We start from the raw sequence: 54,964 nt of genomic DNA, 5'->3' as shown, positions 1-54,964 counted from the left end.
TGCCCGCCGGAGAAGACCGTGGCAGGCGCGGCATCGCCGAGTGCGGAGAGCAGGCCGCCCGCGAACCCGCCGACACCCGCGACCAGCAGGACGGCGAAGAGCACCCAGGAGAGGAAGACCCACAGCAGCCGGGGCCGGATCGGCCGGGGACCGGCGTACGGCGGGGGAAAGGGATGCGGCAGCCGCAGGGTCGCGCCGGGCGGTGCCGGGGGCATCATGGGGCGGGGAACCCGCATGGTCGCCTCGGCCGGCGGGGGGCTCTGGTTCTCGTGCATGGGGTGAAGAGTCGGCCATGCGGCTTGCGGTCGATTTGCAGCCGGCTTGTCCCTGCCCCCTTCGCGTTATCGCACCAGGTGGGGTGGTAGCCGTACACTTGGCACTCGGGAACACAGAGTGCCAGAGTCGGTGTTTCCAGGCACAGGGAGGTGACACATTGCTCGACGACCGCAAGCTCGCCGTCCTGCGGGCCATCGTCGAGGACTACGTGTCCACCAACGAGCCGGTGGGGTCCAAGGCCCTGGCGGACAGGCACAACCTCGGCGTCTCTCCGGCGACGATCCGCAACGACATGGCGGCGCTGGAGGAGCAGGGCTACATCACCCAGCCGCACACCAGTGCCGGAAGGGTGCCGACGGACAAGGGATATCGGCTGTTCGTCGACCGGCTGTCGCAGATCAAGCCGCTGTCGGGTGCCGAGCGCAGGGCCATCGAGACCTTCCTGGCCGGGGCCGTGGACCTCGACGAGATCGTCATGCGTACGGTGCGGCTGCTCGCGCAGCTCACCCGGCAGGTCGCGGTGGTGCAGTATCCCTCGCTCACCAGGTCGTCGGTCCGCCATGTGGAGATCGTCCCGCTCGCGGAGCGCCGGGTCATGCTGGTGCTGATCACGAACACCGGGCGGGTCGAGCAGCGTGTGGTCGATCTGCCCGAGGACATCGCCGACGACCGGATCGCGAATCTGCGGGCCGTGCTCAACGCGTGCCTGGACGGCTGCGGCCTGTCCCAGGTGCCGGAGACCGTGGCCGACATTCCCGACCATCTGCCCCCCGAGGACAGGCCGGTGGCGGCCACGATCCTCTCCGTGCTCCTTGAGACGCTCGTGGAGCGGCACGAGGAGAAGATCGTCTTCGGTGGCACGGCCAACCTGGCCGCCGCCGACTTCAGCATCGGCCTGCGGGACGTGCTGGAGGCGCTGGAGGAGCAGGTCGTCCTCATCCGCCTGCTGGGAGAGACCGGCGGGCTTTCCGAACTGACCGTCCGCATCGGATCCGAGAACCCCTACAGCGGGCTCCGCGGCACATCTATCGTGGCCGCCGGATACGGTTCGGGCGACAGAGAACTGGCCCGGCTCGGAGTGCTGGGCCCGACACGAATGGACTATCCGGTGACGATGGGTGCGGTGCGCGCGGTGGCGCGTTACGTCGGCCAGATCCTGGCGGGGTCATAAGTGTCCAACGACTACTACGCGACCCTTGGCGTACGGCGCGACGCCAGCCAGGAAGAAATCAAGAAGGCATACCGCCGTCTTGCCCGTGAGCTGCACCCGGACGTCAACCCCGATCCGGAGACCCAGGAGCGGTTCAAGGAGATCAACCAGGCGTACGAGGTGCTGTCCGACGCGGGCAAGCGCCGCATGTACGACATGGGCGCCGACCCGTTCGGCGGCGGCGGAGCGGGGGCCGGGGCCGGCGGCTTCGGCGCGGGCTTCCCGTTCAGCGACATCATGGACGCCTTCTTCGGCTCTGCGGGCGCCGCCCGGGGGCCCCGATCCCGTGCCCGCCGGGGCCGCAACGCCACCATCAGGGTCGAGCTCGACCTGGCGGAGGCGGCCTTCGGCACGACCCGCGAGATCGTGGTCGACACGGCCGTGGTCTGCGAGGTCTGCCAGGGCTCCGGGGCGGCGGCCGGCACGCACCCCGACACCTGCGACATGTGCCACGGGCGCGGCGAGGTGTCGCAGGTGACCCGTTCGTTCCTCGGCCAGGTCATGACCTCGCGTCCCTGCCCCCAGTGCGGGGGGTACGGCAGCGTCATCCGGCACCCCTGCATGGAGTGCTCGGGCGAGGGACGGGTGCGGACCCGGCGCACGATCAAGGTCAGGATCCCGGCCGGCGTCGAGGACGGCACGCACATCCAGCTCGCCGGCGAAGGCGAGGTCGGCCCCGGCGGCGGGCCTCCCGGCGACCTGTTCCTGGAGATCGTCGAGCGGGCGCACCAGATCTTCGAGCGGCGCGGCGACGACCTGCACTGCACGGTGGCCATCCCGATGACGGCCGCCGCGCTCGGCACGTCGCTCACGATCGAGACCCTCGACGGAGCGGAGGAGATCGACATCCGGCCCGGCACCCAGGCCGGCCAGGTCATCCCCCTGTACGGCAAGGGCGTCCAGCGGCTCAACGAGACCGGCAGGGGCGACCTGCTGATCCACGTGAACGTCGAGACGCCGAGCAAGCTCGACCCGCAGCAGGAGGAACTGCTGCGCGAGCTGGCGAAGCTGCGCGGCGAGGAGCGCGCGGCCGGCAAGTTCTCCCCGGGCCAGCAGGGCTTCTTCTCCCGCCTGCGCGACGCCTTCAACGGCCGCTGAGCTGATCGCATGACTGTTCCCGTGTTCCTGTCGGACGCGGCCGGCCAGACGGGTGACACGGTCGTCCTCGACGGGCCCGAGGGGCGGCACGCCGCCGCCGTACGCCGCCTGCGGCCGGGGGAGCGGCTCGACCTGACCGACGGCGCGGGGCGGGTGGCCGAGTGCACGGTCACGGCGGCGGGGAAGGACTCGCTGACCGCCGAGGTGCTGCGCTGCTACGAGGTCGCGCCGCCCCGGCCGAGGCTGGTGGTCGTCCAGGGCCTGCCCAAGGGCGACCGGGGCGAGCTCGCGGTCGAGATGATGACCGAGGCCGGGGTCGACGTGATCGTCCCCTGGGCCGCGTCCCGGTGCGTGACCCAGTGGAAGGGCGACAGGGCCGCCAAGGCCCTCGCCCGCTGGCGTGCCACGGCCCGCGAGGCGGCCAAGCAGGCCCGGCGCTTCCACCTGCCCGAGGTGACCGAGCAGGGCACGACCGCGGCGGTCGCCTCGCTCGTCTCGGCGGCGGCGCTCGCGGTCGTCCTGCACGAGGAGGCCGCCGAGCCGCTGAGCCGCCTGCCCCTGCCGGAGGAGCCGGGCGACATCGTGATGGTCGTCGGCCCGGAGGGCGGCGTCACCGACGAGGAGATCGCCACGTTGCGGGCCGCGGGAGCCACGCCGGCCCTGCTGGGACCGACGGTGCTGCGCACCTCGACGGCGGGCGTGGCCGCGGCGGCCGTCCTGCTGTCCCGCTGCGGCCGCTGGTGACATCCGGCCTCGGCTCATAACCCGGCCGCGGCTGACAGAGCCGTCCCGTCACCTCGGAGGCCGGGGCCGGCCTGTCCACCGGGCCGCGGACCCCCGGCCGGCGACCAGGGGGCCGGGTCAGGGCGAGGTCGAGGGCGACGGGGACGCCGCTTCGGGCGTCGCCGCCTCCGCAGGAGCCGCCGTGCTCGGGGTGACCGGGGGCGCGGACGTCTTGCGCGGAGGCGACGACGGGTGGCGCGAGGCCGACGGCCTCACCACAGGCGTCTCCTGCGTCACCGACGGGGGCGAGCACGTCGGCGGGAGGGCCGTGTCGGGCTCGATCACCCCGGGCTGGAGGGTGGGCGTGACACAGGGATCGGACGGCGACGGCGACGGCCTGGTGGTCGCCCCCGTCTTGGGCGTGGGGGTCGGGCTGGGCCGTTCGCGGGACGGGCTCGGGGTGACGGGCACGATCACGACCGGCCGCGAGGGCTCCGCCGGGTTCGGCGGCCGGGTCACCGACGAGGTGTCCCTGTTGTCCTCACGTTCGTCGCCGGCGTTGGAGATGCCCGTCGACTGCGCCACCTGGTCGCGCAGGCCGGGGACGATCATCACGACCGCGCCCGCCACGAGCACGGCCCCGGCGGCGGCCGCTCCGACGCGCCGCCACAGCAGGTGCCGCAGGCCGCGCAGACCGCGCTGGTCGATCCGCCCGCGGATGATTTCGAGTCCATCGGGAGACGGCACGACCGAGTCCGCCTCCGCGCGCAGGGCACGGCGGAGCAGCTCGCCGTACTCGTCGTCGGGAGGGAAGGTCATGAGAACTGCTCCAGTGCCATCCGTAGTGCGGCCATGCCGCGGGCCGTGTGACTCTTCACGGCGCCCTTGCTGATCCCCATCGCGTGGGCGATCTCGGCTTCCGACAGGTCGCCGTAGTATCGCAGCACCAGCGCCTCGCGCTGCCGGGTGGGTAAGCCGCGGAGCGCCTCGATGACGGCCGAGCGCTCCAGTTCACCGATCGCGCCGTTCTCCGCGCTGGGCGCGTCGGGCAGCCCCTTGGGCGCGTACTTCTCGACGACCGCTCGGTGCCGCAGCACGGAACGCGATCGGTTCACGACCGATTGGCGAAGGTAGGCCAGTGCCTTGTCGGTGTCCCTCAGCCTGCGCCAGGCGCCATGAAGGGCGACGAACGCATCCTGAACGACCTCTTCGGCGCTGGCCACGTCACGCACCAGCAGCACGGCGAGACGCACCAGTGACCGATAGTGAGCGCTGTAGAGCGCCGTCACGGCCATGTCGGCATCCCACCCGACGGGCACCGTTCCCAACGACCTGTCGGCCACGAGGGTCTCGGTGGTCACATCAATAGGACGCTCGTCATCCTCGGGGGGTTTACGTTCTTCCGAATCATGAGGGGGCATGGCCCAGCGGTGTCCTCGCCCGACACTAGGGGGGTTTTCTGGTGCAGTCTCGCACACTCACCCTAGCCCGGGGGATCATTGCAGTCATCAACTACCGTCAACGGTTAGGCTTTCGCGCGTGAGCGACTGCCTCTTCTGCAAGATCGTGGCCAAGGAGGTCCCGGCGGACATCGTCCTGGAGACCGGGCGGGCGCTGGCCTTCCGCGACATCAACCCGCAGGCCCCCACCCACGTCCTCGTCGTGCCCCGGGCCCACCACGAGAACGCCGCCGCGCTGGCGGCGGCCGACGACGGCCTGGCCGACGACCTGCTCAAGGCCTGCCACACGGTGGCCGTGCAGGAGGGCGTGGCCGAGAGCGGCTACCGGATCGTGTTCAACACCGGCGAGGGGGCCGGGCAGACGGTCTTCCACGTCCACGCGCACGTCCTCGGCGGCCGGGGCCTCGCCTGGCCCCCCGGCTGAGCGGCTAAAGTGGGGAGGGAGCTAGGGAGGCGATCAGGGCCGCAAAGGCCGCCCATGTCCGAGTCACAGCACATGCACAAGACCCAGGCCAAGGTAGTCATCCCCGAGGGGCAGCCGATGGTCAGCCTCCTCGGGTCGGGTGACGAGTTGCTACGGGTCATCGAGCGCGCCTTCAGCGCCGACATCCACGTGCGGGGCAACGAAATCACGATCACCGGCAGTCCGGAGGAGAGCGGCGTCGTCGTACGCCTCTTCGAGGAGCTGGTGGAGCTGGTCGGCTCTGGTGCCGAGTTGTCCCCCGACGCGGTCGAGCGCAGCATCCACATGCTGCGGCAGGCCACTGACCGTCCGGCCGAGGTTCTGTCCCTGGACATCCTGTCCACGCGGGGCCGCACCATCCGCCCCAAGACGGTGAACCAGAAGCGGTACGTCGACGCGATCGACAGGCACACGGTCGTCTTCGGCATCGGCCCCGCCGGCACCGGCAAGACCTACCTGGCGATGGCGAAGGCCGTGAAGGCCCTCCAGAACAAGCGGGTCAACCGGATCATCCTCACCCGCCCCGCCGTCGAGGCGGGGGAGCGGCTGGGCTTCCTGCCCGGCACGCTCTACGAGAAGATCGACCCCTATCTGCGGCCGCTGTACGACGCGCTGCACGACATGCTGGACCCCGAGTCCATCCCGCGCCTGATGTCGGCGGGGACGATCGAGGTCGCGCCGCTCGCGTACATGCGCGGACGCACGCTCAACGACGCCTTCATCATCCTGGACGAGGCGCAGAACACCTCGCCCGAGCAGATGAAGATGTTCCTGACCAGGCTCGGGTTCAACTCGAAGATCGTGGTCACCGGTGACGTGACCCAGATCGACCTGCCCGGCGGCCAGGAGAGCGGCCTGAAGGTCGTCCAGCAGATCCTCGAGGGCATCGAGGACATCCATTTCAGCAGATTGACCAGCGCCGACGTCGTACGGCACAAGCTGGTGAGCGACATCGTCGACGCCTACGGCCGGTACGACGCCGCGATGGCGTCGGAGCCGCGCGCGATCAACAAGCGGCCGCGGAACAACCGGCGGTGAGCGCGACCATGACGGGTGAGGAGACCCCGTGAGCATCGAGGTGGCCAACGAGTCCGGCATCGCGGTCGACGAGTCGGCGCTGGTCGAGCTCGCCGGGCACGTCCTCGGCCGGATGGGGATCAACCCGCTGGCCGAGCTGTCGATCCTGGTGATCGACGAGGCGGCGATGGCCGAGCTGCACGAGCAGTGGATGGGGGAGCCGGGGCCGACCGACGTGCTGGCCTTCCCCATGGACGAGCTGCGGCCCAACGTCGGCGGCCGGGACGAGGACGACGCGTCCCCCGACCCGGCGCTGCTCGGCGACGTGGTGCTGTGCCCCCAGGTGGCCGCGAAGCAGGCCGCCGAGGCCGGGCACAGCGCGCAGGACGAGCTCGAGCTGCTGTGCACGCACGGCATCCTGCACCTGCTCGGCTACGACCACGCCGAGCCGGAGGAGCACGCGGAGATGTTCGGGCTGCAGGACGAGCTGCTCGGCGCGTGGCGGGAGGTGCGGCGTAAGCCGTGAACGACGGCTGGCTGCTCTCCGCCGTCGTGCTCATCGTGGCCGGCGGTCTGCTGGCGAGTGCGGAGACGGCGCTGACCCGCATCTCCAGGGTGCGCGCGGAGGAGTTCGTCAAGGAGGGCAGGCGCGGCGCGGTGCGGCTGCAGGCGATCGTCGCCGACCCGCCGCGCTACCTCAACCTGGTGCTTCTGCTCCGCCTGAGCTGTGAGCTCGTGGCGACGGTGATCACGACGCTGCTGTTCATCGACTGGCTCGGCGACCGGGGGCAGGCGTACGCCCTGGCGGCCGTGGTGATGATCCTGGTGAGCTACGTCATCGTCGGGGTCATGCCGCGCACGCTCGGCCGCCAGCACGCCGAGGTGGTGGCGCTGGCGAGCGCGCCCATCGTGTATGGCCTGACCCGCATCTTCGGGCCGCTGCCCGAGCTGCTGATCCTGCTGGGCAACGCGCTGACTCCGGGCAAGGGCTTCCGCGAGGGCCCGTTCACCTCGGAGGCCGAGCTGCGCGACCTCGTCGACCTGGCCGAGCAGCGCAGGGTGATCGAGCCCGACGAGCGCGAGATGATCCACTCGGTCTTCGAGCTCGGCGACACGCTGGTGCGCGAGGTCATGGTGCCGCGCACCGACATGGTCTTCATCGAGCGCGGCAAGACGCTGCACCAGGCGCTCTCGCTGGCCCTGCGCAGCGGGTTCTCCCGCATCCCGGTGATGGGGGAGAACGAGGACGACGTGGTGGGCATCGCCTACCTCAAGGACATCGTCCGCCGCATCCAGGACACCGGTGACGGCGGGACGCGGGTGGACGAGCTCATGCGCCCCGCGACGTACGTGCCGGAGAGCAAGCCGATCGACGAGCTGCTGCGTGAGATGCAGGCGCGGCAGATCCACCTCGCCATCGTCATCGACGAGTACGGCGGCACCGCGGGCCTCGTCACCATCGAGGACGTCATCGAGGAGATCGTCGGTGAGATCGCCGACGAGTACGACCAGGAGGCCCCGCGGGTCGAATGGCTGGACGACGGGGCGGTGCGGGTGACCGCGCGGCTCCCGGTCGACGAGCTCGGCGAGCTGTTCGACCGCGAGATCGAGGTCGACGACGTCGACACGGTCGGCGGCCTGCTGGCGCACGCCCTGGGCCGGGTGCCGATCGCGGGCTCGGAGGCGGTGGTCGGCGGCCTGCGCCTGACGGCCGAGAACCTGGCGGGACGCCGCAACCGGATCAGCACGGTCGTCGTGCGCCGCGAGGAGCCCGCGACGGGCGACGAGGTCGTGGCCGCCGGCGCCGACCACGAGTGAGGCGCCGCCGACCAGGAGCGACCCGGCGCGGCCACGGGTGACCCGTCACCACCTGGGGCTGCAAGCGTCTTTCAACCGATCTGCAAGCGCGCGCGGCCATCGTTGTCGCAGGCGCTCAGAAGGGGTTCGGGGCGTCTCATTGGGGAGTCCGGCGCGCCGGGAGGGGGTTCGCGGCGCACCGGAGCCTCCCCTGGGGGATCCGTAATCGGTGCGGGGCTCTCACCCGGTTCAGGGTGGGAGCCCCGCATTCGTTCCCGCGCCGTTCTGTATTGATTACGCAATGTGATTACCCGCTCGCGGTCCGGGGAAGGAAAACCTCCGGCAAAGCGGGGAGGCGGGTATGCGCATCGTCCACGCGGCCGTCGCGGGCTGCCTGGTCCTGGCCACCGGTGCCTGCGGCACGGGCGGGGTTACCCACGCCCCCGTCCGGGTGCCTCACAAGGCGGAGGTCAGGCGCCCGCCGACGGTGCTCGGCCGGATGGACGGCCTTCCCGAGGGGTTCTTCAGCCACGCGCGGGCGCCCTGGCGTCCGCCGTTCCGTCCCCGCGCCCGCGCGTGCCGCCTGCTGTTCGACGCGGCGGCGGGCAGACCCCCGCGCGAAGGGCTGAGCGGCACGACCGCCGCCACCTACCAGGGCGCGCACGCGGGCGAACTCGCGGGAGTCGGCGTCGCCGTCTACGACGGCGGTGAGGCGGCCGGGCATCTCGCCGCGCTCCGCGACGCCCTCTCCCACTGTGCGACGGCCGACGACGGCACCCCGTACGACCGCCTGACCGGGCGGACGCCGCTGCCCGGCATCGGCGGGCCGGACGCCGCGGGCCGGGCCCTGTCCGGAAAGGTCGGCGGCTACCCCTACCGTATGCACGTGGTCGTCGCCCGCTCCGGCCACACGCTGATCGCCCTCGTGCACGCCGGTCTGGCCGCGCCCGACCCCGCCCGAACGGCCGAACTGACACGGCTGCTCGTCCGCGAGGTCGGTACGCTTGACACGTGACACAGACGCTGGACCCCGAGGACAACAAGATCATTACGCTGGCCAGGTCGGCACGGGCGCGCGGCGGCACCCCCGAGGGCGCCGCGGTGCGCGACGAGACCGGCCGGACGTACGCCGCGACCACGGTGGCGCTGCCCTCGCTCCGGCTCTCGGCCCTCCAGGCGGCCGTGGCCATGGCCGTGTCCAGCGGGGCGAAGTCCCTGGAGGCGGCGGCGATCGTCACCGAGGCCGGCGACCCGGCGGAGCAGGACGTGGCCGTCGTCGAGGACATGGGCAACGGCACGCTGTTCCTGGCCGCGCCCGACGGTTCCCTGAAAGGCCGGTACATCTGACGTGGACGCCGAATCGAGCGGTTTCCGTGCGGGCTTCGCCTGCTTCGTCGGCAGGCCCAACGTCGGCAAGTCCACGCTGATGAACGCCCTGGTCGGCACCAAGGTGGCGATCACCTCGTCCAAGCCGCAGACCACGCGGCGGGCCATCCGCGGCATCGTCCACCGGCCGGACGCCCAGCTCGTGATCGTGGACACCCCCGGGTTCCACCGTCCCCGCACGCTCCTGGGCGAGCGGCTGGACAGCCTGGTGCTGTCCACACTGACCGAGGTCGACGTGATCGGGTTCTGCGTGCCGGCCAACGAGCCGATCGGCAAGGGCGACCGGTTCATCGTCGACAAGCTCGCCGCCGTCAAGAAGACCCCGGTGGTGGCGGTCGTCACCAAGTGCGACCTCGCCACCCGCGAGCAGGTCGCGCACCAGCTTCTCGCGGTGTCCGCGCTGGCCGAGTTCGCGGAGATCGTCCCAGTGTCCGCGCAGGGCGGCGAGCAGCTCGACGTCCTCGCCGACGTGCTCGTCGAGCGGCTGCCGGAGTCGCCCCCGCTGTACGCCGGCGGAGAACTCACCGACGAGCCGGAGCAGACGCTGGTCGCCGAGCTGATCCGGGAGGCCGCGCTGGAGGGCGTGCGCGACGAGCTGCCCCACTCGATCGCGGTGGTCGTGGAGGAGATGCACCCCAGGGAGGGTCGTGACGACCTCCTCGACGTGTACGCCCACATGTTCGTCGAGCGGCCCTCGCAGAAGGCGATCGTGATCGGCCCGGGCGGCGCGCGGCTCAAGGACGTGGGCACCCGCGCCCGGCAGCAGATCGAGGCGCTGCTCGGCACCCGCGTCTACCTCGACCTCCGGGTGAAGATCGCCAAGGAGTGGCAGCGCGACCCCAAGCAGCTGCGGCGTCTCGGCTTCTACGACTGACGGCCGTTCACCGGCGGCGCACCAGCGCGGCGGCGGCCAGCACGGCCAGCGCGACCGAGGCCAGCAGGCCGGCGAACCAGCCGTACTGGATCGTCGGGTGCACCCGCAGCAGCCCGGAGACCTGGAAGTCGAGCCGGCCCAGGAGGTCGCGCGGGTCGGCGAGGAACATGGCCAGCGCGAAGGCGGCCACCGCGCCGGGCAGGATCGCCAGCCCGGTGAACAGCCAGTTTCGCGTCGCGCCGAGCACGCCGAGCAGCATCGCCGTGATCCCGGCGCCCAGCACGAACCAGCCGGCGCCCCCGTCCACGCCGCGCACGGCGTGCGTGAGCGACGTGTTGAGAATGCCGAACTCGGCGGTGAGGCCCGCCCACGGGAGTAGCGCGGTCACGGCCAGCGCGAACCCCGCGACGAACACGCCGGCGGCCCGCAGGACGCCGGCCGTGCTGGTGCCTCGCCGCGGACGGCCGGGGTGCTGCGTGGGTTCCGACACGATCACCAGGCTACGGCCCGAGGCCGCCGGTTTCAGCCCCCCGGCCGCGCGGCGGACGCCGCGGCCTGCTCGCCGTGCCGCAGCCGCTCCCGGAGCTGGACGGCGTCCGCGCCGAGCGCGCACACCTGCACGCCCGGACCGGCCAGCGGCAGCGCCGCCCAGCCGTCCCCCAGCACGGCCCGCCGCTCGCGCTTGACGTCCGGCACCGCGGGCGGCGCCCAGGCGGGCCCCGCGAGCAGGGCCGAGCCGACGCACCGGGCGTCCCCGTAGACGGCCGGGCTGCCGTCCAGCGCCTCCTCGCCGATCAGGAGGTCCTGGCGGAGCAGGGGCCGTCCGGCCACGGTGGCGTCGAACCGCGCGTGGCAGCGCCCCGGCCGTTCGCCGTGCCGCCCGAAGACGATCTCCTCCCGCCAGAAGACCGTGGCGTCCTCGGCGAGCGAGAGCCGTACGACGAGGCGGTGGGCGCATCCGGCGGCGAGGACGGTCGGCTCGGGGGAGAAGTGCAGGGTGGCGCCCGCGCCGACCCGCGCCCGCACGACCATGACCGAAGGGGTGTCGGCGAGACCCGGCAGCACCAGCGTGGCGCCCACTGAGCGGACCTCCAGCGAAGTGCCGGGGGCGACGTCCACGCCGAGGTCGAGGTGGTCGCCGCGCAGCGGTCCCGCGCCCGTCGAGACGAGGTGGACCCGCCGCGGGCCGGTCTGCCGCAGCGTCAGCGGGGGGTCGGACCGCAGCGTCTCCAGCCGGGTCCGGCCCCCGGTCGCGGCCTCCGTCCTGATCAGCGCACGCGCGGTGACGGCCGTCATGCCGGTCAGGACGCCGGGGCCTGCTGGGCGGCGTGGTGGTGGGGCTCGCCGTGCTCGTGCTGCCAGGCGCCGACCATGTGCGTCACCCACTCCGCCACGGCGTGCGCGCCCTTGTCCTCCCTGATCGACGTGAACAGCACCGGCCTGCCGTCCCGTACGGCCGCCGCGTCGCGGGACATCACGGTCAGGTCGGCGCCGACCATCGGCGCGAGGTCGGTCTTGTTGACGACGAGCAGGTCGGCCGAGGTCACCCCCGGCCCGCCCTTGCGCGGCACCTTGTCGCCGCCCGACACGTCGAGCACGAAGATCTGCCGGTCGGCCAGGCCCCGGCTGAACGTGGCGGTGAGGTTGTCGCCGCCGCTCTCGACGATCACGAGGTCGAGCGGCCCGAACCGCTCCTCCAGCGTCTCGACGGCGTCCAGGTTGGCCGCGATGTCGTCCCGGATTGCGGTATGCGGGCAGCAGCCGGTCTGCACGGCGAGGATCCGTTCGGGGTCGATGACGCCCGCGCGGCGGAGGAAGTCGGCGTCCTCGGTGGTGTAGATGTCGTTGGTCACGACACCGAGCCGCAGCGACGGCCCGAGGCTGCGGCACAGCGCCGCCACCAGGGCGGTCTTGCCGCTGCCGACCGGCCCGCCGATGCCGAGGCGGAGCGCCCGCCCGTGTGGCTCGGCCGTGTCGTGGAGATCGTCGTGGTGAGCGCCCATGTGGGTGTCTGCTCCTTCTCGTGCGATGGCCGGTGAGGATATGCCGGGGAGATGCCAGTAGGGGAGTCAGGAGACGAAGAGCTTCATCGGGTTGGTCAGGTGTCCCTCCGCCAGGAGGTCGAGCGCGGGTGCGCTGTGCCCCGGCAGCGCGTGCCAGCCCGTCGGCCCGGCCGCGTCGCCGGGTGACGCGCAGGCGGCGCTGGCCGCGCCCTCGATCGCGGGGGCGAGATCGGCGAGCAGGCGGTGAACGGTGACCGGGTCGAGGCCGAGGAGCCGCACGGCCGCCGTGGCCGGGCCGGTGACCGAGGTGTAGGCGGCCGTCAGCGCCGCCTGGCGAGGCGCGCAGCCCGCCGAGGCCCCGGCGGCGCCGAGCGCGACGGCATGGTGCGGTCCCTCCGGCACGGCCCGCGCGAGCGTGTCCAGGACGGCCGAGGGCCACAGCCGCCGGGCCGTGCGCAGCAGGAGCCGCCCCTGGGTGCGCGAGGCCTCCCGCTGGGCGGGTGAGGCGGCCCTGGCGTCGGCCTCGGCGTCCAGCCGCCGCCACAGCTCGGCGGCGGTTTCCGAGGCGGCCAGTTCGCAGGCGGCGGCGGCGAGGGCGGCGGTGACGAGGCCGGCGGTGGCGAGCCTGCCGCGCAGGAACCGCGCCAGGTCGCCGGTGCCGGTCACCGCGCCCCGCCGTACGGCCTCCTCCACGCCGCCCGAGTGGGCGTGCCCGCCCGCCGGGAGCCGGGAGTCGGCCAGCAGCAGCAGCGCCGCTTCCCCGTTCACGTCAGAAGAGGAAGTAGCGCTGCGCCATCGGCAGCGACTCGGCCGGGGCGGGCTCGATCAGCTCGCCGTCCACGCGTACGGCGAAGGTGTCGGGGTCCACCCGGATGTCGGGCAGGGCGTCGTTGAGCGGCATCGCGTCCTTGCGCCGGGCGCGTACGTCGGCCACGGGCACCAATCGTCTGCCCACGGCCAGGCGGTCGGGCAGGCCGTCCTCCAGGGCGAGCGGCGCGACGAAGTGCAGCGAGGTCGCGGCGGCGGTGACCGGGGCCGCGCCGAACATCGGCCGGGGGAGCACGGGCTGCGGCGTCGGGATCGACGCGTTCGCGTCGCCCATCTGGGCGTAGGCGATGACGCCGCCCTTCACGACGAGGTCGGGCTTGACCCCGAAGAAGGCCGGGCTCCACAGCACGAGGTCGGCGAGCTTGCCGGGCTCCACCGAGCCGATCTCCGCGTCCAGGCCGTGGGCGATCGCCGGGTTGATCGTGTATTTGGCGACGTAGCGGCGGGCGCGGAGGTTGTCGGCCGGGCCGTCGCCCGGCAGCGCGCCGCGGCGGCGCTTCATCACGTGCGCCGTCTGCCACGTACGGATGATCGTCTCGCCGACCCGGCCCATCGCCTGGGAGTCCGAGCCGATCATCGAGATCGCGCCCATGTCGTGCAGGACGTCCTCGGCCGCCATCGTCGTGGGCCGGATGCGCGACTCGGCGAACGCCAGGTCCTCCGGGATGGCGGGGTTGAGATGGTGGCACACCATGAGCATGTCCAGGTGCTCGTGGTGGGTGTTGACCGTGTGCGGCCGGGTCGGGTTCGTGGACGAGGGCAGCACGTTGGCGTGGGAGGCCACCGTGATGATGTCCGGGGCGTGGCCGCCTCCGGCGCCCTCGGTGTGGTAGGCGTGGATGGCCCGCCCGCCGATGGCCCGCAGGGTCGACTCCACGAACCCCGCCTCGTTCAGCGTGTCGGTGTGGATGGCCACCTGCACCCCGGTCGCGTCGCACACCCGCAGGCAGGCGTCGATGGCGGCGGGGGTGGTGCCCCAGTCTTCGTGCAGCTTGAAGCCCGACGCCCCGGCCCTGAGCTGTTCGAGCAGCCCCTCCTCACTGACCGTGTTGCCCTTGCCGAGCAGGGCGACGTTCACCGGGTAGGAGTCCAGCGACTCCAGCATCCGGCCGAGATACCAGGTGCCGGTCACGGTCGTGGCCTTCGTGCCCTCGGCGGGCCCGGTGCCGCCGCCGATGATCGTGGTCACCCCGGAGGCCAGCGCCTCGTCCAGGAGTTGCGGGCAGATCAGGTGGACGTGCGAGTCGACCGCGCCCGCCGTGACGATCTTGCCGTTGGCTGCGAGGATCTCGGTGGACGGGCCGATGACGAGGTCCGGGTGGACGCCGTCCATGGTGTCGGGGTTGCCGGCCTTGCCGATCGCGGTGATCCGGCCGTCGCGCACGCCGATGTCGGCCTTCACCACACCCCAGTGGTCGAGGATCACCGCGCCGGTGATGACCAGGTCCGCCGCGCCCTCGGCTCTCGTGGTGCGTGCCTGCCCCATCGACTCGCGGATGACCTTGCCGCCGCCGAACACGGCCTCGTCGCCCGCCCCGGCGGGGCCCATCGACAGGTCGTCGGTCACCTCGACGTACAGGTCGGTGTCGGCCAGGCGCACCCGGTCGCCGGTGGTCGGGCCGTACAGTGCGGCGTAGCGCGCGCGTTCGACGCTAGTCATCGGTCCTCCCGTCGAGAGGCCCGGCCCACTCGGGACGGAGGCCGGGTACGACACGGTTCCCCGCGAGCGGGACGAGCGTGACGTCGCGCTCCACCCCGGGCTCGAACCTGATCGCGGTGCCCGCCGGGATGTCGAGCCGGCTGCCCCAGGCCGCCTCGCGGTCGAACTCCAGGCCCGGGTTGGCGGCGGCGAAGTGGTAGTGCGAGCCCACCTGCACCGGCCGGTCGGCGGTGTTCACGACTCTCAGGGTGATCCGCTCCCTGCCCGGGTTCAGCGGCACGTCGCCGTCGCCGCACAGGATCTCGCCCGGCGCGCCCTCGAAGCCCGGCGTGCTCATGTGATCGGGTTGTGGACGGTGACGAGCTTGGTGCCGTCGGGGAAGGTCGCCTCGATCTGGACGGACTCCAGCATCTCGGGCACGCCCTCCATGACGTCCTCGCGCCGCAGGACCTTGCGGCCGGCGTCCATCAGGTCGGCGACGCTGCGGCCGTCGCGGGCGCCTTCCAGGAGGAAGGACGCGATGAGGGCCGTCGCCTCCGGATGGTTGAGGCGAAGGCCGCGCTCCTTGCGCTCGCGGGCCACGCCCGCGGCGACGTGGATGAGGAGCCGTTCCTGTTCGTGTGGAGTGAGCCGCATGGCGGGACGATAGGTACCCGCCGTTTCCCCCGCGTTACCCGTGCATTTCGTATGCGTATCCGGAAGGCGGTGAGCTCTCGCTAATGAGTTGTTAACTCCCGGGATTTCGGCGGGAAATACCGCGCGCCCACCTTGACGGCAGACGGATCAACTCGGGGGCCGCAGCGGCAAGGGAGAGGCAATTGCGGAACTCATTATGGCGTGCCGGAGCGGCTTTCGCTCTCGCGACCGCGACACTCGCGGCATGTGGCGGACAATCCTCCACAAATAGTACATCTGCTTCATCTGGTGGTTCTGACACCATAAAGGTCGGCATCCTGCACTCCCTCAGCGGCACGATGGCCATCAGCGAGGTCACGGTCAGGGACGCGGAACTGCTCGCGGTCGAGGAGATCAACGCCGCCGGCGGCGTGCTGGGCAAGAAGCTGGAGCCCGTCGTGGAGGACGGCGCGTCCGACTGGCCGACTTTCGCGGAGAAGGCCACCAAGCTCATCGCGCAGGACAAGGTCGCGACCGTATTCGGCGGGTGGACGTCGGCGAGCCGCAAGGCGATGCTCCCGGTCTTCGAGAAACGCAAGGCTCTGCTGTGGTATCCGGTCCAGTACGAGGGCCTGGAAAGCTCGCCGTACATCTTCTACACGGGCGCGACGACCAACCAGCAGATCGTCCCCGGGCTCGACTATCTGAAGGAGCAGGGCAAGAAGAAGCTGTTCCTGGTGGGCAGCGACTACGTCTTCCCGAGAACCGCGAACAAAATCATCAAGGCGTACGCCGCGGCGAACGGGATGGAGGTCCTCGGCGAGGAGTACACGCCGCTCGGGCACACCGAATACAGCACGCTCGTCAACAAGATCACCGAGGCGAAGCCGGACGCCGTCTTCAACACCCTGAACGGCGACAGCAACGTCGCGTTCTTCAAGCAGCTCAAGAGCACCGGGATCACCGCCGACCAGATGCCGGTCATGTCGGTGTCCGTGGCCGAGGAGGAGGTCAAGGGCATCGGGGTCGACAACGTCGCCGGGCAGCTCGTGGCCTGGAACTACTACCAGACGACCGACACCCCGGCGAACGAGAAGTTCGTCGCCGCGTTCAAGGCGAAGTACGGCGCGGACAAGGTGACCTCCGACCCGATGGAGGCCGGATACAACGCCGTCTACCTGTGGGCCGAGGCCGTGAAGAAGGCCGGCAGCACCGACGTGGAGGCCGTCAAGAAGGCCGCCGGCGGCGTGTCCCTCGACCGGCCCGAGGGCAAGGTCACGATCGACGGCGACAACCAGCACGTCTACAAGACCGCGCGCATCGGCGTCGTCCAGCCGGACGGGCAGATCAAGGAGGTGTGGAACTCCGGCGAGCCGATCAAGCCGGACCCCTACCTCAAGACGTACCCCTGGGCCGGCGGACTGGTCTGACGGCGACATGGAGGGAGTGCTCAACCAGCTGCCGATCGGGCTGTCGATCGGAGCGGTCCTGCTGCTCATCGCCCTCGGGCTGACGTTCACGTTCGGACAGATGGGCGTGATCAACATGGCCCACGGCGAGTTCATCATGGCGGGGGCCTACACGGCCTACCTGCTGCAGGGCGTGGGCTTCCTGATCGCCCTCCCGGCCGCCTTCGTGGTGGCCGGGGTCATGGGCCTGATCCTGGAGCGCACGCTGATCCGGCGCTTCTACGGCCGCCCGCTGGACACCCTGCTGCTCACCTGGGGCGTCAGCCTCATGCTCCAGCAACTGGCCCGTGACCTGTTCGGGGCGCCCAACGTGCAGGTCGCCTCGCCCGCCTGGCTGCGCGGCGGCATCGGGATCCTGCCGTACAACCGGCTGTTCATCATGGCGCTCGCCGCGGCGTCGGTGCTCGCGATCTGGGCGTACATGAACAGGACCGGGCAGGGGCGGCGCATGCGGGCCGTGATGCAGAACAGGAGGCTCGCGGCCACGAGCGGCATCGACACCGGGCGGGTCGACCAGCGGACGTTCTTCATCGGCTCGGGCCTGGCCGGGGTCGCGGGGGTCGCCCTCACGCTGATCGGGCCGGTCGGCCCGACGCTCGGCACCTACTACATCGTGGACGCGTTCCTCGTGGTCGTCGCGGGCGGCCTGGGACAGCTTCGCGGCGCGGTGCTGGCCGCGGCCGGCCTCGGCCTGCTGAACTCCTACGCCGAGTTCTGGAGCGACGCCAGCCTCGCCAAGGTGGTGGTCTTCGTGGCGATCATCGGCTTCCTGCAGATCCGGCCGCAGGGGCTGTTCTTCGTCCGATCGAGGGCGCTCACATGACGGCCCCGGTCGAGGGCGCCGACACGAGGGCGCCGATCGAGAGCGCCGACGCGGCCGTCCCGGACAAGGGCGCGGGCGCGACGGCGCCGGGCAGGCCCGTACGGCGGTGGCAGGGCGCGGCCGCCTTCACGGCGGTGGCGGTGCTCGCCCTGGTGGTGGCGCCGCTGCTGCTGGAGCCGTTCCGCCTCGGGCTGCTGGCCAAGTATCTGTGCTACGCGATCGTGGCGCTGGGCATCGGCCTCGCGTGGGGGCAGGGCGGCATGCTCACGCTCGGGCAGGGGGTGTTCTTCGGCCTCGGCGGCTACGCGATGGGCATGTATCTCAAGCTCAACGACGCCGGCGGGGACCTGCCCGACTTCATGGTCTGGAGCGGGGTGGAAGAGCTGCCGGCGCTGTGGAAGCCGTTCGGCAACCCGGTCTTCGCGCTGACCATGGTCGTCGTGCTGCCGGTCGCGGTCGCGCTGCTGCTCGGCACGCTGGTCTTCCGCCAGCGCGTACGCGGGGCGTACTTCGCGATCCTCACCCAGGCGCTGGCGGCGGCGCTGGTGATCCTGCTGGTCGGGCAGCAGGGGCTGACCGGCGGCACGAACGGCCTGACCAACTTCTTCGACTTCTTCGGCCGCGATGTGGCGGCCGACGAGACCCAGCGGGGCCTCTATCTGCTCGTGGCGGTCGTGCTCGGGGTGCTCTATCTGGGCGCCAGGCAACTCGTCCGCAGCCGGTTCGGGCGGCTGCTGCTGGCCGTCAGGGACGGCGAGGACCGGGTGCGCTTCCTCGGGTACAACCCGGCGACGGTGAAGACGCTGACCTTCGCGGTCTCGGCGGGCATGGCCGGCATCGCGGGGGCGCTGTTCGTGCCCGTGGTCGGCATCATCTCGCCGGCCCTGCTCGGGGTCGTCCCCTCGCTCGAACTCGTCGTCGCGGTGGCCGTCGGCGGCAGGTTCGCGCTGGCCGGCGCGGTGCTGGGCGCGGTCGTCATGGGATATGCGCGCACGTACTTCAGCGAGGAACTGCCGGACGCCTGGCTCTATCTGCAGGGCGCCCTGTTCGTGCTCGTCATGACGCTGGCGCCCAAGGGCATCGCGGGCCTTGCCGCCGGTCTCGTACGGAGAAGGGAGGCACGGGCGTGACCGACACGCTGCTGGAAATCCGGTCTCTGGAGGTCGCCTTCGGCGGCTTCCGGGCGATCGACGGCGTCGACCTGACCGTCGGCCGGGGCGAGCTGCGGTTTCTGATCGGCCCGAACGGCGCCGGGAAGACCACCCTCATCGACGTGATCACGGGCCTGACCAAACCCACCGGGGGCTCGGTGCGGTTCGAGGGGCACGATCTCGTGGGGCGCAGGGAGCACGAGATCGTGCGGCTCGGCGTGGGCCGCACCTTCCAGACCTCCGTGGTCTTCGAGGAGCTCACCGTGCTGGAGAACCTCGACCTGGCCGCGTCGTTCCGGCGCCCGCTGTGGTCGCTGCTACGCCGCAGGCGCGTGGTGTCGGAGGAGGTCACGGCGGCGCTGGAGACGACCGGCCTGGCCGCGCTGGCGGGTAGCAAGGCCGGGGTGCTGTCGCACGGGCAGCGGCAGTGGCTGGAGATCGGCATGCTGATCGTCCAGCGGCCCCGGCTGCTGCTGCTCGACGAGCCGGTCGCCGGCATGTCCTCGGGTGAGCGCGAGCGCACCGGTGAACTGCTCACCGAGGTCGCCCGCGACCACACCGTGATCGTGGTCGAGCACGACATGGACTTCCTGCGCCGCTACGCCTCCCAGGTGACCGTGCTGCACGAGGGCAAGGTGCTGACGGAGGGCTCGGTCGACCAGGTGCGGGCCGACCCGCGCGTGCAGGAGATCTACCTGGGACGGGCGCGGGAGGGGGCCGAGGATGCTGTCCGTTGAGGGACTGGACTCGGGGTACGGACGGGCACGGGTGCTCTTCGGCGTCTCGCTCGAGGTGCCCGCCGGCCGCCTCGTCTGCGTGATGGGCCGCAACGGGGTCGGCAAGACGACCCTGCTCGACACCGTCATGGGCGTGCTCCCGGCGACCGGCGGGAAGGTGACGTTCGAGGGAAGGGACGTCACCCGGCTGCGCCCCGACCAGCGCGTACGGCTCGGCATGGGCTACGTGCCGCAGGGGCACGACACGTTTCCCCAGCTCAGCGTGATGGAAAACCTCATGGTCACGCTGGAGGCGTCCGCCCACCGGGACCGGGCGGCGCTGGAGGAGGCCCTGGAGGTCTTCCCCCGGCTCAAGCCGCTGCTCAAACGGCCGGCGGGCTTCCTGTCGGGCGGTCAGCAGCAGCAGCTCGCGATGGCGCGGGCCCTGGTCACCCGGCCGAAGCTGCTGATCCTGGACGAGCCCACCGAGGGCATCCAGCCGTCGATCATCCTGGAGATCGAGGAGGCCGTCGAACGCCTGCACGCGAGCGGTCTCGCGATCCTGCTGGTGGAGCAGTATCTGGACCTCGCGCTGCGGCTGGCCGACGGGTTCGTGATCCTCGACGCCGGACGCGTGGTCAGGTCCGGCCCGGCACAGGAGCTCCAGGACGAGGAGGTCCACCGGCTGTTGTCCGTCTGAGCCCCGCGCTTACCCTGGAAGGGAGGAAGCGATCGCACGTGTGAACGCCTTCGGCCGCGCCGGAGGCTCCGCGCCGCCACAGCGGTCTCGCAGCGGCGGGGGCCGTCCGGACCCGGCACTGCGCACGGACCGACCGCTTCCTCCGCCGTCTCCGGCCGGTGCGCGTACGGCCGGTCGGTCGTCGCGCCCGGCCTCCGTCTGGACGCGCCGCACGTGATCGAGGATGCGGTCGGTCGCCTCGCGGATGTCACCGCCGGCCGGCGCTCAGATGTCGAGCTGCCACTGGTGCCAGGTGTCGAAGATCTTGAAGCCCATCGCCTCGTTGATCGCCAGCATGTGCGGATTCGCGGTGGAGTTCCACGTGATGACTCGCTCGACCGACGGCTCGCAGGCGCGGAACCAGGTGATGTTGGCCAGCTTGAGCACCAGGCCGAGGCGCCGGCCGCGGTGCGGCCCGAGGACGGTCGTCGAGAACTGGCGGCCCCATCCCTCGGGCCGCTCGGCGTCCACGATGAGCTGGGTGAACCCCGCGGGCTCTCCGCCGGCCGTATGCCGGGCGATCATCGTGTAGGTCCGCTGGCCCGCGCGCGCGAGCATCTCCTCGCGGGCGCGTACGCGGTCGGCCGTCCACCGCTGGTCCTCCATCGCGAGGTCGCCCAGCGGATCGTCGTTCATGCCCTCTGTCAGGCGGGCCATGTCGCCGAGCAGGTCGTCGGGGGTCGGCCCGGCCCACCGTTCGAGCGAGTAGCCGGTGGCGTGCCGTACGGCCCGGGCCCGGAGGAGTTCGAGGCCGGACCAGTCGGCCGTACGCAGGTCGAGAACGAGCCGGGTCTCGGTGGAAGCGGGGGAGAAGCCGCGGGCCTTGGCGAACGCCGTGCCCGGCCCGTCGGCCGCGGCCTCGGCGACGAGGACGCGCCTGCCCTCCTCACGTGCCCGGCCGATGGCGTGGTCGAGCAGCGCGCCGCCGATGCCCTCGCGCCTGCGGTCCGGATGCGTCATCAGCCGGAGCAGGGCGAGGTGGGTGTTGTCGTCCTGAGGGAAGTGGAGGAGGTAACCGCCGGTGACCGCGTCGCCGACGCCCTGCCCGCCGAGCTGCCCGCCGATCCGGCCGCTGTGGGCCCGGCTGCCGGTGAGCCGCCCGTCGGCCTGGCCGTCGTGGGTCCGGCTGTCGTCGGTCTGGGCGCTGTTGATCCGGCCGCTGTCGTGCGCCACCCACGCCTCGGCCCGCTCGCCGCCGGGCCCGCTCCATACGCTCGCCGTGAAGTGCCGCCACGACATCGCCGGACCCGGATGATCGCATGCTCGCGCGATGGCGTGCAGACCGGCCAGAGGAGAGTGGTCTGCCGGGCCGTCCGGGTCGTCTTCCTCCTGCGCGGCGTCGTTCTCGATGGGGGCGACGCGCTTCGTTTGCATGCCGACAAGAATTTCGCACCCCCTGTCAGGGCGCGACTGATTTTCACATCGTGGAACAGGGAGGGTGAGGGCGCTACTGCATGTAGTTCTCGACCTCGTCGGCCGGACGCGGGGAGGCGAAGTCCGGGTCCTCGCCCACGTCGCGCCGGGCGCGGCGCTGACGCAGCAGGTCCCAGCAGCGGTCGAGCTGCTCTTCCAGCGAGGCGATCCTGTTGTGCTCCTCCTCCGAGGTCAGCTCGCCCGCGACCAGGCGTTCGCGCAGGGAGTGCTCCTCGTCGACCAGGTCCCTGATCCGCTTCAGGATCTCGTCGTCCTTCATGTGGCCTCCTTCGTCACGAGTCACCCTAACCTGGGGCTCCGTCTCGGAATGTGATCGGGTGTCTCATGCGGTTGAGGGGGTCTGCTAGTCTGCTTGGCATGCTGCGCGGACTCCTTCTTATCCGCCGCGGCGAGGGCCTGTAAGAGGCCGGCTCCCTCGCCGCGGTGCGAGAGTCATGCGCGTCGGCCGCCCTGGTTTCATCCAACGGCGCCCCCCTCTCACGAACTCGACGGCTATGTCGTGCCCGGGGCCCGCCGTGCGCCCGACGAGGAGCAGATCATGAATGAGCAGCAGCCCAGCCCCATGCCCTTCCATCGCTACGCGCCGTTCGAGCCCGTACGGCTGACCGACCGCACCTGGCCCGACAAGGTCATCACCAAGGCGCCCCGCTGGTGCGCCGTCGACCTGCGCGACGGCAACCAGGCGCTGATCGACCCGATGGACGCCGACCGCAAGCTGAAGATGTTCGACCTGCTGGTCCGGATGGGTTACAAGGAGATCGAGGTCGGCTTCCCGGCCGCGTCGCAGACCGACTTCGACTTCGTCCGCCGGATCATCGAAGAGGAGCGCATCCCCTCCGACGTGGTCATCCAGGTGCTGACGCAGGCCCGGCCCGAGCTGATCGAGCGGACCTTCGAGTCGCTGCGCGGCGCCCGTCAGGCGATCGTCCACCTGTACAACTCCACCTCCACCCTCCAGCGCCGGGTCGTCTTCGGCCAGGACAGGGACGGCATCACCGCGATCGCCGTCGAGGGCGCCAAGCTGTGCAAGAAGCTGGCGGCCGAGATGGAGGGCATCGACATCTACTTCCAGTACTCGCCCGAGTCCTTCACGGGCACCGAGCTGGAGTACGCCGTCGAGGTCTGCAACGCCGTCAACGACGTCTGGCAGCCCACCCCCGACCACAAGGTGATCGTCAACCTGCCGGCGACGGTCGAGATGGCCACGCCCAACGTGTACGCCGACCAGATCGAGTGGATGCACCGCAACCTGGCGTACCGGGACTCGATCGTGCTGTCCCTGCACCCGCACAACGACCGCGGCACGGCCGTCGCCGCCGCCGAGCTGGGCTACATGGCCGGCGCCGACCGCATCGAGGGCTGCCTGTTCGGCAACGGCGAGCGGACCGGCAACGTCTGCCTGGTCACGTTGGGCATGAACCTGTTCTCCCAGGGCATCGACCCGGAGATCGACTTCTCCGACATGGACGAGATCCGGCGCGTGGTCGAGCACTGCAACCAGCTCCCCGTGCACCCCCGCCACCCGTGGGGCGGCGAGCTGGTCTACACGGCCTTCTCCGGCTCCCACCAGGACGCGATCAAAAAGGGCTTCGAGCACCTGGAGCGCGACGCGGCCGCCGCCGGGGTGCCGGTCGACCAGTTCACCTGGGCCGTGCCGTACCTGCCGATCGACCCCAAGGACATCGGCCGCACGTACGAGGCCGTGATCCGGGTCAACAGCCAGTCGGGCAAGGGCGGCGTCGCCTACATCATGAAGGCCGACCACCAGCTCGACCTGCCGCGCCGCCTGCAGATCGAGTTCTCCCGCGTCATCCAGGCCCGTACGGACGCCCAGGGCGGCGAGGTCACGGCCGCGGAGATGTGGGAGCGGTTCGCCGACGAATACCTGCCCAACCCGGCGAGCCCCTGGGGCCGCCTGGGCCTGCTGGCCCACCGGCACACCTCGGCCGTGGACGACAAGGACGCGATCAGCGCCGACGTGCGGGTGGACGGCCAGATCCGGGAGATCGAGGGCGTCGGCAACGGCCCCATCTCGGCCTTCTGTGACGCGCTGGAGAGCATCGGGGTGCCGGTGCGGGTCCTCGACTACACCGAGCACGCGATGAGCGCGGGCGCCGACGCCAAGGCCGCGTCGTACGTCGAGTGCGAGGTCGGCGGGCCGAACGGCACGCAGGTCCTGTGGGGCGTCGGAATCGACGCGAACACGACGAGCGCCTCGCTCAAGGCCATCATCTCCGCCGTCAACCGCGCCACCCGCGTCTGACGGCCCCCGAATCTTGCAGTGATGCGGCGGAACCTGCGCCTCACTGCCCCTGACCTTGCACAAAATCGCAAGCGAATGCCCTGAACAGCCCACAAAGCTGTCGTGAAACATGCGAAAGGCGGCAACCGGGAGATCCCCGACTGCCGCCTTTCGCATGTCTCGTGACCGACGCGTTCGAGCTGCGTGGCTATCCCCGCCGGTCCCGGATGGCCTCGCCGGCGTCGTCGATCTCGGGCAGCCCGTTGGCCGGGCCTGCGACCTTCGCCACCAGCGACGACCTGGGCGCTTTGATCGTGACGCGAGGTCGCCAGGCGAGATATTCGGTCCTCGCCGATCCGCCGGCGTACGGCCGGCCGGTCCCGCCCTTGACCCAGGTGTCCCAGCTGGAATCGACCATCATGGGCGTGCCGTTCTTGTCGGTCCACAACCACCACCAGACGAGGGCCGGGGCGAGGGTGGCGTCGGGCTTCTGCCCGAGAAGCGTTCGGAAGGTGGGCGAGACGGCGTACAGGTCGGCGAAGGTGATCTTCCCCCTGTAGAGCATCATGTTCTCGTGGATCCGGCCGGTGATGTCCTTGAAGCCGGAGCGCTTTATGGAATAGGTGTCGGACAGCAGTTTTTTCAGCGTCCGGGGTTCGAATATGTTGACGACCTGATCGGTGAAGGCGCCGCCGTTCGGGATCGCGCCGCGCAGGGCCCAGGTCTTTCCCTTCGGCAACGCGGGCGCGTACAGGGGCCCGGTGGTGTAGAGCCTGCCGTTCACACTCACGGAACGGTGCGGCCGGGTCTGGATCAGAAGGCTCCTGGCCACGGGGTCGCCGTCGGCGGCGTCCTTCTTCACGAGGGCCGCGGAGTCGTCACGCTCGAACCGCAGCCGCCTGCTGAGGTCGGACGCGACCACCCCTGTGCGCCCGAGCTGGATCGACCCCGTGCGTTTGTAGTCGTACTTGAAGGTATTGGCCGTGTGGTTGATCAGCCGCGAGCGCGAACCCAGCTGGACCTCTCCCCACTCGGCCACCTTGACGGATGACTGGGCGGACAGGAGCCGCCGTACCGCGGCCACCGGATCGCCGGCGGCCGCTGCCGCCGGAGTGGGGGCCGGCAGAGCACAGGTAACAGCCGCAGCACTGAATAGAGCAACTAATCGCTTCATGCGCTGAATGTCCTAACGCGAAATCGAGTACTCCTACCTCATTGCATGATCCATTGTGCCTTCCGTAGTCTGCGTTCACAGCCCGATGTGTGCTTTCGCTGGGATAAGCGGTACGCACACGCAGATTGGCGTACCGTTGACAGGCAGATGGGACCGCGTCGGCTAGCCTGAGGACATGTCGGACGAGGTCGTCAGTGTGGGAGTACGGGAACTGCGCGACCGGCTCGCGCACTACCTGGAACTGGTCCAGGCCGGAAACACGGTCGAGATCACGGAGAGGGGGCGGCCCGTGGCGCAGCTCACCGCTTTGCCGCACGAACGTGTTGTCACCGACCGGCTCATCGCGGAGGGCCGCATGAAGCTGCCCGAAGTGGAGATCGACTGGGCCGCCTGGCATGCTCTGCGTCCGGAACCCGGAGCGCCCGTGCCCAGCGAAGTGCTGGCGGAGCTCAGGGCGGACGAGCGGTGATCTACCTCGACTCCTCGGCGCTGGTCAAGCTGGTCGTCCGGGAGGACGAGACGGCGGCGCTCGAGAAATGGCTGGCGGCACAGAGCGGGGCGGCGGTCGTCTGCGAACTGGCCCGGGCCGAGGTCGTCCGGGCGGTGCGGCCCTGCGGACCTCAGGCGGTCTCCACGGCGAAGGCGCTGATGGCCCGGCTGAGGACGTTGCCCGTGGACACACCGCTCCTCGCCGCGGCCGCGGAGCTCGGGCCGGCCCGGCTGCGGACTCTCGACGCCCTTCATCTGTCCGCCGCGCACCTGCTGGAGCGCGCGCTCGATTGGTTCGTGGCCTACGACAAGCGACTGCTCGCCGCGGCCGAAGAAGCGGGCTTCCCCGTCGCCGCACCGGGCTTGCACGGGGCCGGGCCCGGATGAACCGCCTCCTGCCGCGCTACGAGCGTCATCTCCTGGCCACTTAGGGCGTCGACCGGCCGCGAGAGCTGGGAGACCTGCTCAGTGAGCTGCCGAGAGACGGGTGAGCAGAGCGACGCCGCCCTTGAGGATCCAACCCTTCTCATCGCTTGTGAAGAGGCGGGCGAGTAGCCGGTCGTACGCGAACTGGCGACGGCGTTGGCTCATGGAGTACGGCGAATCGCCCGAGCTCTTTCGGATGTGGCCTGTGATGGCGGTGCCGAAAGCGTGTGGGGAGGTGTAGGGGAACCTCTCACCGGGGGGCCACATGGGAAATCCGCTGTCCTTGTCGATCGGTCAGGTGCTCAAGGAACTCCTGACCGGTCGCGACGGTGCGCGCCGTTCAGTTGCGCCTGGCGTGCCGTCACCAGGCCGCACTGCGCCTCGGTGAGGGACATCAGGCTCTTCATCGCGCCGACGAGGCTCATGGCACGACTGTCTCGCATGTGAGGCAGTCGTGCCACGCGGGAGGCAGGGCGCTGCCGGCCGGGCGGGGGCGGCTACTCGGGCAGGCCGATCAGGCGGGCGAGGCAGGTCATGTTGTGGTCGAACAGCTCGGTTCGGTGGGTGATCGTGTTGTTGAACTGGCCGAAGAGCTCGAAGCTGACCATGCCGAACAGGCCCGTCCAGGCGATGATCGCCCGGGCGACCACGTCGTCCGGCACGTCCGGCATCAGTGCCCGCACGACCTCCGCGTCCTGCGCCAGGACCGCGGGCGGCGGCGGGCAGACCGGGGGAGGGGCGAGCCTGCCCGCGTGGTGGGCGTCGGCGATGATTCGGCCGTACACGGCCGTGTCGCGCACGGCCGGCGCGACGGTGTCCTGCGGAGCGGCGTAGCCCGGCACGGGCGAGCCGTACAGCAGGGCGTACTCGTGCGGATGGGCCAGGGCCCACTCGCGTACGGCACGGCAGACGGCGAGCCAGCGTCCGGTGAAGTCGTCGCGCGCGCACGCGGCGTCGGCGTGCTCGACGGCCTCTCCGAGGGCGTTGTATCCGTCGATGATCAGCGCGGTCAGCAGGTCGTCGCGGCTGGGGAAGTAACGGTAGATCGCCGAGGAGACCATCCCCATCTCGCGTGCCACCGCCCGCAGGGACAGGCCCCCGGCCCCCTCCGTCGCCAGCTGTCGCCGGGCGATGTCCGTGATCTCCTTGATCAGCTCCGCCCTCACCCGCTCCCGCGCGGTCCTGCTCGCATTCATGGGCCCAGGTTAACAGAGCACCGCAGTGTTTAGAGAGCGCTGCTCTTGACGAAGACCGCTCCAGTGAGAGAGCATTGCTCTCGAAGCGGAGCAATGAACGCAAGGAGTGCCGATGCTTACCGTAGCCAAGGGAACGGCAGCCGCAGTGATGTTCTTCCTGGAGCTGGGCGTGCTGGTCGCGCTGGCCTACTGGGGGTTCACGCGGGAGGCCCACATCTTGGCCAGGATCGTGCTGGGGCTCGGCACTCCCGCGGTGTTCGCCACACTGTGGGGGCTGTTCATGGCGGGCGGCAAGGCGCCGCACCAGTTGCACGGGATCGCCAGGGCCGCCTTCGAGGTCGTGTGGTTCGGCGCGGGGGCGGCGGCTCTGGTGGCCTCCGGGCTCGTCACCGCGGGTGTGGTGTTCGCGATCGTGTACGTCGTGGACGGTGTGCTGCGGCTGCTGACAGACCAGGTCTGAAGGAGGAAGCGATGGGCAGGCATGTGATCGTCGGAGCGGGACAGGCAGGCGGCGGGCTCGCCGAGACGCTGGCGGAGCGCGGGCACGAGGTCACCCTCGTCACCCGCTCGGGTTCCGGGCCGGAGCGGCCGGGGATCTCGCGGGTCGCCGCGGACGCGGCCGACGCCGCCGTGATGCGGCGGCTCACCGAGGGGGCCGACGCGCTCTACAACTGCGCGAACCCGCGTTATCACCGGTGGCCCCTCGACTGGCCGCCGATCGCGGCCGCGCTGCTGGCCGCCGCCGAGTCGTCCGGGGCCGTCCTGGTCACGCTGGGCAACCTGTACGGCTACGGCCCGGTGGACGGGCCGATGACCGAAGACCTGCCGCTCGCCGCGACGGGCACGAAGGGCAGGGTCAGGGCGCGGATGTGGGAGGAGATGCGGGCCGCGCACGAGGCCGGCCGGGTGCGGGTCACGGAGGTGCGCGGCTCGGACTACTACGGGCCGCGGTCGTCCGGCCAGTCCTACCTGGGGCCCCGGCTCCTGACGCCCCTGTTCGCGGGCAAGCCCGGCCTCGTCCTGAGCGACCCCGACATCCCGCACAGCTACACGTACCTGCCCGATGTGGTGCGGGCGCTGGCGGCGGCCGCGGAGGAGGAGCGCGCGTGGGGCCGGCCCTGGCACGTGCCCACCGCGCCGCCCTTCACCATCAGGGAGTTCGCCGTGCGGGTGTGCGAGGCGGGCGGCCTCCCGGCGCCGCGCCTGCGGCGGCTGCCGTCGTGGGCGCTGAAGGCGGCGGGGCTCGTGGTGCCGCTCCTGCGGGAGATGGGGGAGACCCGTTATCAGTTCGACCGGCCGTACGTGCTCGACTCCGCCGCCTCCCAGGCGGTCCTCGGGTTCGCGCCGACGCCGGTCGAGGACGCGGTGAAGGAGACGGTGGCGTGGTGGCGGGGGCGCTGACCGGCCCCGGAGGGACGGCGATAGTCTCCCCGGCATGAGAGTCGGAATCATCGGCCTGGGCGACATCGCGGAGAAGGCCTACCTGCCGGTCCTGGCGGCGACGCCGGGCATCGAGCCGCTGCTGTGCACCCGCGACCGGGCGACGCTCGACCGGCTCGGCGACGCCTACCGGATCGGCGCGCGCTTCACCTCCGTGGACGCGCTCGCCGAGGCCGGGATCGACGCGGCCTTCGTGCACGCGGCCACCGGCGCGCACGTCCCGATCGTGACCACGCTGCTGGAGGCGGGCGTGCACGTCTACGTGGACAAGCCGCTCGCCTACGACGCCGCCGCCTCCGCCGGGCTCGTACGGCTGGCGCGCGAGCGGAACAGGTCGCTGATGGTCGGGTTCAACCGCAGGCGCGCCCCCGCGTACGCGGCCCTGCGCGGCCTGCCGCGCGACGTGATCGTGATGCAGAAGAACCGGCGTGACCTGCCCGGCGACCCGCGGACGATGATCTTCGACGACTTCGTCCACGTGGCCGACACGCTGCGCTTCCTCGCCCCCGGGCCGGTCACCGACACCGTGATCAGGACCAGGGTGCGCGACGGCCTGCTCGAACACGTGGTGCTGACGCTCGGCGGCGACGACTTCACCGCCGTCGGCGTGATGAGCCGCACCAGCGGCGCGGCCGAGGAGACCTGCGAGGTCATGGGCGGCGGAGGGAAGCGGCGGGTCGTCAACCTCGGCGACGTGGTCGAGTTCGGCGGGGACGAGACTCTCACGAGGCGCGGCGACTGGGTCCCGGCGACGCGGCAGCGCGGCATCGAGCAGATCTGCCGGGAGTTCCTCGACGCGGTCCGGGAGGGCCGGATCCTCGACGCCGACGACGCCCTGGAGACCCACGAGCTGTGCGAGCAGATCGTGCTGGCCGCCACGAAAACGGCGGCCACTGCCTGACCGGCCCCAATGCCGCCCCCAAGACGGCCGGACCGACCTCCCAAGACGGCCTGGCCGCCTCCCGGAAGCCGCATATTCCCGGGAGGCGGCCGTCATCGCCGTCTTCTGAGGGGCGTCAGGGGTAGAGGCCCCGCATGCGGTGGGCCTCGGCCACCCGCCCCACCCCGATCGCGTGGGCGGCCTGGCGGAGCGTGAGGTCACGCTCGGCGGCCAGGTCCGCGACCGCCCGATAGGCGTTCTCCATCAGGTCGCGGAGCTTCACCTCGACCTCCCCGGCGCTCCAGGAGTACGCCTGGGTGTTCTGCACCCACTCCAGGTAGGACACGATCACCCCGCCGGCGTTGGCCAGGATGTCGGGCACCACCGTGACCCCGTTGCCGCCCAGGATCCGGTCGGCCTCGGGTGTGGTGGGCCCGTTGGCGCCCTCCACGACCAGGCGGGCCCGTACGCGCGGCGCGTTGTCCGCCGTGATCACGCCTTCGAGCGCGGCCGGCACCAGCATGTCCACGTCGAGTTCGAGCAGCTCGTCGTGGGAGAGCGGGTCGGCGTCGCGGTAGCCGTGGACCGACCCGGTCTCGGCGGCGTGGGCGCGCAGCGCGGCGACGTCGAGACCGGAGGGCCGGACGACCGCGCCGCCCGCGTCCGAGACGGCCACGACGCGGCAGCCGGCGTCGGCCAGATACTGGGCGGCGAGCGCGCCCACCTTGCCGAAGCCCTGCACCGCAACGGTCGTGCCCTCGGGGGAGCCCGCCCCACGGCTCCGGGTCAGCGCCTGCAGCGCGGCGATCTGCACCCCGCGCGACGTCGCGCCCGCGCGGCCCAGCGAGCCGCCGAGCGCCGTGGGCTTGCCGGTCACCACGCCGGGGACGGAGTAGCCCGCGTTGGCGCTGTAGGTGTCCATGATCCAGGCCATGGTCTGCTCGTCGGTGCCCACGTCGGGCGCGGGGATGTCCTTCTCCGGGCCGATGAGCGGCAGGATCTCGTTGACGTAGCGCCGGGTGACGCGTTCGAGCTCGCGGGTGGTCAGCGTGGCCGGGTCCACGGCGACGCCGCCCTTGGCCCCGCCGTACGGGATGCCGACGAGGGCGCACTTCCACGTCATCCACATGGCGAGCGCGGTGACCTCGGCGAGATCGGTGTCGGGGTGGAACCGGATGCCGCCCTTGGCCGGTCCGCGCGAGAGGTTGTGCTGCACGCGGTGGCCCTGCACCACCTCCAGGCGGCCGTCCTCGCGGCGTACGGGCACGGAGACCGTCAGCGAGCGGCGGGGCGTGGCGAGCATGTGGTGCAGGCCGTCGTCGAGGCCGAGGAAGCGGGACGCCTCGGCGAGCTGGAAGCGGGCGGCGGCCAGGGCGCGCTCACCCGGTGTGGGGGCGGGGTGATCGGGGATCGGAGACCGAACCCCCGACGCCGTTGTCGGGAAGTCCGTGATGGTCATTCTGGTGTTCTCCTGTCGGAAAGGGGTGGCCGTCCCCCCGGGCCCCGCGCGCCGTCGTCGTTGACGGGCACGGAAGGCGGGCCGGAGGAGCGACATCAGGATCAAACCGTGTGCCGGGTGATCGCGATATAGGCCAATACGGAGATCGCCGGGTGGGATTTCGCCGTTCCGGCGCATAGGCGGCGCGCGGACCGTGAACGGCGCAGGACAGGTGGGCGTAAGTCGCGCTTTGCCGTCCTTTTGCAGTAGACAGGTCTCGTGCCGGAACTTGTGCTGGGCCCACTGCTGCGCCATGTGGACGCGGCCGCCGCGACCGTCTGGGTCGAGACCTCCGAGCCCTGCACGGTCCGCGTGCGGGCCGGCGACGCCTCCTCGGAGGAGCGCACCTTCACCGTGCACGGCCACCACTACGCCCTGGTCGACGTCGGCCTCGAGGGCCCGGTGGCCTACGAGGTGGAGCTCGACGACCGGCCGGTGTGGCCGGCCGACGGGCTGCCGCCGAGCGTGATCCGCCCGCTGACCCGCCTCGATCGGCTGATCTTCGGCTCCTGCCGCACCAGCGTCCCCCACGAGGAGCCGTACGTGCGCACGCACGGCCCGGACGTCCTGCGGGCGTACGGCCTGCGCCTGATGGAGTCGCCGGACGAGCGGCCCGACCTGATCCTGCTGCTCGGCGACCAGGTGTACGCCGACGAGCTGACGCCGGACATGAAGGAGTTCATCGCCGGGCGCAGGGACGACGGACCCGAGGAGGTCGTCGACTTCGAGGAGTACGCCGAGCTGTACCGGCAGGCGTGGTCCGACCCTCCGGTCCGCTGGCTGCTGGCCACGGTGCCCAGCCTGATGATCTTCGACGACCACGACGTCAGGGACGACTGGAACACCTCGAAGGCCTGGCGCGAGCAGATGGCCGAGGTGCCCTGGTGGGAGCGGCGCATCGTCTCCGCGCTCGGCTCCTACTACGTCTACCAGCACCTGGGCAACCTGCCCCCGGCCGAGCGGGCGGCCGATCCCGTGCTCGCCGCGCTGCGGGCGGGCGATGGCGACGAGGCGCTCGACGCCTTCGCCCGCCGGGCCGACCGGGAGCCCGACTCGGTGCGCTGGAGCTACCACAGGGACCTGGACGGCACCCGGCTGATCGTGCTGGACAGCCGCAGCGCCCGGGTGCTGGAGCCGGGACGCCGCAGGATGCTCGACCCGGGGGAGTGGGACTGGTTCGACAAGCACGCCACCGGCGACTTCGAGCACCTGCTCGTCGGGTCGTCGCTGCCGATCCTGCTGCCCGCGGGGATCCACCACGTGGAGAGCTGGAACGAGGCGGTCTGCGACGGCATCTGGGGCCGCAGTGCGGCCCGGTGGGGCGAGCGCGTGCGGCAGTTCCTCGACCTGGAGCACTGGGGGGCCTTCCGCCGGTCGTTCGAGGAGCTCGCGCACGTGGTGCTGGAGGTCGCCTCGGGCGCCCGGGGCAGGCCGCCCGCGACCGTCCTGCTGCTGTCCGGCGACGTCCACTACTCCTACATGGCGTCCGTACGGCGCCGGGGCGGCGGGCGCGTCCACCAGATCGTCTGCTCACCCATCCGCAACCCGCTGAGCCGCACGCTGCGCTTCGCCAACATCGTGGCGTCGTTCGGGCTCGCGGGCGTGCTCGGCGGGGTGCTGGCCAGGGCCGGGGGCCTTCCCCGGCCGCCGTTGCGATGGCGCATCAGCAAGGGACCCTGGTTCCCCAACATGATGACCGCCATCGACCTGGCGCCCGGGGAGGCCGCGGTGACGTGGTTCACCGACACCGGCGATCAGGACGCGGTGCGGATCAGGCCCGAGCCTCCCGCAGCACCGCGCTGAGCTGGTCGAGCGCCCACTCCAGGTCGTCCCGGGAGACGACGAGGGGCGGCGCGAGGCGGATCGTCGAGCCGTGGGTGTCCTTGACCAGCACGCCGCGGCGCAGGAGCGCCTCGCTGATCTGCCGCCCAGTGCCCAGCGAGGGGTCGATGTCGACGCCCGCCCACAGGCCGCGCCCGCGCACCGCCACCACGCCGGGGCCGAGGCCGGCCAGCCGCGCGTGCAGGAACGCGCCCAGCTCGCGGGCCCTGGCCTGATATTCGCCGGTCTTCAGCAGCCCGATGACCGCGTCGCCGACGGCGCAGGCCAGCGGGTTGCCGCCGAAGGTGGAGCCGTGCTGGCCGGGCCCGATCACGCCCATGACGTCGGTGTTCGCGACGACCGCGGAGACCGGGACCACGCCGCCGCCGAGGGCCTTGCCCAGGACGAACATGTCCGGGACGACGCGCTCGTGGTCGCAGGCGAACGTGTCGCCGGTGCGGCCGAGGCCCGACTGGATCTCGTCGGCCACGAACAGCACGTTGTTGTCGGTGCAGATCTCCCTGACCGCGGCCAGGTAGCCGTCCGGCGGCACCAGCACGCCGGCCTCGCCCTGGATGGGCTCCAGCAGCACGGCCACCGTGTTCTCGTCGATCGCCTCCCTGACCGCCTCGGCCGAGCCGTACTTGACGATCCGGAAGCCGGGGGAGAAGGGGCCGAAGCCGTCGCGCGACTCGGGGTCGGTGGAGAAGCCCACGATCGTCGTCGTACGGCCGTGGAAGTTGTCCTCCATCACGACGATGTTGGCCTGATCGGGAGCGACGCCCTTGACCTCGTAGCCCCACTTGCGGGCGACCTTGATCGCGGTCTCGACGGCCTCCGCGCCGGTGTTCATCGGCAGGACCATGTCCTTGCCGCACAGCTCGGAAAGGCCGGTCACGAACGCGGCGAACCGGTCGTGGTAGAACGCCCGGCTGGTCAGCGTCAGCCGGTCGAGCTGCTCCCGGGCCGCGGCGAGGATCGCGGGGTTGCCGTGGCCGAAGTTCAGCGACGAGTAGCCGGCCAGGCAGTCGAGATACCGCTTGCCCTCCACGTCGGTGACCCAGGCGCCCTCGGCCGAGCTGATCACGACGGGCAGCGGGTGGTAGTTGTGCGCGCTGTGGCTCTCGCTGAGCCGGATCAGTTCCTCGCTGTTCATCGGGTCTCCCTGTTCGGCCGGATCTCGAGGGTGCAGCACTTGGGCCCGCCGCCCGACTTGCGCAGCTCGCTGAGGTCGACCGGGACGACCTCGAAGCCGCGGCGCTTGAGTTCCAGGATCAGCCCGGTGGCCTCGGCGTTGACGACGACGTTGCGGCCGTCGCTCACCGCGTTGAGGCCGAGCACCTCCGCGTCGGCGGACGTGGCGATCACGGCGTCGGGGAACAGCCGCCGCAGCACCTTCCTGCTGCCCTCGCTGAACGCCTCCGGATAGTACGCGACGTTGTGGCCGTTCAGCGGGAACAGGGCGGTGTCGAGGTGGTAGAACCTCGGGTCGACCAGGCGCAGCGTGACGACCGGGCGGCCGAGGAACTCCTGGGCCTCCATGTGCGCCGCCACGTCGGTGCGGAATCCCGTGCCGGCCAGGATCATCTCGTCGAGCGTCAGGTAGTCGCCCTCACCCTCGTTGGTGAAGGACGCCTCCAGTGTCTCGTATCCCCGTTCGGCGAACCACCGCAGGTAGGCGGGGCCCTCGGCGGCACGCTGCGGGTGGGCGAACTTCGCGCCGTAGACCCGTCCGTCCACGACGAGCGCGCCGTTCGCGGCGAACACCATGTCCGGCAGGCCCTCGATCGGGTCGATCAGGCTGACGGTGTGGCCCAGGCTCTCGTACGCCTGCCGGAGGCTCTCCCACTGCCGCACCGCCCTGGCCGTGTCGGTGTCCTTCTCCGGGTGCATCCACGGGTTGATGGAATACGAGACCGTGAAGAAATCCGGCCGGCACATCAGGAAATGCCGGGCCGTGCCCGTAAGGCCACGGTCCGTGGCCTCGGTGGCGGGCGCAAGCGTCATCGTCGACTCCAAGCGGGAAACCGGGTGAACGGGACTTCAGCGTAGGAATCGGGAGGCGACAATCCAATGCGCCCGCGTTGCGATCACGTGTGGATCGGTTGCGTCTATCACCCGTTTTGCAGCGATCCGTTAATCAGCCGCGACAGCACGATCGAACTCTTCGTGCGGACCACGAACGGCTCGGCCGCCAGGCGCTCGATCACCCGCTCGACGTGCCGCACGTCGGTCGCGCGGATGTGCAGCAGCGCGTCGGCCTCGCCGGTGACCGTGCAGGCCGAGACGACCTCCGGATGCCGGGACACGGCCATGCCGATCTCCGCCGGTGAGGTCTTCCCCCGGCAGTACAGCTCGACGTACGCCTCAGTGGTCCAGCCGAGGGCCGACGGCTCGACCCGGGCGCTGAAACCGGTGATCGCGCCGCTGGCGACGAGCCGGTCGACCCGCCTCTTCACCGCCGGAGCCGACAGCCCCACTTGAGCGCCTATTTCGGCGTACGTCGCCCGGGCGTCCTCGACGAGGGCCCGGATTATGGCGCGATCGAGCTCGTCCAACCTCACGTGGACCTGTATACAGCCGCCGGGGCCCGGCATGTCCCGCGCCGTGCCCGTCGCCGCACCGCGCCAGGCCCGCGGCAGGGGACGGCGGAGGGTGCGGGGCTGCGTCGTGGCGGACAGCAGAGGGCGCGGGCCCCCTCGCCGGGGCCCGCGCCCTCTCTTCGGCGGCCGGTCGTCAGGCCGCGGCCTCGCAGATCAGCTCGGCGGCCCTGGCGAGCAGATCCGTGTAGACGCTCGGGTCGTCGGCCTCGATGACCGGGAAGCCCACGCCGAAGTCGCCGTTGACCCACCGGGCCCGCACGCCGGGATTGGCGACGTCGGTCCCGTCGTACAGGAACACGTGGGGGCTGCAGTCGACCCGGCCGTGCCGGGCGGCCTCGAACTGGTCCATCACCGCCCGCCGGGCGCGGCCGTCGTCGAGCGCCTCGGCCAGCGCCCCGACGTCGACCGCCCCGGTGGAGGCCGCGACGTCGAGGATCTCGTGCCGCAGCGAGATGCACCGGCCCTCGGCCCAGAAGGCCCGGCGCAGCGCCAGGTCGAGCTGTTCCGAGGCGTGCAGGCCCTGCGCCTTCGCCGCCTGCACGGCCTCCAGAGGCGGCAGCATCGTGACCGGGTAGGTCCAGTCGGGCCCCTGCCACAGCCGCCACCCGGCGGATGGGTCGAGGGCGCCGACCACCGACACCTCCGAGTCCACCCCCGGGCGCTCGTTCACCGTCCGGTTGAACAGCTCCAGGGGGAAGCAGCGGTGGTCGAACCACAGCCGTCCCTCCAGGCCGAGCCGCCGCCGCGCCTGGTGCAGGCGGTGCACGGCCAGGTGGGCGAAGGAGCAGTTGAGGTCGGAGAAGACCACGATCGTGTCGGGCGAGTCGGGCAGCCGCGGATCCCTGCTCATCTCGGATCACCTCCGGTCACGTAATCTGCGGTCACGCCGTCTGCAGTGACGTCCTCTGCGGTCGCCAGGGCCGTCCGCTCGGGGAACAGCCGGCACAGCGCGGCGTAGAGCAGCGCCGCCGTGCAGAACGGCACCAGGCAGCTCAGGTCCACCCCGCCCGCCAGGCCGGCGAACGGGCCGGTGTAGATCGTGTTGTCCACGAACAGCAGCCCCAGGACCACCGCGGGGACGAACGCCCCCAGGGCCCGGAGGTTGAACCCCCCGGTGAACCAGTAGCGGCCCCGGTCGCCGGGCCGGGCGAAGCCGTACAGGTCGTCGGGGTGATACCGGCCCCGCCGCAGGGCGAGCCCGACCAACATGATCGCCGTCCACGGCGACACGAGGACGAGCAGGATCAGCACGAACGTCGAGATCGACTCGATGGCGTCGAAGACGATCGCCCCGACGTACAGGGTGGCGACGCCGAAGGCCCACATCAGCCAGGTCGCCGCCGCGCGGGGGAGCCGCCACAGGATGGAGTTGGCCGACAGCCCCGCCGCGTACAGGCACAGCGCCGCCTGCGGCAGCGTGCCGGCGAACCCGAAGGCGATCACCACGACCGCGAACCACTGGGGCACCACGTCGGCCACCCCGAGGATCCACGGCGCCGAGGCGTCCTTCAGCATCGTGGTGACGTAGGCGCCGCCGATGAGTGCGATCGCGTTGCTCACGTACATCGCGGCGCCCGTGTACGCCACCGCCGCCCGGTCGCCGGCCCGGGGCGACAGGTAGCGGCTGTAGTCGCCCTGGAACGTCGAGTACGACACCGGCAGCGTGGCGCTGAACGACACGGCCAGCAGCCAGGTCCGCCAGAAGTCGCCCAGCGCGTACGGCCCGCCCGCGTGTCCCGGGTCGAAACCGGGCAGCAGCACCACGACCAGCGCCAGCAGCACCAGCCCGCCGATCACCGTCATGACCTTGTACGTCGCCAGCAGCGCGCCGTATCCGTACACGGCGACCACGGCGACGGCCAGCGCCATGAGCGGCATCGTGAGAGCGAGGCCCCCCGGGCCGGCCGGGGTGCCGAGCACCCGCTGGCCGGCCGCGAGGATGGCGGTGGCGCCCGTCCACACCGCGATCGAGAAGAACCCGATCGCGACCACGATGGTGATGACGTTGGCGACGACCCGGCCGCGCACGCCGAAGTGCGCGCCGCTGGACACCGCGTCGTTCGCGCCGGTGCGCTTGCCGAACAGCACGAGCGGTGCGAACACCGCCGTGCCGATCAGCAGCCCCACCAGGATCGCGGTGACGGAGGCCGTCCAGCTCAGGCCGAAGCTCACCGGCACCGAGCCGAGCACCACCGTGCCGAACGAGAACTGGGCCGAGTGCCAGATCCACAGGAACTCGCGCGGCGAGGCGGTGCGCTCGCCGTCCGGGATCCGGTCGACGCCGTGCGCCTCCATCCGGGTGCCCTGGCCGCCGCCGTGCCCGCTGCCCTGGCCGCCGGTCTGCTCTGTGGCCTGGTCTGTGGCCCGCTCACCGGCCCGCTCACCGGCCCGCTCACCGGCCCGCTCACCGGCCTGCCCGGCGACGTGGGCGGGCAGCTCCCGTGTGGTCACGGAGCGCCCGCCTCGGGCCGGAGCCTCTCGGCCAACGCCACCGCCTCCGCCGCCGACCGAGGAGACGCGGCGTCCTCGGGCAGCGGGGTTACGCGCAGTGAGCCGCACGGCGGACCGGCCACCTGCCGGCCGGTGAGCAGGTCGAACGTGGAGTGGTGCAGCGGGCAGGTGATCCGCAGCGTCCGCCCGTTGAGGTAGCCGTAGCGCAGCCGGCCCCTGCGGTGAGGACACTCCGCCTGGGTGAGCACCCTCCTGCCCGCCACCTCGATGAACAGGAGGTCGGGCGCGATCTGGCGCAGTGAGACGGGCCGGCCCGGGTCGGCGGTCATGCGGCCACCTTCCTCGCCCTGTCCACCGCGGCCTCCGTGGCCTCGGCGATGACGGCGCTGGTCAGCGTGACGCCGGCCCACACCTTCGCCAGGTCGACCTCGCGATGCTCGCCGAGCGCCCGTATCGCGGTCTGCATCTGCTTGGAGTGGAAGCTGTCGATGTACAGATGTTCTGTGTAATACCGGTCGTTGCGGAGGCCGAGCCGTTTCGCGGCCGCCGCGAAGGGCCTGAAGGCGTACAGCACGCTGGCCTCGAAGTAGGCGTACGCGCCGAGGAAGTACTCCGGCGCGGGCGCCCGGTCGGCCAGCCAGTGGAACAGGTTGACGTACGCGAAGCTGGCGTCCCCGGCCCGGTCCACGTAGTGCTCCAGGTCGGCGGGCAGGCCCAGCTCGGTCACCAGGTCGCGGTAGAGCCGCGAGTGCTCCATGTCGTCGTTGCCGCAGCCGAACTCGTCGATGAGCACGCGCAGCACGGCCATGCGCGCCTTGGACGGCAGGCGGCGCAGGATCCCGAGGTGCGACTGCGACTCCACCAGACCGTCGACGGCGAACTCCGCGACCACCGTCTTGAACTGGTCGAGGGTGGCCTCCTCGGCGAGGAACCGCTCGTCGTCGGAGGCGTTGGCCTCCTCCTTGGCCAGCAGGTCGTGGAGCGCGTCGATCAGCTCGATGCGGAACCCGAAGCGGGGCGCGCGCTCCTCGTGCTCGGCGGCGAGGCACACCACCCAGTCGCGTTCGATCTCGCACAGCTCGGCGTACCTCTCGGGGGTGAGGACCGAGCGGTTGTAGACATAGAGCCGCTTCTGGGCGGAGTCTCCGGGCCGGACCTCCAGCATTCCGCTCACCCCGCTTCCCCGACGATCACGTCGGTGTCGATGACCCCGCGGCGGTGCAGCTCCTTCTTCAGGTGCTTGTACCAGTCGTCCTTGAACAGGCCGTACCGCTCGCAGGTCGCGTCGATGTCCCGTTGCCGCTGCGCGGACGGCTCGGCCAGCATGGCGTTGGCGAGGCCGGGCTCCAGGTTGGCCAGGGGGCCGATGAACCCGGCCACGCCGCCGGGCCCCGTCACCTCGTGCAGGAGGTTCTCCCAGCCCTCGAACACCGGGATCCCGGGGACCGCGGCGACGAGCTTCCTGGTGAACTCGGCCGACCCGCTGGACTCCTTGACGCCGGCGACGCCGGGCAGGGCGCAGACGCGCACCAGGGTGTCCAGCTCGATCTGGTTGCCCGACAGGGCCTTCTCGTTGTAGACGAACAGCGGCACCGGCACGGCCTCGCGGATCGCCCGGTAGTGCTCGTAGATCTCCTCCTGGGTCAGGTCGGGCGAGAAGGGGGTGGTGACGGCGATGGCCGCGACGCCGAGGGCCTGGGCCTCCTTCGCCCTGGCGATCACCTCCTCGGTGGTCGGCGACTGCACGCCGGCCAGGACGGGCAGCCCGTCCGCGTGCCGGACCGTGTACGCGACGACGTCGCGCCACTGCCGGTCCGACAGCTTCCACCCCTCGCCGGTGGACAGGGCGGGCATCAGCCCGGTGACCTCGCTGCGGAGGGACCCGACGAGCCGCCGTACGCTCGGCTCGGACACCTCGCCCGCCTCGGTCAGGGGCGTGACCATGGGGACGATCGTCCCCGAGTGCTGTGCTGGATTCACGGGTCACCTCACAGGTCGTCGACGTCGACTCGCAGGGCCAGGGACCGTTCGTAGAGCCGTTCCAGCGGAGCCGGGAACACCGGCTCGGCATCGGCCGGCTTCGCCGGCTCCACCGGCCTGACCGGGAGGTCGGGGCGCAGGCTCAGCCGGGGGCTGGCCGTCACCACGACCGTGTCGCGGCGCATCGCCATCGCCACGAGGAGCCGCTCGTGCAGCGGAAGGTCCGACAGCACCGCGGCCTCCAGGGCGAGGCGCAGGTCCTGCTCGTCGTAGCCGATGCGGTCGATGGCCATGTCGGAGTGCAGGTTGTCCATGAACGGGTAGTACTCGTCCTGCGCCTGGCGGGGGTATCGCCAGACCAGGTCGTCGCACCGCCCGACGTGCTCCAGGCTCATCAGGACGTGGCCCCCGGACAGGCGCTCGGTGAAGAAGCGCTTGCATCCCCGCCGGAGCTCGTCGTCGCGGCTGTGCATGCCCATGAACAGGGCGGCGTCGAGGAAGGGCTCACCGCTCATAGCCGAGCAGCACCTCACGCATCCGGTGCATGGCGCAGGCGAAGGTGCCGGGCCGGCGGGCGAGGGCGACGCGGATGTAGCGCTCGCCCTTCGCCGGGTCGTTCCAGTAGAAGTACGTGCCCGGCAGCACGTAGATCTCGTCCTCCAGCAGCCGCTGCTGCAGCTCGCTCGCGGTGAGGTCCTCCGGCTTGATGCGGAACCACGCGACGCTCGTGTTCACCACGGGCTCGACGTACTCGAGGACCGTGCCCTCGACGGCCTTGACGGCCATCGCCCGGTTGTCGGTGATGACGTCGCGCACCGAGGCGAAGTTGTCCTCGATGGAGTCCTCGACGTACTGGGTGAGGAAGTTGAGGACGAACGGCGAGACGTTCAGCAGGACCGCCGTCTGGATGTTGTAGACCTCCTCCTTGATGTCGTCGCTGACCGTCAGCATCGCGCACTTGGCGTCCTGCACCGGCCAGGTCTTGCCGGTGTCCTCCAGGGCCATGTAGGAGACGCCCGACTCCTCCAGCAGCTTGTAGATGTCGATGCGCCCGATGTTCTCGTCGCACAGCGCGAACGACGCGAAGCACAGGTCGAGCATCAGCAGCTTGCCGTTGTCCTTGCAGTAGCGGATGACCTCGCGGAATCCGTCCAGCCCATACTGCAGAAGGCTGAATCCGGTCGGATTGTTGGGGTCGACCAGATAGAGCGCGTCTGTTTCCAGGGCGCTCAGGTTCTGGTAAATGCGTGCCGGATCGGCGAGTGACTCCTCCGGCAGCGCGGTGAGTTCGACCCGCATGTGCTTGAGCAGGTCGACGAGATTGTCGAAGCACGGCTCGATGAGGCCGACCGACATGTTCCGCTGCATCAGGTACATGGCCGCGACCATTGTGGAGACGCTGGCCGAATACGACAGCCAGGTTTTGCCGGCCGCCGCCGCGGTGGGCTGCTTGTGCAGCCGGAAGAAGGCGTCGATGAATCGCCGCTCGAAATGCGCCTGCTGGTTTTCCTCGGCCTCGTACCACAGGTCGGGGAGACGGGAGACGATCTTGTCCTGGCCGGCGGACTGGCGCTGGTGGGTGTGCGCGTCGGCGAGGTTCCAACGGGTCTTCAGGGCCTGGATCTCGTGCTGGGTGAGGTCGACGAACGCGGTCACGTCCGGGGTTCCGGACGTGCCGGCCATCGTCTCTTCGATTTCCGTGCCGACATTGTTCATGGCCGATCCCTTCACTGGTGCGGAACATGGAGTAGCGCAAGAGTGGTGCGGGAAGAACAGGCGCCGGAGGCGGCGGCTTCGCCGCGAGCTCCTTCTTACGGAGAAGCGGGGAGGAACGTCACTCCCGATTTATCGCCCGTCTTGGGCGATGCGATAGAAAGGTACGTCTCACTTACGGCGGAGTCAACGGTGAGGTGGGAAATGCTTCTTTTCGAATTTCCGCAATGGTCCGGGTTGTGCGTCACCGGACGCTTGCGCTGGGTAATCGGAATATCGCGTCGATTATCCAGGGAATTGGGGGTCGTCCATAAAGAATCTGCGCGCGTCGACGTCCCGGCGCGCGCCGATCGAGAGCCGGTCGCGTGCTCCGCCGGCGGGCCGCACGGGCCCGCCGGCGTCCTGCGTCCCCGGGGAGAGGACGGTCGTGTGCCCGGGAACCGTTCCCGGATGCCCGGGTAAGGGCCTCGGTCAGGCGGCGGCGCGCTTGAGGATGTCCTCGAACACGCTCGGGTCGTCGGAGGAGACGACGGGCCAGCCGATGCCGTACGAGCCGGCCCAGCCCACCTCGATCCCGGGGTTGGCGTGGTCGGTGCCGTCCGGCAGGAACAGGTGCGGGCTGCAGTTCACCCGGTCGGTCGCCGCGATGGCGGCCTGTTCGGACAGCGCCCGGCGCGCCCGGCCGTCGTCGAGCGCGGCCGCCAGGGCGTCCACGTCCACCACTCCGGTGGACGCGGCGGCGTCGAGGATGACCTTACGGTGGCTGATGCACCGAGACTCGGCCCAGAACGCCTTCCGCAGCGCGAGGTCGAGCTGCTCTGACGCCGCGAATCCCTGCTCCTTGGCCGCCTGGACGGCCTCCAGCGCGGGCAGCGTCGTGGACGGGTAGAGCCAGTCCTTCGCCTGCCAGAGCTGCCACCTCGCGCCGGGTTCCAGCGCGGCCATCCGGCCCACCTCGCTGTCGGTCCCCGGCCGCGGGCTGGGCGCGTCGTTGAGCAGTTCCAGGGGGAAGGCCCGGTGGTCGAAGCGGACCCGCTCGGTCAGGCCCAGCCGTTCCCTGGTCGTGTGGAGCCGGTGCACGGCTATGTGTGCGAAGGAGCACCAGATGTCGGAAAAGATGATGATGGTGCCCGGTTCCGGGGTCAGCGTCGTCGTCATCGACGTTCTCCTTGTGTCGTGCCTCGTAGTGCTCAGGCCGCGCCGGCGCTGAGCGTGGCCCCCTCGTGCTTGGCGAGCACGGCCTCCACCAGCACGTCCTCGTCCGGCAGCCACGGGGTCATGGAGGGCACCTCGCGCAGGGTCTGCACGAGTGTCTCGGTGCCCTCCACGACGGTGGCGCCGTGCGAGCTGAGGATGTGCCGGGGGGCGAGCCGGAGCAGGTCGTCCAGCACGATGTCGAACTTGGCCGGGTCGGCCAGTGCGGTCCAGGGGGCGTTGGCCCTGGTGAACAGGGCCATCCCGGCGAGGTAGTCCTTCTCCGGGACGTCCTTGGCGTCCTCCGCCGGGGTCGGCAGGATCGCGCCGAAGCTGTCCGCGCTGAACAGCGAACGCGTGGTGTGGTCGTAGAGGGCGAGGGTCGAGGGGGAGTCGTACGCGGGCGGACGCAGCAGGGAGACGATCCGGCCCCCGAGGTCGAGCGTGCGGCCGGGGTTGACCTGCAGGACGCGGTTGGGGGGCACGTCCCACTCCTCGCCGAGCCGCGCGACGGCCAGGCCGTTCGTGACGACCCTGGCCTGCGGCGCCGCCATGAGGACTTCCTTGAGGTTGCCCGCGTGGTCCCTGTCGTCGTGCGTGAGCACGATCCAGCGCAGGTCTTCCGGGTCGACCAGGGACCACAGGGCCTGTTCGAAGTAGCCGCGGTCGATCGCCATGCCGGTGTCGACGAGGATCGGCTGCGGGCCGCGGATCAGGTAGGCGTTCACCGGCAGCAGACCGGCGCCGGCGATGGGCAGGGACGACGGCAGCGTGGTGACGCCGGGCGTCGCCTCGTAGGGGGTGCGCAGATAGGAGGTCATGGAGGGGGGTCCTTTCCGCGGTGAGCCGGCTCAGGTGAGCTGGACCAGCACCGAGCCGACGATGAGCAGGGCGAGGCCGGACAGGCGCGGCGCCGTGAGCGGGCGCCGGGGCAGCCGCAGGAAGCCGTAGTTGTCGATCACGGCCGAGGCGACCTGCTGGCCGGTCACGGTCAGCGCCACGGTGGTGGCGGCGCCGATCGTGGGGATGAGCGTGAAGGTCGCGGTGACGTACGCCGCGGCGCAGGCGCCGCCCAGCCAGCCCCACCAGGGCATCGTGCGCAGGCCGCCGAGCTGCGGCCGGGGGGTGCGGCGCGTCGCCAGCAGGACGAGCAGCACCACGGCGATGGCGATCGTGGCCACGATGAAGCTGATCATCGCGGTGGTCACCGGCTCGTGGACGTCCTTGCGCAGCGCGGCGTTGACCGCTCCCTGCACTGGCAGGACCGCGCCGGCCACGATGCCCAGCAGGATCCAGCCGCTCTGGCCGAGGCCGCGAGTCCGGCGTACGGCCGTCGCGGTCGCGGCCGGGGCGGTGGCGGTGGCCGTTCCGCCGCGGCCGGGAGCGCCGGACCCGCCGCCGGTCGCCGGTCCCGCCGTGGGCGGCGTCTGCGCCGGGCGCTGTCCGCGGATGATGACCGTGATGCCCGCGAGGACCGCGAGCGCGCCGAGCACGATGCCGACGCTGAGCGGCCTGCGCGCGATGCCGAGCAGCCCGAACAGGTCCAGCCCCAGCGACGCGAACATCTGACCGGTCACGAACAGGCCCGCCGCGGCCAGCGCGCCGAGGCGGGGGAAGAGCAGGATCCCGCTGGTGATGTAGAGCGGGCTGGCCAGGCCGCCGAGCAGGTGCCAGAAGGGCACGCCGGGCGCGAGGCGGATCGCGCCGATGGCGCCGACGGCGGCGGCGAGGAGCGCCAGCAGCGCCGTCGCCACGCCCAGTTGCAGGGTCGAGGCGCCGTATGGCGTCCCCACGGCCTTGTTGAGCTGGAGATTCACCGAGGCTTGCACTGCCAGTAAGCAGCCGACCAGCAGCGCCGAGGCGAGGAACAGGGCATGCATCGCGATCCCTCTTCTAGAGAACCGGATTCCGAGAAGCCGGATCAGAACCGGACATGGTGTCCGGATGAGCGTAAGACAAAGTGGACGCGATGTCCACATAGTTCGGCCGGGGGGCTACGATGGCCTCATGAACAACGGGTTTATGGATCCCGGCGGGAACCGGAGGAACGGCCGCGTTCCGTCGGAGGGGACCATGCCTGCCGGCCGGGAACTGCCCGTGCTCGACCTCGAACCGGGCCGCCCGGCGCCGGTGCGCGAACGGGCGGACGCCGCGCGCAACCGCATGCGCGTGCTGAAGGCGGCCGAACAGCTCTTCGCGACCAGGGACGCGCGACACGTCACCATGGACGAGATCGCCAAGGCGGCGGGGGTGGGGCGGGCCACGCTCTACCGGCGCTATCCGGACCCCGCCTCGATCGCGACGGCGCTCCTGGACGAGCACGAGCGGCAGGTGCAGGGACACATCCTGAACGGCCCGCCGCCGCTGGGCCCGGGGGCCTCACCGGCGGATCGGCTCGCCGCGTTCTACGTCGCGATGATCGATCTGCTGGAGCGTCACCTGCACCTCGTGCTGGGGGCCGAGACGGGCAGCGCGCGGTTCGGCACCGGCGCCTACCGCTTCTGGCGCACCCACGTGCGGATGCTGCTGACCGAGGCGCGGGTGCCGGATCCGGAGGGCAAGGCGGACGCCGTGCTGGCGCCGCTCGCGCCCGAGGTCTACCAGTTCCAGCGGCAGACCCTGGGCCTGTCGCAGGCCCGCGTCACCGAGTCGCTGGTGTGGAACGCCCACCGGCTCGCGGGCGGCGAGGCGTCGCCGGAAGTCTGACGAGCCGTCAGGACGCGCGGGGCGCGGGGACGGCACGCGTCGCCCTCGCCGCCTCCCGATCGGCGCGTCATCGGGGCGACGGGGTGGAGCGCTCGCCCGCGTGCGGGAGGCCGGGCTTTACGGCTCGTGCCGGGGGCAGTAGCCGCCGATCCCGCGCTCCAGCAGGTCGAAGGCGCGCTCGGCGTGCTTTCTGATGTCCGCCCTGATCGGCTCCGCGGCCTCACCGGCCATCTGCCGCATCGCGAAATGGCGGGTGAGCGCGCGGACGACGGCGCACATCTGCGCCGACACCAGCCAGGGGGTCAGGTCGTCGGGGTCGGCGTCGGTCTCGTCGGCGAGCGTCCGGGCCAGCCGCTCCTCGCGGTGGGCGTCGAGCATGCGCACCCGTGACTGCAGCGCCGGGCTCTCCCTGACCCGCATCGCGAACAGGTCGGCGCCCTCGCTCATCCCGTAACGCCAGTCGCCGGCGTCGAGTGCCTCGAAGAAGTCGCGCCGCACCGCCTGGACCGCCGTCTCGCCCGCGCGGCGCTCGCGCACGGCCCGGGCCAGCAGGTCCTCGGTCTCCTCGCTGCGGTCGAGGAACATGTCCTCTTTCGTGCGGAAATAGTTGAAGACGGTGTTGACCGACACGTCGGCCGCTCTGGCGACCTCGGCCACCGTCACGTTGTCGAACCCTCGTTGCAGGAACAGCCCCATCGCGACGTCGGCGATGCGCTGCCGGGTCTCCCGCTTCTTCCGCTCCCGCAGGCCCTCTTCCACCCTCCGATTGTAAGGGTGGACGCAACTTTTAAGTGACTCCAAATTTGGTGTTACCCTAACCGCATGATTCACGCCAGAGGGCTCACCAAGACCTTCGGCCCGGTCGAGGCCGTCCGGGGGATCGATCTCGACGTCTCCCCAGGGGAGATCGTCGGCTTCCTCGGACCGAACGGCGCGGGCAAGACCACCACGCTGCGCATGCTCACCACGCTGCTGCGCCCCACGTCCGGCGCCGCCACCGTCGCGGGCGCCGACCTGTTCGCCGACCCCGCGGCCGTACGCCGCCGCATCGGCTACGTCGCCCAGGGCGGCGCCTTCGCGCCGTTCTCCGCGGTGGGGGAGGAGCTCGTGCTCCAGGCCCGCCTGTACGGCCTGAGCGGGGAGCAGGCCCGCGAACGGGTGACCACCCTGCTCGCCGAGCTGGACCTGCCCGGGGTCGAGGAGCGTACGACGGTCACGATGTCGGGCGGCCAGAAGCGCCGGCTGGACATCGCGATGGGCCTGCTCCACCGGCCCGAGCTGCTCTTCCTCGACGAGCCCACGACGGGGCTCGACCCGCAGAGCCGCGCCAACCTGTGGGACCACGTGCGCCGGCTGCGCGAGCGGGACGGCCTGACGGTCTTCCTCACCACCCACTACCTGGAGGAGGCCGACGCGCTCTGCGACCGGGTCCTGATCATCGACCACGGCCGGATCGTCGCCGCGGGCACCCCGGACGAGCTGAAGTCCGAGCACGGGGCGCGCACGCTCGACGACGTCTTCCTCGCCGTGACCGGCCGCGAGCTGCGCGAGGGGGCCGCCGCGTGACCGCCCTCGCCGCCCTGACCGGGCACTATCTGCGCGTCTCCTTCGGCAACAAGTTCAGCCTGGTCTTCAGCGCCCTGCAGCCGTTCCTCTACCTGGTGTTGTTCGGTCCGCTGTTCCAGCGCAGCGGCGTGGGCTCGTGGGCCGTCCTCGTGCCGGGCCTGCTGGTGCAGCTCGGGCTGACGAGCGCGGGAATGGCGGGCTTCACCATCGTCTTCGACCAGCGGTTCGGCGTGCTCGAACGGCTGCGGGTCACGCCGGTGAGCCGGGTGACGCTGCTGCTCGGCCGGGTGCTGAGGGACAGCGTCGTCCTGCTGGTGCAGGCGGCGACGATCATCGTGGCCGGCTACGCGCTGGGCCTGCGGGCGCCGATCGCGGGGGTGCTGGGGGCGCTGCTGCTGATCACCGTGCTGTCGGTCGGCCTGGCGTCGCTGTCGTACACGGCGGCGCTCACGATACGGCAGGAGCTGTTCGCGCCCGTCATGTCCACCCTGGTGGTCCCGCTGATGCTGCTGTCGGGCGCGCTGCTGCCGATGTCGCTCGCCCCCGCGTGGCTCGACGTGGTGTCGCGGCTCACGCCGTTCCGCTACGCGGTCGAGGGGCTGCGCGCGCTGTTCGCCGGTTCCTACACGTCGCCGGCCCTGGTGTGGGGCGTAGTCGTGTCCCTGGCCTTCGCCGTCCTGGGCGTTACCTTGGGCACCAAGCGTTTCCAAAGGGAAAACGCCTGATCAGGGGTAGGAAAAGGCATTCGAAGTTCATACCGGTTTGCGGGCGCCGCCAGGCACTGAGGCGGTCACAATGGGGGCGTGGCGGACGTCAACTTCACCCTCGTCCAGCTGCGTTACTTCGTAACCGCGGCCGAGCTCGGCAGCATGACCGCGGCCAGCAGGGAACTCATGGTGGCGCAGTCGGCGATCTCGGCCGCGATCGCCCAGGTGGAGCGGGAGCTGGGCGTCCAGCTCCTGATCCGCCACCACGCCCGCGGACTGTCGCTGACCCGCGCGGGCGAGCGCTTCCTCGTCGAGGCCAGGGAGTTCCTGTCCCACGCCGCCGCGCTGGCCCAGTCGGCGCGCGGCCTCGCGGGATCGCTGACCGGCGAGCTCGCCGTCGGCTGCCTGACCACGCTCGCGCCGTTCTACCTGTCCCGGCTGCTGCGCGAGTTCGCCGAGAAGTACCCCGGGGTGCGGGTGAGCGTCGCGGAGGGCGAGATCTCCGCCATGGAGGCGGCGCTGCTCGACGGGAGGTGCGAGGTCGCCCTCGTCTACGCCATCGATCTCGCCCTCGACCTCGACATCCGCACGCTCACCCGGGCCAGGCCGTACGCGCTGCTGCCGCCGGAGCACCCCCTGGCCCAGGCCGAGGCGGTGTCGCTGTCGGACCTCGCGGCCGAGCCGATGATCCTGCTCGACCTGCCCCGCAGCCGCGACTACTTCCGGGCGATCTATCCGACCGAGCCGCGCGTCCGGTTCCGCACGTCGAGCTACGAGACGGCGCGCTCCTTGGTGGCCGGCGGACACGGCTACTCGATACTCAACCAGCGGGCCGAGAGCGACCAGACCTACGACGGCGGCCGGGTCGCCTGCGTCCCGATCAGTGACGACGTGCCCGCGCTCGACGTCGTGCTCGCCTCGGTGCGCGGCGTGCGGCCCACCGCCCGGGCGGTCGCCTTCGCCGAGACCTGCCAGGCGTTCTTCTCCAGGAAGTAGGTCACCCGAGGCCGGCGAGCAGCTCCTCCAGGAACGCGCCGGTCTGCGTGGCAGGCCGGGCGTCCACGCACACCGCGTTCATCACCTGCGTGTACGCCTCGGTGTCCTCGGGCTTGTCGAGGTAGAGGGCGCTGGTGAGCTGCTCCAGGTAGACGACGTCGGGCAGCTCGGGGGCGTCGAAGCGCAGGATCGTGAAGGGCCCCCCGCACGCGGCGTGCCCGCCGTGGTCGAACGGCACGATCTGCAGCGTGATGTTCGGCTGCCGCGTCACCTCGATGAGGTGTTCGAGCTGGGCCCGCATCACCTTCCTGCCGCCGATCGGGCGGCGCAGCGCCCCCTCGTCCATCACGGCCCACAGGGTCGCCGCCTCGGGCCCGGTCAGCCGTTCCTGCCGGCGCATCCGCAGGTCCACGCGCCGGTCGACGTCGTCGGCGGACCGGCCCGCGTTGCTCCGCAGCACGAGGGCCCGGGCGTACTCGGGCGTCTGCAGCAGCGTGGGCACGAACTGCAGCTCGTAGCAGCGGATGACGGACGCCGCCTCCTCCAGCCCGACGTAGAACTCGAACCAGCCCGGCAGCACGTCGCTGTATTTGTGCCACCAGCCGGGGATGTTCGCCTGCCGGGCGAGGTCGAGCAGCACGGCGCGGTCGTCGGGGTCGGTGATGCCATAAAGGGTGAGCAGGTCGGCGACGTCCCGCTCCTTGAAGCCGACGCGGCCGAGCTCGAGCCTGCTGATCTTGGCGTGCGACCCGCGGATGGCGCGGGCCGCCTCTTCCGGAGTGATGCCGCTCTCCCGGCGCAGCCGCCTGAGCTGGGCCCCGAGCAGAAGCCGCAGGGCCGTCGGGCCGCCGCGGGCGGTCCAGACCGGTGCGGGGGCGGCGTTTCCCGCCTGTGCGTTCACGATCGCTCCATCGGCGGCGCTCCCGGAAGAAATCCTGGTGAACCAATCGAGTTGATCATCCTACCGGACCGGGGCGAGGCCGTCTTTTCTGGGGACTTCCACGAAAGTCGGGGACGCGCGACATTTGCACGTGCACGCGTGCTTGCATCCGCAAGGCACAGGGCAAGATACACGACGGCAGGGAAATTCACATCATGTAATGGGTGAGACCTGAGGGATCGGCGATGACAGCAGACCTGGCGGGCCCGGGAGCCGCGACAGCGCCTCCGTGGTTGACCTCGATGTTCGAGCGTGACGACGTCGCCGGCTTGTCCCTGCCCCCGTCTGCGACGTGCACCTTTCACGGGCGCACCACGTCCGCGGCCGCCGCACGTGATTTCACCGCCAGGACGCTGTGCGGCTGGGGATTGCCCGGCCTCGTGCCGGACGTGCAGATCGTGGTGTCGGAGTTGGTGACCAACGCGTTGCGGCACGCTCCGGGCGACCCCGCGGACGCCCCGCCGATCCGGCTGAGGCTGGTGAAGCACCGGTTTCATATCGGCTGCGGTGTGAGCGACGCCAGCGCCCGGGTGCCCGCGGTCTCGCCGTGGAGCGATCTATCGGAGTCGGGCCGGGGGCTGCGTCTGGTCGAGGCGCTGACGGCGGCGTGGGGATGGATCCTCACCCGCGGCGGCGGCAAGGTGGTCTGGGCGCTCTTCGACGCCTCGCCCGCCTCCTGAGCGGCATCCGGCCCCGGAAAGCGGCCGGGCCGCGGCCGGCATCGGATGCCGGCGGCGGCCCGCCAGTCGTCATGGTCCCCGCCGGCCTCGCAGGGCCTGCGGGGACGGATCGGCTCAGCCCTGCTCGGCCTCGCCGGTGACCTGCTCGGCCGCCTCCTCGGGCGACTGCTCCAGGTCCTGGTCGGCCTGGGCCTGCGCGGAGGCCTTGTCGAGCCGCACCCAGCTCGTGATGCTCTCGATCGCGAACAGTACGAGCAGGTACGCCGTGAGGACGGCCGCCACGGGGGTCAGCCATCCGGCGGCGGCGGCCACGCCCAGGACCAGCAGGCGGACCTCCCAGCCCAGCCCGGCCTGGTAGAGCCAGGCGGGGGGCCAGATGCCCTGCCGGGTGCGATAGACGGTGTCGTACGTGTGGTAGCCGATCACGTAGAGCAGCACGAACAGCAGCCACTTGGGCGTGTCCTCGGCCAGCCCGAGCACGATGATCGTCATGAACTCGGCCGCCCGCAGCAGCGGGGGAGTGAGCCAGTCGAAACGGCCCAGGTGGTCGCGTCCGGCGGTGGGCAGGACCAGCACGAGCAGCACGGCCACGGGCACGATCAGGATCGGGCCGTCGGTGAGGGCGCCGGCGACGGTCAGCGCCACGATCGCGATCAGCGCCACCACGGTCGCGGGCACGGGCGGCAGCAGCCGGCCCAGGGAGCCCTTCAGCGCGGTGGCGAGCGGGCCGTCGTCGCGGTAGGCGAGCAGGCGCGCGGTCTGGATGCGGCGGCGCTCCTCGTCCGGGTCGGGGAGCGGCGTGATGACCTGCGGCTGAGTGATCATGCGAGCGACCTCAGGAGACGTCCGGTGAGGGTGTAGGTGGCCGCGACGCCGCCCCAGACGATCAGCGTGAGGAACGTCACCCGGGGGTCGAAGAACGCGGCGGTGATCGCGATCGCGGCGAAACGCTCGCCGATCGGGAACACGATCATCTTGCGGGCCCAGTGGACCGGGCGGAACTTGCCGGCCTTGGTCCAGAGCTTCAGCAGCCCGCGCACGCCGGTGCTCCGGCTCGCCCGGCGCTCCTCCAGCGCCTCCCGCAGCGGCCGGTCGTCGGCGACCGTCAGGTCCAGCGTGGGCAGCGGCACGGGCGCCTTGCGCCGGTTGGCCGCACCGAACGAGAAGTCCAGCAGGTGTTTGACCGACTGGAGGGCCAGCGCGACCAGCGCCAGCGTCCAGACGCCCTCGCCGTCGCCGAACTGCCCGGACACCGTCGCGCCGACCGCGAGGCCGACGAAGACGGCGTACTCCTTGAACCGGTCGAAGGTGGCGTCCAGCCAGGCGCCGAGCACGCCGAACTTGCGCGCGTAGCGGGCGACCTGGCCGTCCACGCAGTCGAAGACGAACGCGAAGTAGATGAGCAGCGCGCCGGCCACCGCCCCCCAGCGGGTGCCGGTGGCGAACGCGCCGGCCGACAGCAGGCCGAGGGCGATCGAGATCAGCGTCACCTGGTTGGGCGTGAGCCCGCGGCGGGCCGCCCAGCGGGCGATGAAGCGCGAGTAGGTGCTGACGAAGAACGTGGTGAAGAAGCCGTCGGCGCCCTTCACGGCGTTGTTCAGCCGGGCCCGGTCCTCGTCGTACTCCGCCATCTCCGCCAGCGCCTCGTCGGCCTCGGCCTGGCTGCGGATGCGGCGGAAGAACAGGTCGCGGCGGCCCCGCCGGCCCACCGACACGCCCCGCCGGACCAGGCCGAGCGTGAGAAGCTCGGTCACGTCGTCCTCGGGACCGAACAGGTGGGCCATGTCCGCGAGCTCGCGGGCGACCTCGGCGAGGGTCTGCAGGTGGCGCTGGTGGAGGTGGAGCGGCCCGAGCAGCACCGCGTTGGGCCGCGTCACGGCGTGGTAGGCGGTGCCGACCGAGACGATCCGGCTGCGGCCGATGCGGGTGCGCATGGGCAGCCCTTCGACGACCGTCTGGCCGATCTCGGGCTCCGCCTCCTCGATGGGGACGAGTTCGGGCTCGGCCGCGTTCTCGTCCTGCTCGTCACCCTCCTCGCGCTGCTCGCGAGCGACCAGCGCGAGCGCGCCGCGCTTGGCCTTGGTGATCTGGTAGATCAGCTCGTCGTGGATCAGCGAGTCCGCCGGCAGGATCAGCAGGTTGTCCTCGGCGCCCTCGACCGCGTCGGCCAGCGCACGCAGGTCGCCCGCGACGTCGGGGCTCTCCACCACCCGGCCGTACGGCCTGCGGTAGGCGGCGGCGTCCCCCGGGCGGGCGATCGTCGTCGGCTCCGGGTCCAGCGCGGCGGCCTGCGCGAGCAGCCTGTCGTACGCGGAGGGGGCCCCGGGCAGCGATTTCAGCGTGATGGCCGCGGACAGGGCGGGCTGACCGCCGAGCGGCGGGGGACTGATCGGGCCGGGCGGGGCGCCCAGCAGGACCACGCGGGTCATGGCAACCTTTCACGCAACGGGGGGAGATCAGGCCCTCAGGCTTGACCGGCGCGGGGAAGTCCGCCGGAAGCCAAAGCTTAGTGACCTTTCGGTTGAACCGATGCACCCCAGGTTTACCGTACGGCCCCTGGATGTACAGCTTGGGACGGGTTCGTCACAGGGCATCGTCGCCGGATCATTACCGAATTTTCACCTTTCATGCCCCTCAAGGGGGCGAATACCCGGCTAGAGGGGCGGGCGCCCACGCCCACCCATACGATGGCGGGGTGAGCCTCTACCGGGACGAGGGCGTCGTGCTGCGCACCCAGAAGCTGGGTGAGGCCGACCGCATCATCACCATCCTCACCCGGCGCACCGGCAAGGTCCGCGGCGTCGCCAAGGGCGTGCGCAGGACCAAGTCGCGCTTCGGCGCGCGGCTGGAGCCGTTCTCCCACGTCGACCTGCAGCTCCACAGCGGCAGGTCGCTCGACGTGATCACCCAGGTCGAGACCCTGCACCCGTACGGCGAGGCGATCGTGGCCGACTACGCCAGATACACCGCGGGGACCGCGATGCTGGAGACGGCCGACCGGCTGACGGTGGGGGAGAAGGAGCCGGCGCTGCGCCAGTTCCTGCTGCTGGTCGGCGGGCTGCGCACGCTCGCCGAAGGCGGTCACGAGGCCCGGCTGGTGCTCGACGCGTTCTTCCTGCGCTCGCTGGCCGTCGCGGGTTACGCCCCCGCTCTGTCGGAGTGCGCGCGGTGCGGGGCGGAGGCCGTGCGCGCCTTCGCGATCGTGGCCGGCGGCGTGGTGTGCGGCGCGTGCCGCCCGGCCGGCGCCGCCGTGCCCGCCGCGGAGACGATCGCGCTGATGATCGCCCTGCTGCGCGGCGACTGGACGGCGGCCGACGCCTCCGAGGCCCGGCACCGCACCGAGTGCAGCGGCCTGGTCGCCGCCTACCTGCAGTGGCACCTGGAGCACGGCATCCGCTCCCTGCGACATGTGGAGAGGGAGTGGCCAGCTCAGGCGACCGCAAGCGAAGCGAGGATCGTCTGAGCGCCCTCACGGGGGTCTGGGGGTCGCCCCCCAGTGTCGACAGTCAGATGACCGCAAGCGAAGCGCGGATCATTTGACCTGGCTCTCGCGGGGGTCCGGGGGTCGTCCCCCGGTGTGACGCTGTCAGGCGACCGCAAGCGAAGCGAGGATCGTCTGAGCGCCCTCACGGGGGTCCGGGGGTCGTTCCGAAACGCACCGAATCCGCACGGGATCCGCACGTCTCGCGAGCCTGAGGACCGGCCCGGACGCAATACCCTCGGTACATGGTCCGTCCTCCCACTCCGCACCCGTCCGGTGTCACCCCGCCTGCCATTCCCCGCGACCTGCTGCCGCGCCACGTGGCGATCGTCATGGACGGCAACGGCCGATGGGCCAAGGCGCGCGGGCTGCCCAGGATCGAGGGGCACAAGATGGGCGAGTCGTCGCTGTTCGACGTCATCGAGGGCGCCATCGAGATCGGCATCCCCTATCTGTCGGCGTACGCCTTCTCCACGGAGAACTGGAGGCGCTCGCCTGACGAGGTGCGCTTCCTCATGGGGTTCAACCGCGACGTCATCCGCCGCCGCCGTGACCAGCTCAACGCGATGGGCGTGCGGGTCCGCTGGGCCGGGCGTCCCGGGCGGCTCTGGAAGAGCGTGATCAAGGAGCTGGAGGACGCCGAGCGGATGACGGTGGGCAACAGCAGGCTGACCCTCCAGTTCTGCGTGAACTACGGCGGTCGTGCCGAGATCGTGGACGCCGCCGTGCGTCTCGCCCGCGACATCGCCGCGGGCAGGGTCAAGGCCGACAAGGTCTCGGAGAAGACCTTCGCCCGCTATCTGGACGAGCCGGAGATCCCCGACGTGGACCTGTTCCTGCGCTCGTCGGGCGAGCAGCGCACGTCCAACTTCCTGCTCTGGCAGTCCGCGTACGCCGAGATGGTCTTCCTCAACCAGCTGTGGCCCGACTTCGACCGGCGCGACCTGTGGCAGGCGTGCGAGATCTACGCCAAGCGCGACCGCAGGTATGGCGGGGCCATCCCGAACGAGTCGGCCGCGAACTCCGGCGTCGCGCGCCA

The 54,964-nt window shown here is 71.2% G+C and carries 61 protein-coding genes and 1 pseudogene (1 of these 62 cut by a window edge); 29 read left to right on the top strand and 33 right to left on the bottom strand.

Features of this window, described 5'->3' with window-relative positions:
* Positions 1–275: the 5' portion of a hypothetical protein gene (locus tag FLX08_RS33645; RefSeq protein ID WP_142624292.1), read on the bottom strand. Its footprint begins 391 nt before the window's first position; only the first 275 of its 666 coding nucleotides appear in the window; the start codon lies at positions 273–275; its stop codon lies beyond the left edge, outside the window.
* A gap of 158 nt (positions 276–433) precedes the next feature.
* Between FLX08_RS33645 and hrcA the strand changes: the two genes are divergently transcribed.
* Genes hrcA through FLX08_RS33630 form a run of 3 tightly spaced genes read left to right on the top strand, consistent with a single transcriptional unit; the run spans position 434 to position 3,328 of the window.
* The gene (gene hrcA / locus FLX08_RS33640; RefSeq protein WP_142624291.1) at positions 434–1,447 is read left to right on the top strand and encodes a heat-inducible transcriptional repressor HrcA; all 1,014 of its coding nucleotides are present in this window, start codon (positions 434–436) and stop codon (positions 1,445–1,447) included.
* Complete coding sequence (dnaJ, locus tag FLX08_RS33635; protein ID WP_142624290.1) at positions 1,448–2,584, top strand: molecular chaperone DnaJ; 1,137 nt, start codon at positions 1,448–1,450, stop codon at positions 2,582–2,584.
* A 9-nt stretch (positions 2,585–2,593) separates the two neighbouring features.
* A complete protein-coding gene (locus FLX08_RS33630; RefSeq protein WP_142624289.1) occupies positions 2,594–3,328 on the top strand; it encodes a 16S rRNA (uracil(1498)-N(3))-methyltransferase in 735 nt (244 codons plus the stop codon).
* Positions 3,329–3,445: 117 nt separating this feature from the next.
* On the opposite strand, the gene FLX08_RS33625 is transcribed toward FLX08_RS33630, so the two are convergent.
* Positions 3,446–4,126 (bottom strand): hypothetical protein, encoded by a 681-nt coding sequence (locus FLX08_RS33625; protein WP_142624288.1) that lies wholly within the window; start codon positions 4,124–4,126, stop codon positions 3,446–3,448.
* A complete protein-coding gene (locus FLX08_RS33620; RefSeq protein ID WP_111697223.1) occupies positions 4,123–4,602 on the bottom strand; it encodes a SigE family RNA polymerase sigma factor in 480 nt (159 codons plus the stop codon). The genes FLX08_RS33625 and FLX08_RS33620 overlap by 4 nt, the downstream gene beginning before the upstream one ends.
* Before the next feature lie 244 nt (positions 4,603–4,846).
* Between FLX08_RS33620 and FLX08_RS33615 the strand changes: the two genes are divergently transcribed.
* From FLX08_RS33615 to era, 7 genes are all read left to right on the top strand, one after another.
* Positions 4,847–5,191 (top strand): histidine triad nucleotide-binding protein, encoded by a 345-nt coding sequence (locus tag FLX08_RS33615; protein ID WP_244313090.1) that lies wholly within the window; start codon positions 4,847–4,849, stop codon positions 5,189–5,191.
* Positions 5,192–5,245: 54 nt separating this feature from the next.
* Entirely contained in the window at positions 5,246–6,268 is a 1,023-nt protein-coding gene (locus FLX08_RS33610) for a PhoH family protein (protein ID WP_142624286.1), read from the top strand.
* Between the two features lie 28 nt (positions 6,269–6,296).
* Positions 6,297–6,773 (top strand): rRNA maturation RNase YbeY, encoded by a 477-nt coding sequence (ybeY, locus tag FLX08_RS33605; protein WP_142624285.1) that lies wholly within the window; start codon positions 6,297–6,299, stop codon positions 6,771–6,773.
* A complete protein-coding gene (locus FLX08_RS33600) occupies positions 6,770–8,065 on the top strand; it encodes a hemolysin family protein (protein WP_142624284.1) in 1,296 nt (431 codons plus the stop codon). Before ybeY ends, FLX08_RS33600 begins: the two co-directional genes overlap by 4 nt.
* Positions 8,066–8,405: 340 nt before the next feature.
* Positions 8,406–9,059 carry a hypothetical protein gene (locus FLX08_RS33595; RefSeq protein ID WP_142624283.1) on the top strand — a complete coding sequence of 218 codons (654 nt, stop codon included), beginning with the start codon at positions 8,406–8,408 and terminating at the stop codon, positions 9,057–9,059.
* Positions 9,056–9,391, top strand: coding sequence for a cytidine/deoxycytidylate deaminase family protein (locus tag FLX08_RS33590; protein WP_142624282.1), 336 nt, complete (start codon positions 9,056–9,058; stop codon positions 9,389–9,391). Before FLX08_RS33595 ends, FLX08_RS33590 begins: the two co-directional genes overlap by 4 nt.
* Position 9,392: 1 nt before the next feature.
* Entirely contained in the window at positions 9,393–10,304 is a 912-nt protein-coding gene (gene era / locus FLX08_RS33585) for a GTPase Era (RefSeq protein ID WP_142624281.1), read from the top strand.
* A gap of 7 nt (positions 10,305–10,311) precedes the next feature.
* Here era and FLX08_RS33580 read toward each other — a convergent pair whose 3' ends face one another.
* From FLX08_RS33580 to FLX08_RS33550, 7 genes are all read right to left on the bottom strand, one after another.
* Complete coding sequence (locus FLX08_RS33580) at positions 10,312–10,794, bottom strand: hypothetical protein (RefSeq protein ID WP_142624280.1); 483 nt, start codon at positions 10,792–10,794, stop codon at positions 10,312–10,314.
* Positions 10,795–10,826: 32 nt separating this feature from the next.
* Positions 10,827–11,600, bottom strand: a complete 774-nt coding sequence (locus tag FLX08_RS33575; protein WP_142624279.1) for an urease accessory protein UreD — start codon at positions 11,598–11,600, stop codon at positions 10,827–10,829.
* Positions 11,601–11,605: 5 nt separating this feature from the next.
* A complete protein-coding gene (ureG, locus tag FLX08_RS33570; protein WP_142624278.1) occupies positions 11,606–12,307 on the bottom strand; it encodes an urease accessory protein UreG in 702 nt (233 codons plus the stop codon).
* A gap of 66 nt (positions 12,308–12,373) precedes the next feature.
* Entirely contained in the window at positions 12,374–13,075 is a 702-nt protein-coding gene (locus tag FLX08_RS33565) for an urease accessory protein UreF (protein WP_208761815.1), read from the bottom strand.
* A 1-nt stretch (position 13,076) separates the two neighbouring features.
* Positions 13,077–14,795, bottom strand: coding sequence for an urease subunit alpha (locus FLX08_RS33560; protein WP_142624277.1), 1,719 nt, complete (start codon positions 14,793–14,795; stop codon positions 13,077–13,079).
* Positions 14,788–15,132, bottom strand: a complete 345-nt coding sequence (locus tag FLX08_RS33555; protein WP_142624276.1) for an urease subunit beta — start codon at positions 15,130–15,132, stop codon at positions 14,788–14,790. Before FLX08_RS33555 ends, FLX08_RS33560 begins: the two co-directional genes overlap by 8 nt.
* A complete protein-coding gene (locus FLX08_RS33550) occupies positions 15,129–15,431 on the bottom strand; it encodes an urease subunit gamma (protein ID WP_139579487.1) in 303 nt (100 codons plus the stop codon). Before FLX08_RS33550 ends, FLX08_RS33555 begins: the two co-directional genes overlap by 4 nt.
* A gap of 182 nt (positions 15,432–15,613) precedes the next feature.
* Between FLX08_RS33550 and urtA the strand changes: the two genes are divergently transcribed.
* The 5 genes from urtA to urtE are packed head-to-tail and all read left to right on the top strand — an operon-like array spanning position 15,614 to position 20,269.
* On the top strand, positions 15,614–16,840 hold the full coding sequence (urtA, locus tag FLX08_RS33545; RefSeq protein WP_142624275.1) for an urea ABC transporter substrate-binding protein: 1,227 nt from the start codon (positions 15,614–15,616) through the stop codon (positions 16,838–16,840).
* Positions 16,841–16,847: 7 nt separating this feature from the next.
* The gene (gene urtB, locus FLX08_RS33540) at positions 16,848–17,702 is read left to right on the top strand and encodes an urea ABC transporter permease subunit UrtB (protein ID WP_142624274.1); all 855 of its coding nucleotides are present in this window, start codon (positions 16,848–16,850) and stop codon (positions 17,700–17,702) included.
* Positions 17,699–18,832, top strand: a complete 1,134-nt coding sequence (urtC, locus tag FLX08_RS33535; protein ID WP_142624273.1) for an urea ABC transporter permease subunit UrtC — start codon at positions 17,699–17,701, stop codon at positions 18,830–18,832. Before urtB ends, urtC begins: the two co-directional genes overlap by 4 nt.
* Positions 18,829–19,590, top strand: a complete 762-nt coding sequence (gene urtD, locus FLX08_RS33530; RefSeq protein WP_142624272.1) for an urea ABC transporter ATP-binding protein UrtD — start codon at positions 18,829–18,831, stop codon at positions 19,588–19,590. Before urtC ends, urtD begins: the two co-directional genes overlap by 4 nt.
* Positions 19,577–20,269 (top strand): urea ABC transporter ATP-binding subunit UrtE, encoded by a 693-nt coding sequence (gene urtE, locus FLX08_RS33525; protein ID WP_142624271.1) that lies wholly within the window; start codon positions 19,577–19,579, stop codon positions 20,267–20,269. Before urtD ends, urtE begins: the two co-directional genes overlap by 14 nt.
* A gap of 264 nt (positions 20,270–20,533) precedes the next feature.
* On the opposite strand, the gene FLX08_RS33520 is transcribed toward urtE, so the two are convergent.
* Together FLX08_RS33520 and FLX08_RS33515 are read right to left on the bottom strand one after the other, a co-directional pair.
* The gene (locus FLX08_RS33520) at positions 20,534–21,682 is read right to left on the bottom strand and encodes a GNAT family N-acetyltransferase (RefSeq protein ID WP_142624270.1); all 1,149 of its coding nucleotides are present in this window, start codon (positions 21,680–21,682) and stop codon (positions 20,534–20,536) included.
* Positions 21,683–21,755: 73 nt separating this feature from the next.
* Entirely contained in the window at positions 21,756–22,001 is a 246-nt protein-coding gene (locus tag FLX08_RS33515; RefSeq protein WP_142624269.1) for a DUF2630 family protein, read from the bottom strand.
* Positions 22,002–22,277: 276 nt separating this feature from the next.
* Here FLX08_RS33515 and leuA point away from each other — a divergent pair, with 276 nt between their 5' ends.
* Positions 22,278–24,005 carry a 2-isopropylmalate synthase gene (gene leuA / locus FLX08_RS33510; RefSeq protein WP_208761816.1) on the top strand — a complete coding sequence of 576 codons (1,728 nt, stop codon included), beginning with the start codon at positions 22,278–22,280 and terminating at the stop codon, positions 24,003–24,005.
* Between the two features lie 187 nt (positions 24,006–24,192).
* On the opposite strand, the gene FLX08_RS33505 is transcribed toward leuA, so the two are convergent.
* Entirely contained in the window at positions 24,193–25,068 is an 876-nt protein-coding gene (locus tag FLX08_RS33505) for a hypothetical protein (RefSeq protein ID WP_142624267.1), read from the bottom strand.
* Between the two features lie 265 nt (positions 25,069–25,333).
* On the opposite strand from FLX08_RS33505, the gene FLX08_RS33500 reads away from it, so the two are divergent.
* On the top strand, positions 25,334–25,627 hold the full coding sequence (locus FLX08_RS33500) for a type II toxin-antitoxin system Phd/YefM family antitoxin (RefSeq protein ID WP_142624266.1): 294 nt from the start codon (positions 25,334–25,336) through the stop codon (positions 25,625–25,627).
* The gene (locus FLX08_RS33495) at positions 25,624–26,034 is read left to right on the top strand and encodes a type II toxin-antitoxin system VapC family toxin (protein WP_142624265.1); all 411 of its coding nucleotides are present in this window, start codon (positions 25,624–25,626) and stop codon (positions 26,032–26,034) included. The genes FLX08_RS33500 and FLX08_RS33495 overlap by 4 nt, the downstream gene beginning before the upstream one ends.
* A 341-nt stretch (positions 26,035–26,375) precedes the next feature.
* Here the strand turns inward: FLX08_RS33495 and FLX08_RS43130 are convergent, their stop codons facing one another.
* Positions 26,376–26,498, bottom strand: a complete 123-nt coding sequence (locus tag FLX08_RS43130; protein ID WP_280117149.1) for a hypothetical protein — start codon at positions 26,496–26,498, stop codon at positions 26,376–26,378.
* A gap of 72 nt (positions 26,499–26,570) precedes the next feature.
* Positions 26,571–27,269 (bottom strand): TetR/AcrR family transcriptional regulator, encoded by a 699-nt coding sequence (locus tag FLX08_RS33490; protein WP_142624264.1) that lies wholly within the window; start codon positions 27,267–27,269, stop codon positions 26,571–26,573.
* Positions 27,270–27,381: 112 nt separating this feature from the next.
* Between FLX08_RS33490 and FLX08_RS33485 the strand changes: the two genes are divergently transcribed.
* From FLX08_RS33485 to FLX08_RS33475, 3 genes are read left to right on the top strand one after another with little or no spacing between them, the layout of a single operon-like run.
* Positions 27,382–27,729: a YrdB family protein gene (locus tag FLX08_RS33485; protein WP_142624263.1), complete on the top strand. Its 348-nt coding sequence runs from the start codon at positions 27,382–27,384 to the stop codon at positions 27,727–27,729.
* Between the two features lie 11 nt (positions 27,730–27,740).
* Positions 27,741–28,670, top strand: a complete 930-nt coding sequence (locus tag FLX08_RS33480) for an NAD-dependent epimerase/dehydratase family protein (RefSeq protein ID WP_142624262.1) — start codon at positions 27,741–27,743, stop codon at positions 28,668–28,670.
* A gap of 34 nt (positions 28,671–28,704) precedes the next feature.
* On the top strand, positions 28,705–29,610 hold the full coding sequence (locus tag FLX08_RS33475; RefSeq protein WP_142624261.1) for a Gfo/Idh/MocA family protein: 906 nt from the start codon (positions 28,705–28,707) through the stop codon (positions 29,608–29,610).
* 115 nt (positions 29,611–29,725) lie between these two features.
* On the opposite strand, the gene FLX08_RS33470 is transcribed toward FLX08_RS33475, so the two are convergent.
* A complete protein-coding gene (locus FLX08_RS33470) occupies positions 29,726–31,048 on the bottom strand; it encodes a Glu/Leu/Phe/Val family dehydrogenase (RefSeq protein ID WP_142624260.1) in 1,323 nt (440 codons plus the stop codon).
* 258 nt (positions 31,049–31,306) lie between these two features.
* Between FLX08_RS33470 and FLX08_RS33465 the strand changes: the two genes are divergently transcribed.
* Entirely contained in the window at positions 31,307–32,890 is a 1,584-nt protein-coding gene (locus FLX08_RS33465; protein ID WP_142624259.1) for an alkaline phosphatase D family protein, read from the top strand.
* Here FLX08_RS33465 and rocD read toward each other — a convergent pair.
* The 13 genes from rocD to FLX08_RS33400 form a co-directional block, all read right to left on the bottom strand.
* Complete coding sequence (gene rocD / locus FLX08_RS33460; protein WP_142624258.1) at positions 32,859–34,064, bottom strand: ornithine--oxo-acid transaminase; 1,206 nt, start codon at positions 34,062–34,064, stop codon at positions 32,859–32,861. The two genes, FLX08_RS33465 and rocD, sit on opposite strands and share 32 nt — an antisense overlap.
* On the bottom strand, positions 34,061–34,915 hold the full coding sequence (gene ddaH / locus FLX08_RS33455; RefSeq protein ID WP_244313089.1) for a dimethylargininase: 855 nt from the start codon (positions 34,913–34,915) through the stop codon (positions 34,061–34,063). Before ddaH ends, rocD begins: the two co-directional genes overlap by 4 nt.
* A gap of 107 nt (positions 34,916–35,022) precedes the next feature.
* The gene (locus FLX08_RS33450) at positions 35,023–35,472 is read right to left on the bottom strand and encodes an Lrp/AsnC family transcriptional regulator (RefSeq protein WP_142624257.1); all 450 of its coding nucleotides are present in this window, start codon (positions 35,470–35,472) and stop codon (positions 35,023–35,025) included.
* Between the two features lie 172 nt (positions 35,473–35,644).
* Complete coding sequence (locus tag FLX08_RS33445; protein ID WP_142624256.1) at positions 35,645–36,361, bottom strand: DsbA family oxidoreductase; 717 nt, start codon at positions 36,359–36,361, stop codon at positions 35,645–35,647.
* Positions 36,358–37,962: a purine-cytosine permease family protein gene (locus FLX08_RS33440; protein WP_208761814.1), complete on the bottom strand. Its 1,605-nt coding sequence runs from the start codon at positions 37,960–37,962 to the stop codon at positions 36,358–36,360. Before FLX08_RS33440 ends, FLX08_RS33445 begins: the two co-directional genes overlap by 4 nt.
* On the bottom strand, positions 37,959–38,291 hold the full coding sequence (locus FLX08_RS33435; protein ID WP_142624255.1) for a Rieske (2Fe-2S) protein: 333 nt from the start codon (positions 38,289–38,291) through the stop codon (positions 37,959–37,961). Before FLX08_RS33435 ends, FLX08_RS33440 begins: the two co-directional genes overlap by 4 nt.
* On the bottom strand, positions 38,288–39,127 hold the full coding sequence (locus tag FLX08_RS33430; protein WP_142624300.1) for an iron-containing redox enzyme family protein: 840 nt from the start codon (positions 39,125–39,127) through the stop codon (positions 38,288–38,290). The genes FLX08_RS33435 and FLX08_RS33430 overlap by 4 nt, the downstream gene beginning before the upstream one ends.
* Before the next feature lie 5 nt (positions 39,128–39,132).
* Entirely contained in the window at positions 39,133–39,942 is an 810-nt protein-coding gene (locus tag FLX08_RS33425) for a dihydrodipicolinate synthase family protein (protein ID WP_244313088.1), read from the bottom strand.
* 8 nt (positions 39,943–39,950) lie between these two features.
* Entirely contained in the window at positions 39,951–40,457 is a 507-nt protein-coding gene (locus FLX08_RS33420) for a DUF6190 family protein (protein WP_142624254.1), read from the bottom strand.
* Positions 40,447–41,658 (bottom strand): aminotransferase class I/II-fold pyridoxal phosphate-dependent enzyme, encoded by a 1,212-nt coding sequence (locus tag FLX08_RS33415; protein WP_208761812.1) that lies wholly within the window; start codon positions 41,656–41,658, stop codon positions 40,447–40,449. The genes FLX08_RS33420 and FLX08_RS33415 overlap by 11 nt, the downstream gene beginning before the upstream one ends.
* A gap of 468 nt (positions 41,659–42,126) precedes the next feature.
* Complete coding sequence (locus tag FLX08_RS33410; RefSeq protein ID WP_142624253.1) at positions 42,127–42,813, bottom strand: DsbA family oxidoreductase; 687 nt, start codon at positions 42,811–42,813, stop codon at positions 42,127–42,129.
* A 32-nt stretch (positions 42,814–42,845) separates the two neighbouring features.
* Positions 42,846–43,670: an MBL fold metallo-hydrolase gene (locus FLX08_RS33405; protein ID WP_142624252.1), complete on the bottom strand. Its 825-nt coding sequence runs from the start codon at positions 43,668–43,670 to the stop codon at positions 42,846–42,848.
* A 30-nt stretch (positions 43,671–43,700) separates the two neighbouring features.
* The gene (locus FLX08_RS33400; RefSeq protein ID WP_142624251.1) at positions 43,701–44,729 is read right to left on the bottom strand and encodes a DMT family transporter; all 1,029 of its coding nucleotides are present in this window, start codon (positions 44,727–44,729) and stop codon (positions 43,701–43,703) included.
* A gap of 193 nt (positions 44,730–44,922) precedes the next feature.
* Between FLX08_RS33400 and FLX08_RS33395 the strand changes: the two genes are divergently transcribed.
* Positions 44,923–45,555 carry a TetR/AcrR family transcriptional regulator gene (locus FLX08_RS33395; protein WP_142624250.1) on the top strand — a complete coding sequence of 211 codons (633 nt, stop codon included), beginning with the start codon at positions 44,923–44,925 and terminating at the stop codon, positions 45,553–45,555.
* Between the two features lie 117 nt (positions 45,556–45,672).
* Here the strand turns inward: FLX08_RS33395 and FLX08_RS33390 are convergent, their stop codons facing one another.
* Entirely contained in the window at positions 45,673–46,314 is a 642-nt protein-coding gene (locus FLX08_RS33390) for a TetR/AcrR family transcriptional regulator (RefSeq protein ID WP_142624249.1), read from the bottom strand.
* 63 nt (positions 46,315–46,377) lie between these two features.
* On the opposite strand from FLX08_RS33390, the pseudogene FLX08_RS33385 reads away from it, so the two are divergent.
* The 3 genes and pseudogenes from FLX08_RS33385 to FLX08_RS33375 form a co-directional block, all read left to right on the top strand.
* Positions 46,378–47,046: pseudogene (locus FLX08_RS33385) on the top strand (ABC transporter ATP-binding protein); the annotation flags it as partial.
* Positions 47,047–47,117: 71 nt separating this feature from the next.
* Positions 47,118–47,846, top strand: a complete 729-nt coding sequence (locus tag FLX08_RS33380; protein ID WP_142624247.1) for an ABC transporter permease — start codon at positions 47,118–47,120, stop codon at positions 47,844–47,846.
* Between the two features lie 78 nt (positions 47,847–47,924).
* Positions 47,925–48,824: a LysR substrate-binding domain-containing protein gene (locus FLX08_RS33375; protein WP_142624246.1), complete on the top strand. Its 900-nt coding sequence runs from the start codon at positions 47,925–47,927 to the stop codon at positions 48,822–48,824.
* 1 nt (position 48,825) lies between these two features.
* Here FLX08_RS33375 and FLX08_RS33370 read toward each other — a convergent pair whose 3' ends face one another.
* On the bottom strand, positions 48,826–49,725 hold the full coding sequence (locus FLX08_RS33370) for a helix-turn-helix domain-containing protein (protein ID WP_142624245.1): 900 nt from the start codon (positions 49,723–49,725) through the stop codon (positions 48,826–48,828).
* Between the two features lie 224 nt (positions 49,726–49,949).
* Between FLX08_RS33370 and FLX08_RS33365 the strand changes: the two genes are divergently transcribed.
* On the top strand, positions 49,950–50,444 hold the full coding sequence (locus FLX08_RS33365; protein WP_142624244.1) for an ATP-binding protein: 495 nt from the start codon (positions 49,950–49,952) through the stop codon (positions 50,442–50,444).
* A 114-nt stretch (positions 50,445–50,558) separates the two neighbouring features.
* On the opposite strand, the gene FLX08_RS43125 is transcribed toward FLX08_RS33365, so the two are convergent.
* Together FLX08_RS43125 and FLX08_RS43120 are read right to left on the bottom strand one after the other, a co-directional pair.
* Complete coding sequence (locus tag FLX08_RS43125) at positions 50,559–51,269, bottom strand: DUF5941 domain-containing protein (RefSeq protein WP_142624243.1); 711 nt, start codon at positions 51,267–51,269, stop codon at positions 50,559–50,561.
* Positions 51,266–52,873 (bottom strand): CDP-alcohol phosphatidyltransferase family protein, encoded by a 1,608-nt coding sequence (locus tag FLX08_RS43120; RefSeq protein WP_142624242.1) that lies wholly within the window; start codon positions 52,871–52,873, stop codon positions 51,266–51,268. The genes FLX08_RS43125 and FLX08_RS43120 overlap by 4 nt, the downstream gene beginning before the upstream one ends.
* 266 nt (positions 52,874–53,139) lie before the next feature.
* Between FLX08_RS43120 and recO the strand changes: the two genes are divergently transcribed.
* Both recO and FLX08_RS33345 read left to right on the top strand, forming a co-directional pair.
* Positions 53,140–53,907, top strand: coding sequence for a DNA repair protein RecO (gene recO / locus FLX08_RS33350; protein WP_142624241.1), 768 nt, complete (start codon positions 53,140–53,142; stop codon positions 53,905–53,907).
* Between the two features lie 263 nt (positions 53,908–54,170).
* Positions 54,171–54,964 (top strand): isoprenyl transferase (locus FLX08_RS33345; RefSeq protein ID WP_142624240.1); only part of this gene is annotated, 794 nt, incomplete at its 3' end.

Origin of the sequence: Microbispora hainanensis, assembly GCF_006874475.1 — a bacterium.
GTDB lineage: Bacteria > Actinomycetota > Actinomycetes > Streptosporangiales > Streptosporangiaceae > Microbispora > Microbispora hainanensis.
This window is presented reverse-complemented; position numbering and strand designations above follow the sequence as displayed.

Excerpts from the sequence above, each read along its gene's own strand:
- FLX08_RS33630 (WP_142624289.1), top strand. The coding sequence starts at position 2,594 with ATGACTGTTCCCGTGTTCCTGTCGGACGCGGCCGGCCAGACGGGTGAC.
- FLX08_RS33625 (WP_142624288.1), bottom strand. The coding sequence starts at position 4,126 with ATGACCTTCCCTCCCGACGACGAGTACGGCGAGCTGCTCCGCCGTGCC.
- FLX08_RS33620 (WP_111697223.1), bottom strand. The coding sequence starts at position 4,602 with ATGGCCGTGACGGCGCTCTACAGCGCTCACTATCGGTCACTGGTGCGT.
- FLX08_RS33610 (WP_142624286.1), top strand. The coding sequence starts at position 5,246 with ATGTCCGAGTCACAGCACATGCACAAGACCCAGGCCAAGGTAGTCATC.
- FLX08_RS33595 (WP_142624283.1), top strand. The coding sequence starts at position 8,406 with ATGCGCATCGTCCACGCGGCCGTCGCGGGCTGCCTGGTCCTGGCCACC.
- FLX08_RS33575 (WP_142624279.1), bottom strand. The coding sequence starts at position 11,600 with ATGACGGCCGTCACCGCGCGTGCGCTGATCAGGACGGAGGCCGCGACC.
- ureG (WP_142624278.1), bottom strand. The coding sequence starts at position 12,307 with ATGGGCGCTCACCACGACGATCTCCACGACACGGCCGAGCCACACGGG.
- FLX08_RS33560 (WP_142624277.1), bottom strand. The coding sequence starts at position 14,795 with ATGACTAGCGTCGAACGCGCGCGCTACGCCGCACTGTACGGCCCGACC.
- FLX08_RS33555 (WP_142624276.1), bottom strand. The coding sequence starts at position 15,132 with ATGAGCACGCCGGGCTTCGAGGGCGCGCCGGGCGAGATCCTGTGCGGC.
- FLX08_RS33550 (WP_139579487.1), bottom strand. The coding sequence starts at position 15,431 with ATGCGGCTCACTCCACACGAACAGGAACGGCTCCTCATCCACGTCGCC.
- urtB (WP_142624274.1), top strand. The coding sequence starts at position 16,848 with ATGGAGGGAGTGCTCAACCAGCTGCCGATCGGGCTGTCGATCGGAGCG.
- urtC (WP_142624273.1), top strand. The coding sequence starts at position 17,699 with ATGACGGCCCCGGTCGAGGGCGCCGACACGAGGGCGCCGATCGAGAGC.
- urtE (WP_142624271.1), top strand. The coding sequence starts at position 19,577 with ATGCTGTCCGTTGAGGGACTGGACTCGGGGTACGGACGGGCACGGGTG.
- FLX08_RS33520 (WP_142624270.1), bottom strand. The coding sequence starts at position 21,682 with ATGCAAACGAAGCGCGTCGCCCCCATCGAGAACGACGCCGCGCAGGAG.
- FLX08_RS33515 (WP_142624269.1), bottom strand. The coding sequence starts at position 22,001 with ATGAAGGACGACGAGATCCTGAAGCGGATCAGGGACCTGGTCGACGAG.
- FLX08_RS33500 (WP_142624266.1), top strand. The coding sequence starts at position 25,334 with ATGTCGGACGAGGTCGTCAGTGTGGGAGTACGGGAACTGCGCGACCGG.
- FLX08_RS43130 (WP_280117149.1), bottom strand. The coding sequence starts at position 26,498 with ATGAGCCTCGTCGGCGCGATGAAGAGCCTGATGTCCCTCACCGAGGCG.
- FLX08_RS33490 (WP_142624264.1), bottom strand. The coding sequence starts at position 27,269 with ATGAATGCGAGCAGGACCGCGCGGGAGCGGGTGAGGGCGGAGCTGATC.
- FLX08_RS33485 (WP_142624263.1), top strand. The coding sequence starts at position 27,382 with ATGCTTACCGTAGCCAAGGGAACGGCAGCCGCAGTGATGTTCTTCCTG.
- FLX08_RS33480 (WP_142624262.1), top strand. The coding sequence starts at position 27,741 with ATGGGCAGGCATGTGATCGTCGGAGCGGGACAGGCAGGCGGCGGGCTC.
- FLX08_RS33475 (WP_142624261.1), top strand. The coding sequence starts at position 28,705 with ATGAGAGTCGGAATCATCGGCCTGGGCGACATCGCGGAGAAGGCCTAC.
- FLX08_RS33470 (WP_142624260.1), bottom strand. The coding sequence starts at position 31,048 with ATGACCATCACGGACTTCCCGACAACGGCGTCGGGGGTTCGGTCTCCG.
- rocD (WP_142624258.1), bottom strand. The coding sequence starts at position 34,064 with ATGAACAGCGAGGAACTGATCCGGCTCAGCGAGAGCCACAGCGCGCAC.
- ddaH (WP_244313089.1), bottom strand. The coding sequence starts at position 34,915 with ATGACGCTTGCGCCCGCCACCGAGGCCACGGACCGTGGCCTTACGGGC.
- FLX08_RS33445 (WP_142624256.1), bottom strand. The coding sequence starts at position 36,361 with ATGAGCAGGGATCCGCGGCTGCCCGACTCGCCCGACACGATCGTGGTC.
- FLX08_RS33435 (WP_142624255.1), bottom strand. The coding sequence starts at position 38,291 with ATGACCGCCGACCCGGGCCGGCCCGTCTCACTGCGCCAGATCGCGCCC.
- FLX08_RS33430 (WP_142624300.1), bottom strand. The coding sequence starts at position 39,127 with ATGCTGGAGGTCCGGCCCGGAGACTCCGCCCAGAAGCGGCTCTATGTC.
- FLX08_RS33420 (WP_142624254.1), bottom strand. The coding sequence starts at position 40,457 with ATGAGCGGTGAGCCCTTCCTCGACGCCGCCCTGTTCATGGGCATGCAC.
- FLX08_RS33415 (WP_208761812.1), bottom strand. The coding sequence starts at position 41,658 with ATGAACAATGTCGGCACGGAAATCGAAGAGACGATGGCCGGCACGTCC.
- FLX08_RS33410 (WP_142624253.1), bottom strand. The coding sequence starts at position 42,813 with ATGACGACGACGCTGACCCCGGAACCGGGCACCATCATCATCTTTTCC.
- FLX08_RS33405 (WP_142624252.1), bottom strand. The coding sequence starts at position 43,670 with ATGACCTCCTATCTGCGCACCCCCTACGAGGCGACGCCCGGCGTCACC.
- FLX08_RS33400 (WP_142624251.1), bottom strand. The coding sequence starts at position 44,729 with ATGCATGCCCTGTTCCTCGCCTCGGCGCTGCTGGTCGGCTGCTTACTG.
- FLX08_RS33395 (WP_142624250.1), top strand. The coding sequence starts at position 44,923 with ATGCCTGCCGGCCGGGAACTGCCCGTGCTCGACCTCGAACCGGGCCGC.
- FLX08_RS33365 (WP_142624244.1), top strand. The coding sequence starts at position 49,950 with ATGACAGCAGACCTGGCGGGCCCGGGAGCCGCGACAGCGCCTCCGTGG.
- FLX08_RS43125 (WP_142624243.1), bottom strand. The coding sequence starts at position 51,269 with ATGATCACTCAGCCGCAGGTCATCACGCCGCTCCCCGACCCGGACGAG.
- FLX08_RS43120 (WP_142624242.1), bottom strand. The coding sequence starts at position 52,873 with ATGACCCGCGTGGTCCTGCTGGGCGCCCCGCCCGGCCCGATCAGTCCC.